Origin of the sequence: Stakelama flava (assembly GCF_019351405.1) — a bacterium.
Classification (GTDB): domain Bacteria; phylum Pseudomonadota; class Alphaproteobacteria; order Sphingomonadales; family Sphingomonadaceae; genus Sphingomonas; species Sphingomonas flava_A.
The window spans coordinates 1-42,162 of sequence record NZ_JAHWZX010000018.1 but is presented as its reverse complement, the minus strand read 5'-3'; the positions used below and the strand labels follow the sequence as shown (position 1 = coordinate 42,162).

At 61.0% G+C, this 42,162-nt stretch carries 36 protein-coding genes and 3 pseudogenes; 23 read left to right on the top strand and 16 right to left on the bottom strand.

What is annotated here, in order from left to right; genetic code table 11:
• Positions 1 to 225, top strand: a 225-nt coding sequence (locus tag KY084_RS14845; protein WP_219239262.1) for a hypothetical protein, incomplete at its 5' end; no start/stop codon positions are given.
• 28 nt (positions 226 to 253) lie between these two features.
• Here KY084_RS14845 and KY084_RS14840 read toward each other — a convergent pair.
• Positions 254 to 1,552 (bottom strand): MFS transporter, encoded by a 1,299-nt coding sequence (locus KY084_RS14840; RefSeq protein ID WP_219239261.1) that lies wholly within the window; start codon positions 1,550 to 1,552, stop codon positions 254 to 256.
• 220 nt (positions 1,553 to 1,772) lie between these two features.
• On the opposite strand from KY084_RS14840, the gene KY084_RS14835 reads away from it, so the two are divergent.
• Both KY084_RS14835 and KY084_RS14830 read left to right on the top strand, forming a co-directional pair.
• Positions 1,773 to 2,831 carry a lactonase family protein gene (locus tag KY084_RS14835; protein WP_219239260.1) on the top strand — a complete coding sequence of 353 codons (1,059 nt, stop codon included), beginning with the start codon at positions 1,773 to 1,775 and terminating at the stop codon, positions 2,829 to 2,831.
• Entirely contained in the window at positions 2,828 to 3,193 is a 366-nt protein-coding gene (locus tag KY084_RS14830; protein ID WP_219239259.1) for a glutathione S-transferase N-terminal domain-containing protein, read from the top strand. The genes KY084_RS14835 and KY084_RS14830 overlap by 4 nt, the downstream gene beginning before the upstream one ends.
• Here KY084_RS14830 and KY084_RS14825 read toward each other — a convergent pair.
• Together KY084_RS14825 and KY084_RS14820 are read right to left on the bottom strand one after the other, a co-directional pair.
• Positions 3,180 to 3,596: a dihydroneopterin aldolase gene (locus KY084_RS14825; protein ID WP_219239258.1), complete on the bottom strand. Its 417-nt coding sequence runs from the start codon at positions 3,594 to 3,596 to the stop codon at positions 3,180 to 3,182. The genes KY084_RS14830 and KY084_RS14825 overlap by 14 nt on opposite strands.
• The gene (locus KY084_RS14820) at positions 3,593 to 4,642 is read right to left on the bottom strand and encodes an aromatic ring-hydroxylating dioxygenase subunit alpha (protein WP_219239257.1); all 1,050 of its coding nucleotides are present in this window, start codon (positions 4,640 to 4,642) and stop codon (positions 3,593 to 3,595) included. Before KY084_RS14820 ends, KY084_RS14825 begins: the two co-directional genes overlap by 4 nt.
• Positions 4,643 to 4,963: 321 nt before the next feature.
• Between KY084_RS14820 and KY084_RS14815 the strand changes: the two genes are divergently transcribed.
• The 3 genes from KY084_RS14815 to KY084_RS14805 are packed head-to-tail and all read left to right on the top strand — an operon-like array spanning position 4,964 to position 7,585.
• The gene (locus KY084_RS14815; RefSeq protein ID WP_343228038.1) at positions 4,964 to 5,839 is read left to right on the top strand and encodes a methylenetetrahydrofolate reductase; all 876 of its coding nucleotides are present in this window, start codon (positions 4,964 to 4,966) and stop codon (positions 5,837 to 5,839) included.
• A 26-nt stretch (positions 5,840 to 5,865) separates the two neighbouring features.
• Positions 5,866 to 6,723 carry a formyltetrahydrofolate deformylase gene (purU, locus tag KY084_RS14810; protein ID WP_219239256.1) on the top strand — a complete coding sequence of 286 codons (858 nt, stop codon included), beginning with the start codon at positions 5,866 to 5,868 and terminating at the stop codon, positions 6,721 to 6,723.
• A gap of 1 nt (position 6,724) precedes the next feature.
• A complete protein-coding gene (locus tag KY084_RS14805; protein WP_219239255.1) occupies positions 6,725 to 7,585 on the top strand; it encodes a bifunctional 5,10-methylenetetrahydrofolate dehydrogenase/5,10-methenyltetrahydrofolate cyclohydrolase in 861 nt (286 codons plus the stop codon).
• 77 nt (positions 7,586 to 7,662) lie between these two features.
• On the opposite strand, the gene KY084_RS14800 is transcribed toward KY084_RS14805, so the two are convergent.
• Complete coding sequence (locus tag KY084_RS14800) at positions 7,663 to 8,988, bottom strand: aminomethyl transferase family protein (RefSeq protein WP_219239254.1); 1,326 nt, start codon at positions 8,986 to 8,988, stop codon at positions 7,663 to 7,665.
• A gap of 250 nt (positions 8,989 to 9,238) precedes the next feature.
• Between KY084_RS14800 and KY084_RS14795 the strand changes: the two genes are divergently transcribed.
• Complete coding sequence (locus tag KY084_RS14795) at positions 9,239 to 10,204, top strand: LysR family transcriptional regulator (RefSeq protein ID WP_219239253.1); 966 nt, start codon at positions 9,239 to 9,241, stop codon at positions 10,202 to 10,204.
• On the opposite strand, the gene KY084_RS14790 is transcribed toward KY084_RS14795, so the two are convergent.
• Both KY084_RS14790 and KY084_RS14785 read right to left on the bottom strand, forming a co-directional pair.
• Positions 10,201 to 11,301: an MBL fold metallo-hydrolase gene (locus KY084_RS14790; protein WP_219239252.1), complete on the bottom strand. Its 1,101-nt coding sequence runs from the start codon at positions 11,299 to 11,301 to the stop codon at positions 10,201 to 10,203. The two genes, KY084_RS14795 and KY084_RS14790, sit on opposite strands and share 4 nt — an antisense overlap.
• Positions 11,302 to 11,309: 8 nt before the next feature.
• Positions 11,310 to 13,811, bottom strand: a complete 2,502-nt coding sequence (locus KY084_RS14785; RefSeq protein WP_219239251.1) for a TonB-dependent receptor — start codon at positions 13,809 to 13,811, stop codon at positions 11,310 to 11,312.
• Between the two features lie 585 nt (positions 13,812 to 14,396).
• On the opposite strand from KY084_RS14785, the gene KY084_RS14780 reads away from it, so the two are divergent.
• The 3 genes and pseudogenes from KY084_RS14780 to KY084_RS14770 form a co-directional block, all read left to right on the top strand.
• On the top strand, positions 14,397 to 16,277 hold the full coding sequence (locus KY084_RS14780) for a hypothetical protein (RefSeq protein WP_219239250.1): 1,881 nt from the start codon (positions 14,397 to 14,399) through the stop codon (positions 16,275 to 16,277).
• A gap of 93 nt (positions 16,278 to 16,370) precedes the next feature.
• A complete protein-coding gene (locus tag KY084_RS14775; protein WP_219239249.1) occupies positions 16,371 to 16,688 on the top strand; it encodes a hypothetical protein in 318 nt (105 codons plus the stop codon).
• Positions 16,689 to 16,748: 60 nt separating this feature from the next.
• Positions 16,749 to 17,121: pseudogene (locus KY084_RS14770) on the top strand (transposase); the annotation flags it as partial.
• A 5-nt stretch (positions 17,122 to 17,126) separates the two neighbouring features.
• Here KY084_RS14770 and KY084_RS14765 read toward each other — a convergent pair.
• The 5 genes and pseudogenes from KY084_RS14765 to KY084_RS14750 form a co-directional block, all read right to left on the bottom strand.
• Positions 17,127 to 17,354 (bottom strand): annotated as a pseudogene (locus KY084_RS14765) (transposase); the annotation flags it as partial.
• 19 nt (positions 17,355 to 17,373) lie between these two features.
• Positions 17,374 to 17,655, bottom strand: coding sequence for a DUF6968 family protein (locus tag KY084_RS16815; RefSeq protein ID WP_425516743.1), 282 nt, complete (start codon positions 17,653 to 17,655; stop codon positions 17,374 to 17,376).
• A 162-nt stretch (positions 17,656 to 17,817) separates the two neighbouring features.
• Positions 17,818 to 19,329, bottom strand: a complete 1,512-nt coding sequence (locus KY084_RS14760; protein WP_219239248.1) for an MFS transporter — start codon at positions 19,327 to 19,329, stop codon at positions 17,818 to 17,820.
• A 10-nt stretch (positions 19,330 to 19,339) separates the two neighbouring features.
• Positions 19,340 to 20,104, bottom strand: a complete 765-nt coding sequence (locus KY084_RS14755; RefSeq protein WP_219239247.1) for a dienelactone hydrolase family protein — start codon at positions 20,102 to 20,104, stop codon at positions 19,340 to 19,342.
• A 101-nt stretch (positions 20,105 to 20,205) separates the two neighbouring features.
• On the bottom strand, positions 20,206 to 21,444 hold the full coding sequence (locus KY084_RS14750) for a LysR substrate-binding domain-containing protein (RefSeq protein WP_219239246.1): 1,239 nt from the start codon (positions 21,442 to 21,444) through the stop codon (positions 20,206 to 20,208).
• Between the two features lie 306 nt (positions 21,445 to 21,750).
• Here KY084_RS14750 and KY084_RS14745 point away from each other — a divergent pair, with 306 nt between their 5' ends.
• The 9 genes from KY084_RS14745 (at position 21,751) to KY084_RS14705 (ending at position 31,323) form a co-directional block, all read left to right on the top strand.
• Positions 21,751 to 22,803, top strand: coding sequence for a PhnD/SsuA/transferrin family substrate-binding protein (locus tag KY084_RS14745; RefSeq protein ID WP_343228037.1), 1,053 nt, complete (start codon positions 21,751 to 21,753; stop codon positions 22,801 to 22,803).
• A 31-nt stretch (positions 22,804 to 22,834) separates the two neighbouring features.
• The gene (locus KY084_RS14740) at positions 22,835 to 23,857 is read left to right on the top strand and encodes an amidohydrolase family protein (protein ID WP_219239245.1); all 1,023 of its coding nucleotides are present in this window, start codon (positions 22,835 to 22,837) and stop codon (positions 23,855 to 23,857) included.
• Positions 23,858 to 23,901: 44 nt separating this feature from the next.
• Positions 23,902 to 24,753, top strand: coding sequence for an amidohydrolase family protein (locus KY084_RS14735; protein WP_219239244.1), 852 nt, complete (start codon positions 23,902 to 23,904; stop codon positions 24,751 to 24,753).
• Positions 24,754 to 24,799: 46 nt separating this feature from the next.
• The gene (locus KY084_RS14730; RefSeq protein WP_246587222.1) at positions 24,800 to 26,026 is read left to right on the top strand and encodes an MFS transporter; all 1,227 of its coding nucleotides are present in this window, start codon (positions 24,800 to 24,802) and stop codon (positions 26,024 to 26,026) included.
• Positions 26,027 to 26,136: 110 nt separating this feature from the next.
• A complete protein-coding gene (locus tag KY084_RS14725; RefSeq protein WP_219239243.1) occupies positions 26,137 to 27,129 on the top strand; it encodes a DODA-type extradiol aromatic ring-opening family dioxygenase in 993 nt (330 codons plus the stop codon).
• Between the two features lie 122 nt (positions 27,130 to 27,251).
• On the top strand, positions 27,252 to 28,109 hold the full coding sequence (locus tag KY084_RS14720) for an HpcH/HpaI aldolase family protein (RefSeq protein ID WP_219239242.1): 858 nt from the start codon (positions 27,252 to 27,254) through the stop codon (positions 28,107 to 28,109).
• Positions 28,109 to 29,659 carry an acetolactate synthase large subunit gene (locus KY084_RS14715; RefSeq protein ID WP_219239241.1) on the top strand — a complete coding sequence of 517 codons (1,551 nt, stop codon included), beginning with the start codon at positions 28,109 to 28,111 and terminating at the stop codon, positions 29,657 to 29,659. Before KY084_RS14720 ends, KY084_RS14715 begins: the two co-directional genes overlap by 1 nt.
• A gap of 13 nt (positions 29,660 to 29,672) precedes the next feature.
• Positions 29,673 to 30,572, top strand: a complete 900-nt coding sequence (locus KY084_RS14710) for a substrate-binding domain-containing protein (protein WP_219239240.1) — start codon at positions 29,673 to 29,675, stop codon at positions 30,570 to 30,572.
• 1 nt (position 30,573) lies between these two features.
• A complete protein-coding gene (locus KY084_RS14705) occupies positions 30,574 to 31,323 on the top strand; it encodes a siderophore-interacting protein (RefSeq protein ID WP_219239239.1) in 750 nt (249 codons plus the stop codon).
• 319 nt (positions 31,324 to 31,642) lie between these two features.
• Here the strand turns inward: KY084_RS14705 and KY084_RS16455 are convergent, their stop codons facing one another.
• Both KY084_RS16455 and KY084_RS16630 read right to left on the bottom strand, forming a co-directional pair.
• On the bottom strand, positions 31,643 to 34,504 hold the full coding sequence (locus KY084_RS16455; RefSeq protein ID WP_246587220.1) for an SEC-C metal-binding domain-containing protein: 2,862 nt from the start codon (positions 34,502 to 34,504) through the stop codon (positions 31,643 to 31,645).
• Between the two features lie 19 nt (positions 34,505 to 34,523).
• Positions 34,524 to 34,649 (bottom strand): hypothetical protein, encoded by a 126-nt coding sequence (locus KY084_RS16630; protein ID WP_281421917.1) that lies wholly within the window; start codon positions 34,647 to 34,649, stop codon positions 34,524 to 34,526.
• 128 nt (positions 34,650 to 34,777) lie between these two features.
• On the opposite strand from KY084_RS16630, the gene KY084_RS14695 reads away from it, so the two are divergent.
• A complete protein-coding gene (locus KY084_RS14695; RefSeq protein WP_219239238.1) occupies positions 34,778 to 36,274 on the top strand; it encodes a hypothetical protein in 1,497 nt (498 codons plus the stop codon).
• Between the two features lie 441 nt (positions 36,275 to 36,715).
• Here the strand turns inward: KY084_RS14695 and KY084_RS16450 are convergent, their stop codons facing one another.
• Together KY084_RS16450 and KY084_RS16445 are read right to left on the bottom strand one after the other, a co-directional pair.
• Positions 36,716 to 37,279: a transposase gene (locus KY084_RS16450; RefSeq protein WP_246587218.1), complete on the bottom strand. Its 564-nt coding sequence runs from the start codon at positions 37,277 to 37,279 to the stop codon at positions 36,716 to 36,718.
• Positions 37,280 to 37,428: 149 nt separating this feature from the next.
• A pseudogene (locus tag KY084_RS16445) lies at positions 37,429 to 37,830 on the bottom strand (IS110 family transposase); the annotation flags it as partial.
• Between the two features lie 586 nt (positions 37,831 to 38,416).
• On the opposite strand from KY084_RS16445, the gene KY084_RS14685 reads away from it, so the two are divergent.
• The 3 genes from KY084_RS14685 (at position 38,417) to KY084_RS14675 (ending at position 41,409) form a co-directional block, all read left to right on the top strand.
• Entirely contained in the window at positions 38,417 to 40,150 is a 1,734-nt protein-coding gene (locus KY084_RS14685; protein ID WP_219239237.1) for a ParB/RepB/Spo0J family partition protein, read from the top strand.
• Between the two features lie 62 nt (positions 40,151 to 40,212).
• Positions 40,213 to 40,437, top strand: a complete 225-nt coding sequence (locus KY084_RS14680) for a sigma-70 region 4 domain-containing protein (protein WP_219239236.1) — start codon at positions 40,213 to 40,215, stop codon at positions 40,435 to 40,437.
• Between the two features lie 60 nt (positions 40,438 to 40,497).
• Positions 40,498 to 41,409, top strand: a complete 912-nt coding sequence (locus tag KY084_RS14675) for a HEPN domain-containing protein (protein WP_219239235.1) — start codon at positions 40,498 to 40,500, stop codon at positions 41,407 to 41,409.
• On the opposite strand, the gene KY084_RS14670 is transcribed toward KY084_RS14675, so the two are convergent.
• On the bottom strand, positions 41,406 to 41,768 hold the full coding sequence (locus tag KY084_RS14670) for a hypothetical protein (RefSeq protein ID WP_219239234.1): 363 nt from the start codon (positions 41,766 to 41,768) through the stop codon (positions 41,406 to 41,408). The genes KY084_RS14675 and KY084_RS14670 overlap by 4 nt on opposite strands.
• Positions 41,769 to 42,162: the final 394 nt, after the last annotated feature.

Genomic DNA, 42,162 nt, shown 5'->3' with positions numbered 1-42,162 from the left:
GGCTGTAGTCCGATACCGCGCCAACAACACCACGCCCCCAAAAAGACCGAAGATGCCCGCCATCAGGAGTTGATCCGCTGGTCCGTTCAGGAGGTCCGGCGCATCGCCGTCAAACTCGCTCAACGCCGGATCGAGCCTGCCTGCAACATCGCCTGGTCATGCTGGAGGCGAGTTCATCAAGCCGCAGCAAAACCGGCTCACCTCACAACCAAATTGCAACTGTAATGTTAGCATCCGCCGCTGTCCTTTTTCCTTATTTCTGGGGGCCGGCGGCCAGATCGATATCGAGCACTCCTTTCGAACTATTCGCGAGTAGGAATACCGCTAAGCCCGCAATGACCGCAGCGGGCATCATCAACAGCACCGCTTCGTTTTCGCTCGCACCGCCATGGATATAGTCGCCGATCAGGATGGGGCCTAGAATTGAGCCAACGCGCCCCATTGCTACTGCAATTCCAACACCGGACCCACGCCCCGCGACGGGATAAAGACGAGGTGCAATTCCGTATAGCGTGAACTGCGCGCCCAGAACCCCGAAGCCGACCGCAACACCCAACAGGATCATCGCGATTGAGGAAGCCGCATTGGCGAACAGGAAGAGGCTGACTGTGACGATTGCAAAAAGCGCGATCATGGGCCAGCGCACGCCGTGACGATCGATCAGACGGCTGATTGCCAGGCCGCCCAGTATGCCGCCGAAATTGATGGCGATGACCGTGTTGAGGCCCACCATTTTGCCCAGTCCCTTTCCGATGACGAGCAGCGGCGTCCAGCTAAGCAGGATCGAGAGCAGGGCGAGCGCGAGGATGAAGATCAGCCACAACAAGAGGGTGCTTGCCGTGCGGCCGTCGCCAAACAGCGCGCGCGCGGCTGGCATCTGCGGCGTGCGTGCCTCGTGGTGGAGCGGTTTTCCAGTTTCCGGGATCAGGAAGATCACGAAGGGAACGATCAGCAGAGTGAGCACGCCGCCGGTGAAGAAGAGGCTCTGCCAGCCGAACGCGTTGGCAATCGTCTGCCCGGTCAACGCCGAGACGATTCCGCCGGTGGGCTGGCCGCAGATCATCGTGGTCACTGCACTGGTCGTACGGCGACCGCCGCTGAGTTCCGCCACCGTGGCGATCAGCGTCGGCATCGCGCCGCCGAGCCCGATGCCGGCGAGGATGCGGGTAATCAGCAATCCATCATAGCTCGTTACCAGCGTGGTGAGGAAAGTGAAGAGGCCCAGCGCGCAGACCGAACCGATAAGTACCGGTTTTCGACCGTAGCGGTCGGAAAACCAGCCGCCAAGAACCGCGCCGATAGCCAATCCAATCAACGTAGCGGCAAAGAATATCCCGATCTGGTCCGGGCGCAGGTTCATGGCGACGCGAAGCTGCGGCGCCGCGGAAGAGATGACCTGAATGTCATATCCTTCCAGCGCAGCGACCAGAAAGCACATAGCCAGCTTGAAGCGCCCTTTCGAGGGCGCGGACTCGGACCCTGCCGATGGTGCCCCGCCGTCGGGTCGTGCCGGATCGGGGGATGCGGGCGCATCGCCGTTCTGGTTGCTCATCGTAAGCCCTCCCGGATTATGTCAACGGCCATTCGCGCCGCTCCTTTGCGTAAAACCTATTGCCGGAGGGTTTCGGCAGGCAATATGCGCGCTCATGCTGTGATCGGTTGCGGCGGTCTATTTATCGCCGCGCGCAGGGAAGCAATTTGATGCGGTGGGCGCGTAAAGGCCAATTTGGACGAATTGGTTCGAGGAGCGCGATCGTCAGGGGAAACAGGCGTTGACGCAGCAGACGGTATTTATCGGAACGCAGGCGACCGAAGCCGGGCAGGGTATTTTCGCTGCGCGGCACGACACGGCCGCCGGGACACTGGCGCCAATCGGCTGGGCGGCGGAGGTCGAGCGGCCGACATGGGTCACGACCGACAGGGGACGCAGCCTGCTCTTCGCGACCAGCGAGGTGGGCAATGCCGGCGATCGCGACGGAGCAGTCGTCAGCTTCCGCTACGATGCGAAGAGCGGCGCGCTGTTCGGGCTTGGCGGGCGATCCTCCGGCGGCGGCGGTGCGACGCATCTCGATCTTGTGCCCGATGGCCGGGCGTTGTTCGTGTGCAATTTTGGCGGGGGACAGGCGGGGGTGTTTCCCGTGCGCTCCGACGGCGTGCTGGAGCCGGTTCGTTCGTTGCAGCGCCAGGAGGGGTCAGGACCGCATCGCCGCCAGAAATCGGCACATCCGCATGGTGTCACGCTCGACCCGTCAGGCCGGTTTCTGCTGGTGCCCGACATGGGCACGGACAAGCTATACATCTATCGCTTCGACGCCGAGGGCCTTGCGCTGGAACCGGCGCAGCCCGCATTTGTGGACACAGGGCCGGGCTCAGGGCCGCGGCTCATCCTGTTCGGCAACGACGGGCGTTTCGCCTATATGCTTACTGAATTGTCGGCGGAGCTTTATGTCTATCGCTGGGAAGACGGCGCGATCCAACAGGTCGCCGTGATGTCGCTGGACGAGGCCGGGGCCGAGCACGAGCCAAGCGCCGCTGCGATCGCCATGTCGAACGACGGACGCTTCCTATATCTGTCGAACCGGGGCACGCACGAGATCATTGTCCTCGCGCTCGATGCGCAAACCGGTTTACCCGAAATGGTACAACGGATCGCGGCGGGCGGCGAAAGGCCGTGGTGTGCCGCGATCTCGCCTGATGGCGACTGGCTGCTCGTTGCGAACCAGGCGTCGGATTTGGTGACGGCCTTCCGGATTGACCCGGCGACGGGCATGCTGACGCCGACGGCTGCGAGCCTTTCGGTTCCTGCGCCGACCGGGATCGCCTTCGCATGAGCGAGCACTTCCGCCCTGCGCTCTATCTGAAGGCGACCTGTCCGCATTGTCTGAAGCTGCGAATTTTCCTGCTCGAAACGGGCTTGGCCGAAACGTGCGAGCTTAAGGTGTTCACGCCGGGGGATGCGGCGGAAGCCGGGATACGCGACGAACTCGCCAGGCGGTTTGACAAGACGACCTTTCCCGCCGCCCGGATCGCTCAGAAGGAATATATGAAGGAATCCGACGCGATCATCGAACGGCTGGCGCAACAGGCCGGGATCGATCCCACGGACCTACCGGTGTTCCAGGCCTATGCCGGTTCGGTGCTTCCGCGGTATCAGGCGGCGCGGCGCGAGTTGAGGCAGCTCAAGGAAGGTTGAGCCGGGAGCCGTCGGCCACACGAACGCTGGTGCCCGCCCTGGCGCCGGGAACGCCCTGCGGTTTTTCGATCGAAACCTCTGCCGTCAGGACGCAGCAATGGGCGAGGCATTCGCGCGCCAGACGCAGCGCGAAGGTTTCGACCAGCACGATCCGTTCGCGCGCGAGCCGCTCAGCGATGGCCTTCACCTCCACATAGTCAAACACCGCGTCGATTGCGTCGCGTTCGGGCGGGATCACCTCCAGCCGGACATGGATGGTGAGCGGCTGGGGACGGCCGATTTCGTGATGATGCACGCCGATATCGGCGAGGACGTTGAGCGCGCGCAACTCGGTCCAGCAGGTGATGTGCGGCGCGCGCGCGGTAAAGGTGGCCACGCGCGGTTCGGCGAGCGGGGCGCTCACGCGACCGCCGTTTCGCGTTCGGCTTTCTCGTCCTTCACCATCTTGCCGATCATCCTCAGCGCGATGGTCGGCGCGCGGTCGATCTCCAGCCCGACGAACTGGCGCACGCCGACCTCGTTCTGCCAGCTCTGCATCGCCATTTCGATGTCGCGATCCTCGAGGAAGGTCTGTTCGAAGACGCCGCGCATCCGCTCCGACCAAGCCTTGTCGCCGACCTTGTAGTTGCGCAGGTGCATCCAGAAGAAGTGCGTGCTCGTCTCGCTCTCGGGCGTCAGAAACTTGTAGCTGTTGTTGCGCAGCCCCTTATTATAATTTTCCTCCGTCGGCTCGAGCCCGGCCGGCATGGTGATCACGTCGACGCGCGAGGTCGACGGGATGATGAAGTAGAAGAAAATCCCTCGATCTACCTTCTCGTCCCCGAAATCCTTGATCTTCACGTCCATCTGCGAGGGCGGCGAGTTTTTGAGCCATTTATAGGCAACGATATGCTCGTCGGTGCGCTCCATCGTCACCGGTGTGTCGGCGGCCGCCGGATTGCCGATCGTCTGTTTGTGGACGAAGGTCGTATGCGCCGGGTCCATCAGGTTTTCGACGATGTTGAGATAGTTGGACGGATGGTGCTGATAGCCGCCATCGATTCGTTCCCAGTCGGGATCGTCGTGATACGGAATGTCGGGCAGCAGCGCCCGATCGGCCTGATCGGCCTCGCCCATCCAAATCCATGCAATGCCGTAGCGTTCCTCGATCGGGTAGCTCGGCACCTGCGCTTGTGGCGGTATCGTGTCCTGCCCCGGAATATGGACGCAGCGACCGTTCCCGCCGAAGGTCATGCCGTGATAGCCGCATTGCAAGCCGCGCCCGGTCACGGTTCCCATCGACAGCGGCACCAGCCGGTGCGGGCAGCGGTCGAGCAGGGCGGAGACGGTTCCCTCTGGCGTGCGGAACAGCACCACCGGCTCGTCCAGGATACGCCGGGCGAGCGGCGCATCGGTCAGCTCGCTGAGCCATGCCGCGGCATACCATTGATTTTTTGCGAAACTGCCCATGATCCTCTCCATCTAGTCACCAAGCGCTGGCGCGCATTTTATGGCGCCGAGTCTAGGCGTTGCGAGCGACGGATCGAAGCGACAGGTGCGCAACAATCTGGTGCGATTTCGTGAACAGTCGTGCGATCGCACTGGCGAACCGACAAGATGCAGGCTTTTCCGTCATTCAGCCCCGCAGCTCGGTAGGCGCGCCCGCGCATCTGTCAGTTTTGTGCAATAGTTTGTTGCCGATCCGTGTGTTTCCGACCGCGCGGCCATCCCCATAACGTCTCGGAAGATCAAGCACGGCACGAATGCCGGTTGTTATTGGAGGATGTTTGTGTGGCGACCCTTTCGATGATTGATTCCGGCGATGCGCCCCGCGCCGACCTGCTTTCGGGTTTCTCGTTCGAGATTTCTGCGAAGGACGCCATGCGGTTGGAGGCCATTCGCCCGATCGTGCCCGACGGCACGGTGGTTTCGATCACCTACCTGCCGAACGAGAGCGACGAGGCGCGGATCGCGGCGGCGGCGCAATTGCGGGCACTGGGACTGACACCGATGCCGCATGTCGCGGCGCGTCGGGTTGCATCCGCGGACACGCTTCAACGCTTTCTCGACGGCTTGTCCTGCGGGGCGGGGGTGGAAAGGCTGTTCGTGATCGCCGGCGATCTGGCGCAGCCGGCGGGACCGTTCGCCGATGCCCGCGCGCTGATCAGCGCGGTCGATCCGGCGCGCCACGGCATCCGGACGGTGGGCATCGCCGGCTATCCCGAGGGGCATCCCGCCATATCGCGCGAACGCTTGGATCAGGCGCGCCGCGACAAGATCGCCGACCTCTCCGGATCGGGCGTGGAAATTGAAATCCTCACCCAGTTCGCGTTCGATGGCGCGCCCATCGTCGATTGGCTGCGCGACATTCGTGCCGACGGGTTCGGCGGGATGGTGCGCGTCGGCCTTCCCGGTCCGGCCAATGTCGGCACGCTGCTGCGCTTCGCCGCGCGATGCGGGGTCGGCGCGTCGGCGAAGGTCATGGCGAAATACGGGACGTCGCTGGCCAAGCTGTTCAATACCGCCGGGCCCGACCTGCTCTATGCGGAACTGGCGCGCGAAATTGACCCGGCGGTGCTGGGTCCAGTGACGGTTCACCTATATCCCTTTGGCGGGTTGCAAAAGATGGCGGAATGGGCAGCCGCCGGTGCCGCCATCGCCCGCTGACCGATTTTTTTCCAAGGATGACGACAATGACTGGTGCGACGACGACCTATCGCATGCTGGTATCCTGTGCCGACCGGCCGGGGCTGGTGGCGGGTGTCAGCGGAAAATTGTTCGGGGCCGGGGCCAATATCCTCGAGGCGCAGCATTTCCTCGACAAGCTGAGCGACCGTTTCTTCATGCGCATCGTGTTCCGGCTCGGCAATGGCCGCGCGCCGCTCGATACGGCGGTCGGCGAGTTTGAGCGCGAGGGGATGGAGGTGAAGTTGCAATCGTCGGCCGATCGGCAGCGTATCCTGATCCTCGTGTCGAAGTTCGACCATTGCATGGTCGATCTGCTCTATCGCCATAGGACGGGGGAGCTCGACGCCGATGTGGTGGGGATCGTCTCCAACCATTCGCGCGATGCGCTGGAAACCTGGCTTCCCGAGCATATCCCGTTCCACCACCTGCCGGTGACGAAGGACAGCAAGCCGGAGCAGGAGGCGCGGATCAAGCAAATCGTCGACGAAAGCGGCGCCGATCTGGTGGTGCTGGCGCGGTATATGCAAATCCTGTCGGATGATCTCGCCTCGTTTCTGTCGGGGCGCTGCATCAACATCCATCACAGTTTCCTGCCCGGGTTCAAGGGCGCCAAACCCTATCATCAGGCGCATGCGCGGGGGGTGAAGATGATCGGCGCGACCGCGCATTACGTGACCTCCGATCTTGATGAGGGACCGATCATCCGGCAGGAAGTCGAGCCGGTGACACATGCGGACTCGCCCGATGACATGATCCGTAAGGGCCGTGACGTCGAGCGGCGCGTGCTGGCGGCAGCCGTTCGCGACCATCTCGAGCAGCGCACGGTGATCGACGGCCATCGCACGATCGTCTTCCACGACTGATATGGCCGATATATTACGCGGCGACGTCGTGGCGCAGCGCCTGTGCCACCGTGTCACGGCGCAGGTCGAGCGGATGCGCGCCGAAAGGGGCGTGGTGCCCGGGCTGGCGGTGATCCTGGTCGGCGAGGACCCGCCGAGCGAGGTCTATGTCCGCCGCAAGCTGGCCAAGGCGAAACAGGTCGGTATCCGCTCGTTCGAGCACCGACTACCGGCGGAGACCGGGGAGGCTGAACTGCTGGCGCTGATCGCGCGGCTAAACAGCGATGCGGCGGTTCACGGCATTCTCGTTCAGTTGCCGCTGCCCGAACAAATCAGCGCGGACAAGGTTCTGAACGCTATCGACCCGGATAAGGATGTCGACGGGTTCCACCCGGTCAATGTCGGGCGGCTGTCGACCGGGGGCGGCGGGCTGGTTCCGTGCACGCCGCTCGGCTGCATGATGCTGCTCGACGAGGTGGTGTCCGAGTTCCGGGGCAGGCAGGCGGTGGTGATCGGCAAATCGAACATCGTGGGAAAGCCGGTGGCGTTGCTGCTGCTCGAGCGCGAATGCACGGTGACGGTGACGCATATCCACACCGTCGATCTGGCGTCGATCGTGCGAAAGGCGGATATCGTGGTGGTCGCCGCCGGGGCGCCGCGGCTGGTGCGCGGCGACTGGGTGAAGCCGGGCGCGGTAGTGATCGATGTCGGCATCACTCGCGTCACGAGCGAGGACGGCAGGACGCGGCTGGTTGGCGATGCCGCCGCCGACGAGATGGACCATGCCGGCGTGGTGACGCCCGTTCCCGGCGGCGTCGGTCCGATGACCATCGCCTGCCTGCTCGGCAATACGATCAAGGCGGCTCAGGCGCTCACCGCCTAATTCAGTCGCAAGTCAAGAAAAGGGCCGCTCCCCGATGTGGGAAGCGGCCCTTTTCTTCGCGTGCAGGGTTGCGTCAATCAGCCGCGATAGCTGGTACGCGCAACCTGATCATAGGGCGAGGGCTGGACCTTCGCGCGGATGCGCGGCAGCGAGCGGTGGAAATCCGCCGGTGCTTCGGGACCGGGATGTTCGCCGAAGACGATCTCCACTTCGGTGCCCGGCGCGGCATGCGCCTTGTCGATCAGGCCGAGCGACAGCAGCGTGCCGTCATCGGGGAAATTGGCCGTGTACATCGACAGGCCCACCATCTCGCCGTTCACCTCCACCCGGTCGCGCGGATAGCGCAGCAGATAGCCGGGATCGCCAAGCACCTTCTTCACGTCGTCGGGATTGAACACGAAGGTCACGCGGGTGCGGCGATAGCTGTCCTTCGCCTTTTCCAGCGATTCGCGACCGATAAAGTCATGGTTGAACTTGATCGAGCGGCCATAGCCCAGCTCATAGGGCGAGACGTAATAATCCTCGATATTGTCCGAATAGAAGCTGCCATGAAGCGGCTTCTGCCCTTCATAGGAGAAGAGCGGCACGAACTTGCGATAATCCTCCAGCTCGGGATCGGTATAGATGCCGGGCGTCGGCGTCGGAATCCAGCCGCTCTCGATGCCATTGGTGTAATAGGCGAGGCCGCCGACCTGAACGAGGCCGAAGCCTTCGCCGACGTCGAGGATCGCCTGCTTCACCGCGTCATTGTCTTCCCAGTCGCCGAGCAGTTCGAAGCCCGGCTGGCCGGCCATGCCGTGCCGGAAAGCGCGCAGCTTGCGGCCGCCGATCGTCACTTCCTCGGAATGGAAGAACTTCACATCCGGCGGTGTGGTGCCCAGCAGGCGTTCCATCATCGCCATCGCCTTGGGGCCCTGAAGCTGATAGCGGAACAGGGCAGGGGGACCGTCGCGGCGGTTGTGGGAATCGGCGTTCGCGACGAAGCCGACGTCATAGCCGTCGCGCTGGCCGTAGTAACGCACCCAGTTTTGAGAGGCTGGGACGCCGCTAAGCAGGAATTTGTTGTCGGCCATCCGCATCAGGATGCCGTCGGTGACGATGTCGCCGTTGCGGGTTACGGGCACGAACTGCTTGGCCTGACCGATCACGAATTTCTCGTAATCATTGGCGCTGACCGCGGTCAGCAGCTTCATCGCGTCCGGTCCCTCGATAAAAAGGTCGTTCATGTGATGACACAGGTCATAAAGGATCACAGCATCGCGATAGGCGTGCTGTTCCTTTTCCCAGCCCGAAAATTCGGGCTCCACCTTGGGAACGGTCTGGGTCGGCGGATTAGGCTTCCAAAGAAGCTTCATCGGCGAACCCGCCTTGTCGATTCCGTCCTGCAAACTTGGTGCTGTCATTATCCTCTTCCCACTTGCAACGCCTCGTTGAACCGGCTCGCCCTAGCAGACGCCGGATATAGGACATGCAGGGCAGATCATGCGCGGGCAATCAGCGAACGCTCAACTCAGTGTTCAAGATGGATGATCAATGATGACCGTTGCGATTCCGATCACTGGACGATTGCATGTTGTCGCGCTCCGGCACGGACAGTGTGGTATCGAGCGTCCTATAAAAACGAAAAACAACCGTTGGCGGAGAGTTTGTTGAATGGACAGGCTGATTACGATGGCCACCTTTATGAAGGTGGTGGATTACCGGAGTTTCACCGCTGCGGCGGAGGACCTGGGCATTTCCCGGGCATTGGTGTCTCGTCACGTGACGGATCTTGAAGAGCATTTCGGCGTCCGCTTGCTGAACCGTACTACACGGTCGGTGGCGCCTTCAGAGGCCGGCGCCCGCTACTATGAAATTTGCAAGCATGTCCTTGCTGATCTGCGCACAGGTGAGAACGAGATTATTGCGCTGAAGGACAATATAGAGGGCAATATCTCCATCGTTTGTCCCAAATGGGTGGGTAACTTTGATATCTCCGACGCGGCAGTGGATTTCTGCATCGAATATCCTGAAATCACCATTCAGCTTCATGTCGGCGAGATTTCTCTCAACCCCCATGAATTTCTCAGTCGAGGCTTCGATGTCTGCATCCAGCCGCGTCGCGTTCGCGATTCCGATGTGATCGTAAAGAAAATCGGCGGAATTGAATATGTTCTCGTAGCAACACCAGAGTATCTCGAGGCGCGCGGCGAGCCCGCCGCTATTGCGGACCTAGCCGGACATGACTTTCTGACAAAACTCAACGAAGCACATTGGACTTTTCATGATGGCAGTCGGGTTACCCTGCAACAGCCGGTCCGATTTGCTTCCAATAGCTATTTCACCTTGTGCACTGCCGCGGCGAGAGGTTTGGGGATCGCGCTTATTCCCAGGCGGGTTGCGGAGTTTGATTTACGTGAAGGGTACCTGCATCAGGTTCTTCCTTCGCAACAGCTTGAGGATGCACCATTATATGCCGCCTTTGCGCCGGGCGGGAACGTGCCACGCAAAGTCAGAGCGCTAATTTCGTTTCTTGGAACATGGTTCAAGAAACGTGAACTGCGCGGTGAAAACCGAGGCGGCGGAACCATCAATATCTATCACGATGCGCGCAACACCAGCACCCACCCTGTAAGTTAAGGTGTTGATTCGATCGCCGATGCATCGCCGTCGAGGGCAACTTGAACAAGATCGCGGCCCACGATGATTTTTCCGTGAGGAAAATAAGGGCGGATTTGCGCTGTGAAGTCGTCCGGATCGAAATCAGGACCGATTACATAATGCGTTAGCACCAGCGTTTTTACGCCGGCACTTTGCGCCAGCTTGCCGACCTCACGGGCACTTAAATGTTGGGAATGGAGATGTTCGAGCAGCGCATCGACATTCGCGTTCGGAGTTGCCCTGAGCACCGCGCGCTTGATGCTGTCGAAATCACAGATTTCCGAAACCAGGATGTCGCTTCCCTTCGCGAGTCTTTCGACCGCTTCCGAAGGGCCTGTATCGCCTGTAATCGTTACCGAGCCCTTCGCCGTTTCGAAGCGATAAGAATAAGACTTGTCTACCCCATAAGAGTGGGGCTCGGCGTGTTGCTGTGCGTAATGGGTATTGGCCACTGCAAGCACGCGAACCGTTCCATCGTCGTAGATTTGCTGCGCAGAGCCAACATTTGCCTCATGAACGGGAAACATGCTGGCAAGTGGTGGGCGTCCGGGCGCCTGCGGACGAAAGATATCCTCACCGATCTGTAGCGCGGCAAGTTCGCGTGAAACATATTCACTGGTTCCAGGCGGCCCCCAAATCGGCATCGGTGTTTGACGACCGAGCATCCATCCGCTTGCCATAAGATAGCCGAGGCCAAGAACGTGGTCCCAATGCAAATGGGTCAGAAACGTTACGTTGACCGCGCGCGGTGATGACCCCGCCCGTACCAGTTGCTGACCAACATTCTCGCCACTGTCGATAAGGTAGGTTTTGCCGCCTGCGCGAAGCAGAGTTGCGGGTTGAGACTCGTTTATGTGGGGAGGCGGCCCTCCAGCCGTGCCAAGCAGCGTTACTGAAACGACCGGCTCTTCGGGCGAATGCTGCAGCTTGGTCTGGCCGATTGCCGAAGCCGTTGGGACCGCGAGCAGAATAAATGCTACCAGGTGGGTACCTGCAAACCTTTTGAACATCGTCATTCCTCGGTAAAGATGACGGCGCTGCACCTTGACTGGTCGTTGCAGCGCCGTTTTGGCCATAACAACGATCAAAAATCAAAGCCGATATTGACGCCATAGGTTCGCGGTGGGCCAGAATAGCCATTGTCGCCGCTGTTGCTCGCCCCGATTTGGGAGCGATAGAATTCGTCGGTCAGATTGCGCCCCCACGCTGTGATGTAGACCTTGTCATCGAGATGCCAGGTCACCGAAGCGTTGAGCAAGTTATAGGCTGCTTGCACTACACGCTCATCAGGCGTGCCGACAAAACCACTATTGTGATAGAAATTGCCGGACAATGTGAAACGTCCGATGCCGGTTTCGATATCATAGTTGGCACCTGCGCTCGCCGTAAACGTGGGCGTATTCTGAAGCTTGTTTCCGGATGCGTCACCAATAAGCAAGCAGTTGCCGCCGACCTGCGCATAAGGATTGCCGAATGTTCCCTGGCATGTCTGGCCTGCCGGAATGACGAAGCCGGCAGGGAGCGGATAGGGAACTGAGAATATCGCGTTCGTGAACCCCTTGTAACGCGCATGCGTGTAGCTTGCGCCGCCGAACAGGGTGAAATCGTCCGTGATGCTCAGGTTGAAATCTGCGTCCGCGCCCCAGATTTCTGCGCCGTTCGCATTGTAGATGTTTTGAACGCCCGAAACGATCTGCATCACCTGGATGCTGGACTGGTCGATGTAAAATCCTGACATGTTGAAACGCAGGCGACGGTCGAACAAATCCGATTTGAAACCAGCTTCGAACTGATCGACGATCTCCGGGCTGAGTTCGGGCGGCGGCAGTTGCCCCAGCACGTAGGCGCCCGAACGAAAACCTCTGTTATAGCTGACATAAGTCATCAGTTCGGGCGAAAAGCGATGATCAACCGACACACGCCAGGTTACGCGTTGAAATGTATCATCGCCCGTTTGGGTATCGGACTGTACCGGTGTTGAGCCCGGTATGTTGCCGTTATAGGAAACTTCGTAAGCGCTATAATCCCTATCATCGTAGGTGAAGCGCAGTCCCGCGGTAATGTTGGTCGAATCATCGATCGCATATGTGCCGTCGGCGAACGCCGCCACCGAGTCCAGCGTACTGCTGTTTACCTCGTCAGCGTAACCATTGTTGCCGAATACATAGATGCCCGTCGTACGAGAAAATGGTTCCTGCCCCGCCTTGTCATGCATGTAGAAGCCGCCCAGTACCCATTTGAACGGTCCATCTCCATCGGAAACCAAATTGATTTCCTGAGTATATTGTTCGTCGCGATAACGATTGTCGATCACGATATATGGGACTGCACTGCCGTCGGGATCGAAATAGGATCGCAGGCTGGAACGACGCCAAGCACTGATCGATTTCAACGATACGCCGCCAAAGTCGTGCTCGACCGTCAGCGCCACGCCGCCGCCTCGTGCTCGGCTGATCGGGTCTACATCGGCATAAATGTCTCGCTGCGGATCGCCACCCATGCTTTCGATGAACGAAGGCACGTTTTGCCCCAACGTGTTGCTTCCGAAATTGATGAACGCCGGATCTACAGCGTTATTTCCGTTAAAATCGCCCTCAAGCAGCACCTTGGTAGCGTCCGTAGGTTCCCAAAGCAGCTTCCCACGCATTGCCCAGTTGCGATGTGTTTGGACATCGTTGCCGGTATAGAGGTTCTTGCCGTAGCCCTCACCCTGATTTTCATATTGGCCCGAGACGCTGAACGCCAACGAGTTGCTGATCGGCAGGGATATATAGGCCGCCGAACTGACGGTGTCATAATTTCCATAACCGAAACGCGCCGAAGCTGTTGGAGTGAAGTCCGGCCCGCGCGTAGTGATCTGGATAAGGCCGCCGGTCGCGTTTCTGCCGAAAAGCGTGCCTTGTGGCCCTTTAAGGACTGTAACCTGCTGCGTATCGAAAAGCGATTGGAGGATGCCGAACTGAGCGGCGTAGTACACGCCATCGACATATACTGCCACCGGGTTCTCAATGCCCGGCCCTTGACCCGTTGCACCGATGCCGCGAATTCTAGGCAGTCCCACGCCTCCGATGGCGGTGGTTACGTTTAGCGATGGGATTGCAGCCTTAAGATCCTCAGTACCTGTTACGCCAGCGGAAATGAGCGATTTCGTGTCGAGCGCCGTGATAGCGATTGGCACATCTTGCGCATTCTCGTCCCGCTTTTGTGCCGTCACAACAATATCGTTGTTTGAAGGCGGGATTGCCTGCTGGGTTTGCGTTACCTCGCTTGGTTGTGGCGCATTGGGCGATGCACTGGAAGGCGCGTTCTCAGCCGGCAATGGAGTTTGGTTCGTCGTCTGGGCGCTCGCTGTGCCGGCGGCCAGTGCGGACAGGCCGGCGCCGGTAAACAGCACAAATCGGGCGACAATCGAAAATCGCTTCATCAGGTACTCTCCCTTCGAGATGCAGCCCTTCGTGTTGAGGGCTTTCATCCTGTTCGCGCATTGGCGGTAGTAAGGCCGCCCGCTGGCATTGGCCGAACGGATCGCCGAATAGCCAAGTCGTCGCAACGATAGATACGGCTCGAGGAAAGTGGTGATCGGCATGGCTTGCCAAGCGATAACTTCTGCAAAGAAGTGTATCGGCCACCAAGCATGAAGCTGATAGCACTTTGGTCTCGTCAAGAGCGCGTTTCTGGCGCGGGGGCTTGGCCAAATTTCGGATAATTGCGCAGCGTGAAGAAGTGTTCGGCACCGCAGATAGGATTGACAGTAAGTTATATCTAAAACATATCTCAACTGTCACGATCTGGAAAATGTTATGCGGCGACATGCTCATTGGTATCGGGGTCTACGGGGGAGGCGAGATGCGCAGGGCAACGGCTGGCGGGCTTTCGCACTGACGAACAGCGGCCGCGATCGCGCGCTTTGCGAAGAGCCTGTGCTTTCTGCAATTCGTTCCGGCTTGGCCTGCTTGGGCAAGGGGGACCCTGAACGCCAAGCGCTGATCCGACGAGCGATCAACAATCTGAATATGGTCTTGGGCGATTTGGGGCCTGAAGGACAAGGCTATCATGCCCAAAACAGTGCTGCTCTCGTCGATGCGGCAGCAGCGCAAGGTGAGCGGCTGGGCCAGCGATAAGCTCTGGCTTTGCGCAAGCAAGTCAATCTCGGTTGATAAGGAGACTAAAAGTGACGGACGCGATTGTGAAAAAGCCGATTGCCAAGGGGAAAAAAGGCATTTTATTGATAAACCGCATCGGCCCGTCTCGTTCGCAGCTTTTCATTGCGAACGCCGACGGCAGTGACGAGCGTCCGCTTTTCGACGAGCCGAGCTTTGATTGTCACGGCAGTTTCTCGCCTGACGGCGAGTGGATCACCTTCACCAGTGAACGCAACGGCGACGGCCAAGCGGATATTTTTCGTTGCCGGCCCGATGGCAGCGACGTTCAGCCGGTAGTGGAAACGCTGCACGTGGAAGACGCTTTGGTACTTTCACCTGATGGCATGACGGGGGCTTATGTTTCCACCGAGGATGGCTACACCGCGAATATATGGGTCGTTGACCTGGCTTCCGGCGAAAGACGGAAGCTGACGCATGGTCATGTAAAGCGCAACGATCAGATTGACGACAGCCCATCGGGGAGTTTTCGACCGGCCTGGTCGCCAGATGGTGAATGGATCGCGTTTTCGTCCGACAGGGACACCGCATGGTATGGCCATGGAGACGGACATGGTTGGGAGCATACCCAGGAACTTTCGATCTACGTCATGCGCAAGGACGGTTCGGACGTTCGCAAGCTTCACGGCGAGAGGAATATGTGTTTCGGCTCCCCCAAATGGTCGCCGGACGGCAAGCGCATCGTTTTTTACGCCATGGATCGCGAAGCTACCTGGGGTGCCCGCCGTCCCGAATGGATTGGGCGTGTCGAATCGCAAATCGTTTCAGTGGATTTCGAAACCGGCAAGGATCGCACCGATCATACCAGGGGTCCGGATTTGAAACTGGCGCCGCAATACCTACCGGACGGAACCGTCGCTTATTACATCAAAGCCGGCGGCGGCGGACCGAATATGCGAGCAACCGACGCGGCATGGGTGCAAAAGGACGTCCCCACCGGGCTGTACTATACCGATGGGCGAGATCCGGTGCTTCGCCAGTTACGGTCGCCGTGCTGGTCTGCGGATGGCAGCAAGGTCATCTATGAAAAGGTGGACTTTACCTTTCGCGGGCAGGGCGACCCACTCTACAGCTGGGATGACGAGTGGGAATATCGCCATACCGACGTATTTCCGGTGCTGTCGCGTAACGGGCGCGTATGCATCACGGAAAAGCAGCAAGGCTGCTCGTCCGTCGTCACTTGCAAACCTGACGGCAGCGACAAATTTCTTGTGTTTGATGCATCGAAAGCTGGACTAGATCCGATCCAGAACAAAAAGGGCCTGGCAGGCGCATTCCAACCGAGTTGGTCGCCCGATGAACAATGGATAGCGTTTGGGATCGGCGCTTGGTTCGACGCACGCTCGAAGGGAAAATCGAAGATCATGCGAGCCAAGTCGGACGGATCCTACAGCGAGGATTTAACCGATGGTACCGAGCAGGTCGGGTTTCCAAGCTATTCGGCTGACGGCAAATCGGTCGTTTACCGCGTTTGGGAACAGGACAATTGGGGGCTGCGCATTGTTGATGTCGACACGAAGGAGGTGCGCGTCCTGACGACCGAGATCGATAATCTGCCGTCTTGGTCGCCCGATGGCGAACGAATTACGTTTACGCGCGAATATGGCAAAGCCAATTACCATGTTTGCACAATCCGTCCCGATGGCAGCGATTTCCAGGCGCTGACAGAAACCGGGGCGAATGACGGACATTCGATTTGGACCTATGACGGACGGATCGCATACTCCACCGGAATGTATGGATTTCGCGATGAAGCTGCAATCTATGACTTCACCTTCCAGCCTTATGGTCAGATTATGGTGATGGATGCAGATGGATCGAACAAGCGGCTGATTACCGACAGTCTGTGGGAAGACTCGATGCCCTGCTATATTCCTAACAAGTTTCTGTGATGCCTGAAGGGCCGGGCCAGTCCCGGCCCTAGAAGCAAATATTCGGTAGAAGTCCGTGATGCGTCTTATAGCGTCGGGCTAAGGAGAACGATCATGGCGGATGCGAAATCGGTCTTTCTCGAACAGCTTGCGCTTATCGAAGGCATCAAGGCCGAACTTGGGGAGCTGATTTGGCAGGAAGACGACGATTATCGATACAAGGCCATCGAGAAACGTCGCGATCTGGCGAAGGCGATAGCAACCATAGGTAGCGCAGCTGACAGTCAGTTTGCCGGGACTGCCAGGCTGGTTCCATTCTGGGCGAAGCTTGCTCGCTCGCGCGCAACAACAGCAACGCATCAGGCGACGTGGCCAGCGGTGTCGCTCGACGTATACCAAAAGGCATTTCTCCAATCCGTTCGCCTGGTCTGAGCCCCTAGATTTCCTTCATTGATAGGTAGAGTCCGGCCCTCGAGAAGGAGTACGGACGAGATGAAGCGGAGCAGGTTCAGCGAGGAGCAGATCATCGCTGTTTTGAAGGAGCAGGAAGCTGGGATGCCGACGGCGGATGTCTGCCGCCGCCACGGGATCAGCTCGGCGACCTTCTACAAATGGAAGTCGAAATATGGCGGGCTGGAGGTCTCCGAGGCGAGGCGCCTGCGTCAGCTGGAGCAGGAGAACGAGCGGCTGAAGAAGCTGCTGGCGGACTCGATGCTCGACAACGCCATGCTCAAGGAGATCAGCGCAAAAAATTCTAGCGCCCGGTGCCAGACGGCAGGCGGTGGCTCATCTCCAGAAGGTCTTCGAGGTGAGCCAGCGTCGTGCCTGCGCGGTGCTGGGCGCGGACCGGACGATGGTGCGCTATGTCATCATCTGATCCCATACGCCCGCTTTCCGCCATCGCACGAAGCGATTGTAGCAGGTGGTTCGTGGACCGTAGCGTTCGGGTAGATCGCGCCATGGAGCGCCTGATCGCAGCACCCAGAATATTCCGTTCATACCGCGCCGGTCATCGACACGCGGCACGCCCCTCGGCTTATTGGGCAACAGCGGCTCGATCACGCGCCACTCAAAGTCGGTCAGGTCATATCGGCTCATGCCGGCCCTGAATCAGAATCTAAGCGGGATTGAAAGGCTTATGGCTGTGGTGGCGGGTCATATAGCGATCCCTCACCCCAAGTGGGCGGAAGGTCGAGATCGGCCTGATCGCACCAAGTAAGGCGTCCGGCCTTATACGCATCACTCTTGATAAGCTCGGTATGGACGATGCGATGGCCAGCATGAGGGCTTGGAGCCCATCCAGGCCGCACGTATACCGGCGAACCTCTCGTTCCGGCCATCCTATGAGATAACGGCATTGGAACTCGCTTCCAGGCGCCTTTGATGCGTGAAAAAGCAAACGACCAATTCACTGCCATCAAGCTCGAACCTGCGCTCCACGAATGGCGTTTCAGTCATCTGACCTCCTTCATCGCGGAAAGGTCTGGCATGGGGCTGAGATGGCGGCAACTTTTATGGCTTTACGGCCTAAGCAGTTCGGCTGTCGTTGAAAAACTGGGAATTAAGGTTGATCGCGCCGAGAACGTCCCGCCATTTCTGCTCCGGCATCGGGGTCGAAGCGAAGATTTGCAAAGATTGCCAAGACTCCGATGGTCGCGACGCCCCACATGGCCATTGAAAAATCCCCGAACTGCGGTTCGGTATGCCCGTTAAGGTTCATGGAGAGGGTCAAAATACCGGCCCCTGACACCACGCCCAGTGACATTGATAGCTGCTGTACCGTCGAATAGAAGCTGGTGGCTCTGCTCAGCTGTTCTTGGGGCACTTCATCGTAAACGATGGTGTTCAGCGCAGAAAATTGCAGCGACGTCAGGAATCCGTAGAACATCAGCAGAGCGATGATCGCCGGCCAGGGCCAGGATGGGCGTATTAAACCGATCGCCGCGAATGTAAGCGGCGACATAAGCCCGATTGCGGACAGGCTGTTCCTGAATCCCCACAGCCTCAACAGGCGGCGGACCACGCTTTTCATAGCAAAGGCTCCGACAGCAGTGGAAACCGTTACCATGCCGCTAGCTGCCGCGCTCAGACCGAAAGCGAGTTGCATCAACATGGGGAGGAGGAAGGGATTGGCGCCATGGGTAATGCGCAAAAGTGTGCCTCCCACAACCGAAAGCCGAAAGGACTTCACTCGCAACAGTTTGAGGTCGAGGATGGGGCGTTCCACCCGGCGGGCATGCGCAACATAGCCGCAAAGGCTCATCGCGCCAATCAGGAGCAGCGATGCAGCAACCTGACCATGACCGGGACGACTGACGAGTTCCAGTCCAAACAGCACTGCTCCCAACCCGGCGCCCGATAGAAGGAATCCCGGCACATCGAACGGGCTGGCCTCTTCGGATCGGATATTCGGAACGAAGCGGCCGACCATGAAAATGCCGAACAACCCCATCGGGACGTTGATCCAGAATATCCAGCTCCAATGGAGATAGGTAACGATGAAACCGCCGACTGGTGGCCCCAGAATCGGTCCAATCATGGCCGGCATGGCGAGCCAGGATACCGCCGATACCAAATCGCGCTTTTCCACCGACCGGAGCAATACGAGTCGTCCCACCGGCACCATCATTGCGCCGCCAACTCCCTGCAGGAAACGCGCAGCGACAAGCATTGAAAGCGTGGGGGACAGCGCACAGGCCACCGATCCGACAAGGAAGACGGCTATCGCCGACTGAAACGTTTGTCGCGGGCCGAACTTGTCGGCGACCACACCCGACGCAGGAATGAAGATTGCCAAGGCCAGCAGATAGGATGTGAGCGCAAGACTTATTCCTGCGGGAGAAACGCCGAATCCCTGAGCCATGGTCGGCAACGCGGTCGCGAGTACTGTCGCGTCCAGATTTTGCATGAAGAGGCCGCACGCGATGATAAGCGCTACGGTCCTATAATTGGGGGAATGATGAGACACGGTGTTCGTACGCTTCACCGGGGAAGCGTGGTCTGCATTGTCTGAAATCGCTTCGGCGACCTGACGTTCGCGATCAGTGACTTCCTCGCCCGACCGCTGTTTCATCGGCATCTCTTCACGCTTGTGATTGGAGGACGTTGTCCATCAGCGGAACCAACGTTTGCCAATGGCGCTCCGCCTGTTCGGCGTCGTGCGCAGGCATGTCGCGTGGTACCCAGCCATGTTTTGCTGGGTAGGTCTCTACTACATGCGCAACACCGGCATTAGTGAGAGCGGTTTCCAGCACAGACTTTTGCTCGTCGTTGAAATTGCTGTCTGCCATGGCGCCTGCAACGTAAATCCGGCCGCGAATCCGATAAGCGAGCAAGTGGGGACTGTCCGGCTTGGTCGTGGCCAGTCCCCCGCCATGATAGGATGCTGCGACCGCGACGCGATCGGGAAAGGTTGCCGCGGCAACGAGTGCGAGCCTTCCGCCCATGCAATAGCCGACGACGCCAATGCGCGAAGCGTCGATTTCCTCGATCCTGTCGAGCGCGGCTATCAGTTCTTTCGTGTCAGCCATCACGCCTGACGGCGTAGCAGTTTCCATGAAATTGGCCCGATGTGCCGCCTTCCGCTCAGGGTCGTTCCAGACCGCTTTCACATGAACTGGCTCATAGGCGCCGCCGCGATAGAACAGATCGGGCAGCGCAACTGCATACCCCTCACCGGCCAACCTGGCGGCAATTTCATGAATCGCCGGACGTATGCCCGGCCCGTCCATATACATGATAATCGCCGGAAGGGCGTTGTTGTTGGCGCTGGTCCCCATGTGGAGATAGATCGGGCAGGTTCCGTCGGGGGTCTGAATAACGAACTTGCGCATGGTAGTGGTGGGCATGGCGATTATACTCCTGCCGCTTCGCTACCAATCCTTGATCGGCACCAACCATTCGTTCTGCCCCGCATAAGATAGGATCAGACCTGTCCGGTATGCTTTGATCAGCCCGCCCGGCGCATTTCCCCGTCACGTCCAACCTCAGCAACGTGGGAGCGCAAAATATCTATAAAGTCGGTGTGCAATCGCGTGGGTAGCCAATTGGACCGCCGGGTGACACCGATCGACGGCACGGGCAGCACCGGTCCATATGGAAGTGAACGCAAGCTATCCCCGGCATATTGCAGTTCAAATGTCGTCATCAGGGTGAGACGATCGCTGCTTTCGAGCAATAGTCGTATGACCGGAGTAACGCAGGTTGCGATGCGGGTTTGGGGGGCATGCTGTTCGGCAAACAATCCCTCGAAACATCTGCGCCTGCTGGACCCGGTTTCACCTACGATCCAGTCGCATTCGGCGAGGTCGTCGAGCGAAAGAAATCCCTTTCGCGCCAGCGGGTGTGCCCGACGTGCCACGACCGAATAGGGTGTGTTCGCCAGCGCCTCGCTGGCAAGGTCATCGCCGTCCAATTCGGGAAGCAGACCGATCATCAGGTCGACATCGCCTGCGCGCAGGCTTTTCGCCATCTCAGCGGCGCTGTCGCTTACGATACGGATGTCCGCTTTTGGGTGCAGCTGTAAAAACTCGTCCAGTACAGAGGCGAGCAGCACGCTTCCTCCGAAAGGCATCGCGCCGATCACGATTTGGCGACTCGTTTCGCCGCGCATCGCGTCTATTTCCTCGATGCCCCAGATAATTTCCTGCAGGGCGAGCTTGATGCGCCGCCCGAACTCGGCGCCGGCGGGCGTGACCAGCAGCCCGGCAGCGGTACGATAAAAAAGCGAGAGCTTTACGTTGGATTCGAGATCGCGCGACGCACGCTGAAGCGACGCAGGCGAAATGCCCAATGCATCGGCGCCGCCCTCGAACGAGCCATGTTCAATAATGCTGATAAGGGTTCGCAATTGTGATCGGGTCAGCCGATTGACGATCGCGCCAGCCTCGTCCTGTCCGGGAGTGAGGCCGTTGGCGATAACGGCCTCTTCGATCTGCGCAAAGCAGCGTTGGACCCGCGCATGAAAAATTTCTCCAAGTTCGTTGAGAAAACTGCCGCCCACCCCGCGATCAACTAGCATAGCGCCAATTTGTCGTTCCATCTTCGCAAGTGCCTGGGTCACCGCCGGTTGAGACAGCCCACACACATCCGAAGCGCGACGGACACTTTTCAATTCCCCGATAGACTTGAAGAGACGAAGCTGTCGAAGGCTAATGGCATCCGCTCGCTGTCGAACATTGTCTTTCATGGTTTTTATATCCTCTCGCGTGCGAGCAATATTGCAAAACCTATAGCGGGGCAATGCGATAAGTTACCGGAAATATGCAGTCTCATCAGCCTAGATGTTGGATCTATCCCGCCTTCGCGTTGAGCGCTTGCGCTAAACTTATGCCCCCGATCAATTTATCAATATGCCATGTTGAATAGTCCGTAGCGGAACAATGCAGCGCCCGTAGGGACATATAAATTCTATGTGTAGGGCTCATTGTTCGTAGGGGGCGCCGTTGACTTAAACCTCGTCCGGCCGCTTGCTTTGGAGGCAAACCGCAGGCCGGTGGCCGGCTGGCCCGCAACATGTTCTGGAGGGATTGTGGCCGACAAAGTGCATCTCAAACTCGCGATTGCCGAACATCCGCATACATCGCGTATTCGGGATGGATCGATCCCGATCGACGGGGTCGACGCCGAGTTCATTACCGTAAAACCTCAGATCGGGGCATTCCGCCGGATGGTCCGCGATCTTGAATTCGATGTCTGCGAACTGGCGCCCACCACCTACATCATCGCGCGCGCTTACGGATATCCGTTCGTCGCGCTGCCGATCTTTGTCGTCCGGCGCTTTCATCACGGTGGCATGCTGGTCCGCCCCGACGCCGGTATCAGGACACCGAAGGACCTTGAAGGCAAAACCGTCGGCGTTCGCGCCTATTCGGTGACCACCGGCGTGTGGATTCGTCAGGTGTTCATCGACGAATATGGTATGGATAATGACAAGGTGAACTGGGTCGTCGACGACGAGGAGCACGTTACCCAGCTCAAGCTGCCGCCCAATGTCCGCCATGCACCGGAAGGGCGTTCGCTCGCCGACATGATCGCTGACGGAGACCTGCAGGCGGGGGTTGAGGCCGCTGCCGGCATCGGCCGGACCGGCTCGCCCACCGGCGGGTGGCAGGAAGTCGACACCAGCGCCTATCCTGACCTTATTCCCAATGCCGCCAAGGTGGAGGCGGAATATTACGCCCGCACCGGTGTCTATCCGATGCACGGGACGATTGTTGTAAAGGACGAGGTGCTGGCCAAGCACCCGTGGATCGCGCGCTCGTTAAATGATGCCTTCACCCAAGCGAAGGAGGAGTGGCTCGAAACGCTCAACTCCGGCGCCGCGACAGGCAAGCAGGCGGACAAATACCGCAAGCTTCAGGAAATCGTCGGTCCCGATCCGTTGCCCTACGGCATTGAGGAAAACCGGCCGACAATCCAAGCGCTGGAGCAGACGGCTTTTACACAGGGACTGACGCCGAAGCGGATGTCAATTGGGGAATTGTTCGTCGATCCACAGACCGCCCCCACGCGAGCCGAAGCCGCAGCCGGCTGTTCAACGCAATAGCGCGGCGTTTGTCCCGCGACTGGAGAATTGGATGATTATCGATTGCCATGGTCACTTCACGACCGTTCCCCAGCATTTTCGCAAATGGCGCCAACGTCAGGTGGCGGCGGCGGACAATCCCGCCGAGGGTCCGACCCGCGAGGAAGCGTTCGTAAGCGACGACCAGATTCGCGAGGGGATAGAGGACGGCCAGCTCAAGCTGCAACAGGAACGCGGCGGCGACCTGACGCTGTTTTCGCCGATCGCGGGGCTGATGAGCCATCATCTCGGCAATGAGCGGACAAGCCTCGAATGGGCCGCGGTCTCCAACGATCTCGTCCATCGCGTCACGGAGCTTTACCCCGACAATTTCGTGCCGGTGTGCATGCTGCCACAATCGCCCGCCGCGCCGCCGAAGAACAGCGTGCCCGAGCTTCGCCGCTGCGTCGAGGAGCTCGGGTTCGTCGGCTGCAACATCAATCCCGACCCGACCGGCGGCTATTGGACCGGAAAGCCGTTCACCGACAAGGAGTGGTATCCGCTGTTCGAGGCGATGTGCGAACTAGACGTGCCGGGGATGATTCACGTCGCCGCGTCCTGCAATCCCAATTTTCACGGAACGGGCGCGCATTACATCAACGCCGATACCTCGGTGTTCATGCAGATTCTCCAGTCCGATCTTTTCAAGGATTTCCCGGAACTTCGCCTGGTCATCCCGCATGGCGGTGGGGCGGTGCCGTATCACTGGGGCCGGTATCGCGGCATGTCGCTGGAAATGATGGATCGACCGCTGGAAGGGCTGCTCGAAAACGTCTTCTTCGACACCTGCGTCTATCATGCGCCGGGCGTGGCGTTGCTTGCCGACGTGGTTCCCGTGGATAATGTCCTGTTCGGTTCGGAAATGATTGGCGCGGTGCGCGGCAAGGACCCCGATACCGGACAATATTTCGACGATACCAAACGCTATGTCGACTCGCTCGACCTGAGCGACGCCGACCGCGCCAAGATATTCGAGGGCAATGCCCGACGCGTCTATCCGCGTCTTGATGCGCGGCTGAAGGCGCAGGGCAAATAGTCTTAGTAAGACGTAGGAAAAACAGCGGTGCCGGAGGGGCAGGCGTGACCAATTATATCGACGTTCATCCACATGTTATTTCGGACGACGAGAGCCGTTATCCGCCGGCGCCGTTGTTCGGCAAACGTTCCGACTGGTCGCGGGAACGGCCATCGACGGTGGAATCGCTGATCGCCGCGATGGACGATGCGGGCGTCGCCAAGGCGGCAGTGGTGCATTCGTCGACCACCTACGGCTTCGACAACAGCTATGTCGTCGATGCCTGCAACGCCTATCCCGACCGCCTTGTCGCGGTGGGGTCGGTGGACATGCTCGCGCCTGACGCTCCCGCGACGATCCGCGAATGGGTCGACAGGGGGCTTAAGGGCTTGCGCGTCTTCACCGGCGGATCGACCAAGGAGTTCGATCCAAGCGAACTGGACGATCCACGCGCTTATCCCGGCTGGGAAACGTTGAGCGAACTGGGCATTCCGATGTGCATCCAGACCGGGCCTGTCGGGCTGTCGGCGGTGACTGCGCTCGCGAAGCGGTTCCCGAAGGTCGACATCATCCTCGATCATCTCGGTCGGCCCGATGTCACCGACGGACCGCCCTATGCCAATGCGCAGAGCCTGTTCGACCTCGCGCCGATCGACAATATTTACCTGAAGCTCACGCCCCGCATCATGGGCGATTCGAAAAAGGGGGCGGCAACGCCCGAAACGCTGTTCCCGAAAATCGTCGAAACGTTCGGCGCGCAACGGCTCGCCTGGGGGTCGAATTTCCCGACCTCGCCGGGCACGCTGGAAGAGATCAAGGCGACGGCGCAGGACCGGTTGTCGACGCTGTCCGAGGAAGATCGGGAGTGGATATTCTCGCGCACCGCGCAAAAGCTCTATTCCGCACTCGCCGTCTGAGCGGCGCGTCATAACCGGCAGGGGGCATCGGAACGACGGCAAAGCGTTGCGCTGGGCGACGCTTGCAATCCTATCGCTGGGCGCGCTGATCGCGTTCATCGACAGGATGAGCGTATCGTCGGCGCTGACGGACCCGGCGTTCAAGGCGCATTTCGCGCTTTCGGACATCGATCGCGGCTGGGTGAATTCGGCATTTTTTTGGTCCTATGCGGTGATGCAGATGCCGATGGGATGGGTGGTCGACCGGTTCGGCGTGAAATGGCCTTACGCGATCAGCTTCGCGCTGTGGTGCGCGGCATCGGCGATGATCGGGCTGATGACGACGCTTGCCGGGCTGATCGTGATGCGCCTGCTCGTCGGAGCGGCCGAGGCGGTGGTGGTGCCCGGCACCTATCGCTGGATACGCGGCAATTTCGATCCCGATCGCAGCGGCGCCGCGCTCGGCTTCTATGCGCTGGGAACGAAGTTCGGCCCGGCGCTCAGCGCGCCGCTCGCCGCCTGGTTCATCACCGCGCTCGACTGGCGCTGGATGTTCGCGCTGACGGGATTGACCGGGCTTGTCTGGCTGCTGCCGTGGGTGGCGCTCGCCCGCGACGCGCCGCCTTCCGATCGCCGCGCCGACGCCGTGCCGCGCGGCGGTCACGAAGCGTCGGCGCCGATTGTTTCGATCCTCGCGAACCGGTTCATCCTCGGCACGCTGGTCGTGTATTTTTGTTACAATTATTTCGTATTTTTCTGCATGACCTGGATGCCCGCTTATCTGGTCGAACAGCGCGGCCTGTCGCTGGAGCGGATGGGAATATATGCCTTCGCCAGCTTCGCCGGCATCGCGCTGGTGGCGTTCGCGTCGGGATGGGCGGCGGACGAGCTTGTGCGCCGGTTCGGGCGCGCGGTGGCCATCCGCAAGGGGTTCGTTCTGGCGGGCTTCGCCTGCGCCGCGACGACGTTGATCGGCGCGCGGGCCGAAGATGTGCAGACGGCGCTGTTCTGGAACGTGGTTTCGCTTTCGGGATTGGGGCTGGCGACCGCGAACAACCTTGCGCTGTGCAGCATGATGATGATTCCGCAGCCGATCATCGGCCGGGTGAAGGGCGTACAGAACACCGCAGTGGCGATTGCGGGCATCGTCGCGCCGCTGGTTACCGGATGGCTGCTGCACTTGACGGGTTCTTTCGTTGCCCCGATGGCGGCGATCGTCGTCTTTCTGGCGCTTGGCGCGGCGACGGTTCTTTTCATATTGCGGCCCGAATGGGCGCCCGATGCGCCCGCCTGATCGGCAATGCGATAAATCCGCCTTGCGATCACCCGCTGCCCGTATTGAATTGGCGTGGCGATGGCGCGGGGCTTATTTGAGAAACTGCGTTGCAAGGAGTGGAAACAACCATGGCAAAGATCGTATTCGGCATGGCCGTTCCGCATAGCGGCATGCTCGGCCAGGCACCCGAGGACTGGCTTACCAACGGCGAACGCGACCGCAACAACCCCGAATTGTGGTATCGCAACAAGACCTGGACCTATCCCGAGCTGGAAAAGGAGCGCGGCGCTGCGTTCGAACCCTATCTGACGCTTGAGGAGCGCACCGCGCGATCGAAAAAATGTCGCGCGGCGCTTGACGAAATGGCGGAGGCGTACAAGCGCGCCGATGTCGACGTCGCGATCATATTGGGCAAGGATCAGAAGGAAATCTGGCCGCATATATCGCCTTCGATCGCGATCTACAGCGGCGAAGACGTGCATAACGGCCCGCCGCAGCGCAAGGTTTATGCCCCCGACCATCATGTCGTGCATAAGTGCCATCCGAAGTTCGCCACCTATCTGCTGAAGACGATTCAGGGGCAGGGGTTCGATCTTGCGGATCTTCAGGAATGGCCGGAAAATGTCTGGATGGAGCGGTTGGGCGAACAGCCCGGCTATCCGGTGGTCCCGCACGCATACAGCTTCGTCTATCACCAGATCATGGGCGACAGCCCGCCGCCGCACGTGCCGGTATTGTTTAACCTGTTCTATCCGCCGACCCAGCCATCGATGGCGCGTTGCATCGAATTTGGCCGCGCTCTGCGCGATGCGATCGAGGCATGGCCCGAGGATATTCGCGTTGCGGTGATCGCGTCGGGTGGACTGTCGCATTTCGTGAATGACGAGGAATTCGACCGCGACGTGATGAACAAGCTCGCGGCCTATGACTATGAAGGCCTCGCCGCCATTCCCGACGGTTATTACCAGTCTGGCACGTCGGAGGTGAAAATCTACAGCATCGTCATGATGGCGCTGCAGCACACCGGGGCGGAGATGACGCTCGTCGATTATGTGCCGTGCTGGCGCACGGCGGCGGGCACGGGCGAGGGCATGGGCTTCATGTACTGGCAGCCGAAATAATCGTTTTTAAGAGCTTGAGGCGGAGCCGCAGCGGACGAGTTCCTATCGCTGCTGAACCGTATTGATCGGCGGCAGCGCGCGCTTGCCGCTAGGCTTCGCCCCGCATTGATGGACAGGATTGCATGACTGAAACACGCCTTAACGGGATCATCCGCGCCTGGGAATCGGGTAAGCCCGCCTTTTCCTGCTTTGCCAAGGTCGACAGGCTGATCGCGCAGGAAATGACCGACGCCCCTTATGACGGGATCGTGTTCGAGATGGAGCACAACCCCTATGACGTGGCGGGGCTGGGCGACGCGCTGCAATATATGCTCAACCGCAAGAAGATCGCCGAGAGCGGATCGGTCGCGCCGTCGGTGACGCCGATCGCGCGAATTCCGGCGAATGGCGCGGAAGTGAATCAGTTTCAGGCAAAGCAGGTGCTCGATCGCGGCGTATACGGCGTCATCACCCCGCATGTCTCGACGGTGGAGCAGGCGTGGAATGCGGTGGCTTCGTGCCGCTATGCCAAGCCGAAGGGCGCGGCACTGTACGAGCCGAAGGGGGTGCGCGGTGACGGTCCGGCGTCGGCCGCGCGCTATTGGGGCCTGTCGCAGCAGGACTATTACGCGAAAGCCGATGTCTGGCCGCTCGCCCCGCATGGCGAGATTCTGGTCGGGATGATGTGCGAGACGCCCGAGGCGATCGACAATCTGGACGAGATATTGGGCAATGTGCCCGGCATCGGCCTCGTCCTGATCGGTGAAGGCGATCTCAGCCAGGCGCTGGGATATCCGCGGCAATATGAACATCCCGAGGTGGTCGACGCGATGAACCGCATCGTTTCCATCTGCCGCAAACATGACGTGGCGGTCGGCAACCCGCACACCAATGCGAAGAATGTCGAACGACTGCTGGACGAGGGGTATAAATTCCTGATGTCGGCGCCGACGCGAAGCTATGGCGTGGTCGGGCAGGGCCGCGAACTGGCGGGCTATTGATGAACGGCGCCGAAAGTCTCGTCACCACGCTGGTCGACCAGGGAGTCGACATCTGCTTTGCCAATCCCGGCACGTCGGAGATGCATTTCCTCTCCGCGCTCGACAATCCGAAGATGAAAAGCGTGCTGTGCCTGTTCGAGGGGGTGTGCACCGGCGCCGCCGACGGCTGGTACCGGATGACGGACAAGCCCGCTTCGACGCTGCTCCATCTCGGGCCGGGGCTGGCCAACGGACTTGCCAATATCCACAACGCCAAGCGCGCATCGAGCGGCATGGTGAACATCGTCGGCGAGCATTCGCTGAAGCATCTCAGCTATGATCCGCCGCTCACCTCCGATATCGAGGGGCTGGCGCGGCCACTGTCGTACTGGGTGCGGCGCGCGGACAGTTCGACAACGATCGCGTGGGACGCGGCGACGGCGGTGGCCGAAGCATCGTCGCATCCGGGCAAGATCGCCACTCTTATCCTGCCCGGCGATACGGCGTGGAAGAATGCGGGCGAGGCGGTCCTGCCGCCCGCCCGGCCTTCCGGCCGCAACGCGCCCGATCAGGCGCGCGTCGATCAGGTCGCGAAAGTGCTACGGTCGGGTGAGCCGGTGCTGATGATTCTCGGCAACAAGGCGACGCGCGGGCGCGCGCTTGAATTGGCGGGCAAGGTTGCGGCGGGAACCGGTTGTCGGCTGGGCTCGCAATTCTTCACCGCGCGGATCGAGCGCGGAGCCGGACGCGTGCCGCTCGAACGCATTCCCTATGCGGTCGCGGGCGGGCAGGCGTTCCTGAAGGATTTCCGGCACATCGTCACCGTCGAGACGAAGGAGCCGGTGGCGTTCTTCAGCTATCCCGACAAGCCGAGTCTGCTCAAGGCGCCGGGAACGACGGTCCATTCGCTGGTCGAACCCGACGAGGACAGCGTGGCGGGATTCGAGATGCTGATCGACGCGCTCGGCCTGAAGGATACCGCGCCGGTGCTGCAGGAGCGGGTCGAAACACCGCCACCTAGCGGGGCGCTCAATCCGGAGAGCATCGCCAATGCGCTTGCCGCGGCGCTCCCCGAAAACTGCATATTGGTCGACGAATCGCTGACCACCGGGCGGCAGACGATGGGCTTCACCATGGGCGCGCTACCGCACGACCTCATCAACAATATGGGCGGTTCGATCGGGTACGGCACGCCGGTCGCAACCGGCGCAGCGCTTGCCTGCCCCGATCGCCGGACCTTCTGCATGGTCGGCGACGGCAGCGCGATGTACACGATCCAGTCGCTCTGGACGCAGGCGCGCGAGGGGCTGCCCGTCACCACGATCATCTTCGCCAACAACCAATATGCGATCCTGAAGGCGGAATATTCGAACATGGGCGCGGGCGAGGCGCCGGGGCCACAGGCGATGTCGATGATCGATATCGACCGGCCGACGATCGACTGGGTCGCCATGGCGAAGAGCATGGGTGTGCCCGGCGTCAGCGTCGACACGGCGCATGATTTCCACAGCGCGATGGTGCGTTCGGCCGGCGAGCCGGGGCCCTCGCTCATCGAAGTGAAGCTCTACTGAAGGGACGGCGGCGATGGCAAGTACCGCGACGACGACGCTGAAGGCGAATATCCAGGATTATCCGCAAACCATGGCGCTTAAGGAAGGGCGGGTGCGCGCTTCGGATATCGTCGAACTGGATATTTGCGGTCCGGAAAAGGCGCATAGCGGTTTCAAGGCGATGCTGCGCGAAAACGCCTTTGATTGCGGTGAGCTCGCCATTGTCACCGCGCTTCAGGCAAAAATCTACGACAAGCCCTGGGTGCTGCTGCCGATCCCGATTTCGGGGCGGTTCCAGCATCATTGCGCCGGCTTCAACAAGGAACTGTTTCCGGGGCTTCAACCCAAGGATATCGAAGGCAAGCGCGTCGGCGTGCGCACTTATGCCCAGACCACGGGCCTTTGGGTTCGCGGCATCCTGAAGCACGAATATGGCGTCGACCTCGACAAGGTGACGTGGTGCACGGTGGGCGACGGACATCTCGCGGAATATGAAGACCCGGCCAATTGCGAGCGGCTGCCAAAGGGATCGGATATCGGGCAGATGATGCTCGACGGCGAACTGGTCGCGACGCTTCAAGGTGTCGATCTGCCCAAGGATCCGCGCGTTCAGCGGCTCGTCCCCGATCCGTTCGAAGCGGCGAAGGACTGGTATGCGCGCGAGGGCGTCGTGCCGATCAACCATATGTTCGCGGTGCGCGCCGACCTGTCGAAGGAACGGCCGGACGTCGTTCGCGAGATCTTTCGCATGCTGGTCGAAAGCCGGGAGATGACCGAGGGGGGACTGCCCGATCCGTTTCCGCCCGTCGGGCTGGAGGCCAATCGCAAGGGCATCCGGATGGCGATCGATTGGGCGTATGAACAGAAGATCATCCCGCACAAGATTGAGGTGGACTCGCTTTTCGACGAGACCACCGCATCGCTGGGAGCCTGATATGACCGAACGGCATAAGACCACGCGCATCCGGCGCGAGCGCCGCCGCCGCCAGCTGACCGTGACCGAGCGGGTCGAGCTCAGCCCGCACATGATCCGGCTCACCTTCACCTCCCCCGATCTCGCCGATTTCGAAAGCCAGGGCGCGGACGACCATATCAAACTGTTCTTTGCTGATGCCGAAGGCGGCCGGGCGATGCGCGACTATACCCCGCGCGCGTTCGATATCGAGGCGCAAACGCTCAGCATCGACTTTGCAATTCATGACGCCGGGCCCGCCACTGCTTGGGCATTGAAAGCGCAGCCCGGTGATACGCTGAGCATCGGCGGTCCGCAGGGGTCGACCGTTATCGCCGACGATTTTGACTGGTATCTGCTGATTGGTGACGAGACCGCGCTTCCCTCGATCGGGCGTCGACTGGAGGAATTGCGGCCGGGTGTACCGGTGTTCGTTGTCGCGAGCGTCGATGCACCGGAGGACCGCTTCCCGCTTCCCGCGCGCGAAGGACTTGCCGAATACTGGACTTTCCGCAGCGAGGGCGGGGACGAGGCGGATCGCATCGTCGCCGTGCTCGAAGGTCTCACCCTGCCGGACGGCGAGGGCTATGTGTGGATCGCGGCCGAGGCGACGGTTGCGCGCGCAGTGCGCTTCCACGTCATCGAGGCGATGGGCCATCCGCGCGAATGGACCAAGGCTGGCGGTTATTGGATCGCCGGCGAGAGCGGATCGGAAAAGCGCATCGACGACTGACGTTTTGCGACAATTTGCGACATTTTCCCGCCGGCGGTGACAAAGTCGCGCGGCAAAGGCGCTTCACAACGGCCGCAATCTTCATCGAAGGTAAGCTTCGGAGCCCTTCTCGAACGCGCTGCTGCGCACAGGAAGGGCGACCAGCAGGTCATCGTATCGACCAGCGAGGATGTCGAGACCCTCATGCCGATTCTGAGCCGCTTGGAATACAACAGAACAATATTCGACGGCTATGTGCTCCAGGCCGTGCCAGATCAAAGCGAAGCTCAAACTTAGTGGATATGACGACGGCCAATCCGACGAATACGTCCCCAGGCTGTCAGCGTCCGTGACAATGCTTGTATTTCACGCCGGATCCGCAAGGGCAGCGCTCGTTGCGACCGATCTTCGTGCGCCTTTCCGACGGTTTGGGTTGTTTGCCGCGCCTTTGGTCGAACAGCGCCTGTAAGGCCGGCGGCGGTACAAATTCGCGCTGCGGTGGCCCCCCATTCTTCCGCAGCCCCGAGATCAGCGCCTGCTGATCGGCAAGCGCCGCGCGATGCCCGGCATGCATCGCATCGCGGTATGGGAGGATGCGCTGGAGTTCCGCATCGGCGGCATCGTGATCGCCGCAATAGGCGAGCACGACCGCATAGAGCGCCCGTGCCGGCAGGACTTCGGAGAGCAAGCCCATCGACTGGATGGTGGGGAAGACCGTCTTTTCCAAGACATCGCGGGCGCCCTGGAAATCGTGGATCCAGACCAGCTCGTCGACCAGATCCTGCCCGACCCGCACCATCGATTGCGGCGTCCGGGCGAGCTCGTAGAATTTCATCGCATGGATGCGGGCGAGGCCCGAACGCAGCCCCATCCCCCCTTGCGCCTGCGCATAGAGGTCGAGGCTGTCGGCGATATGCTTAAGCGTGTCCGTCAAATCCCGGCGCTTCGGGAGCAGCGGCTTCAGCTCCGGCGCGTTGCGTCCGACCACGTCTGCCGGGTCGAGCCCGAGAATATCATAATATTCCGAGACCAGCTCCGCCGCCTCGTTGGCGGCGTCGGAATGCTGTCCTAGCTTGAACAGGGCCAAGGCGCGGTTGTAGCGAAAGATGCGGCGATGCTTGGCGCTATCGGGCAGCAGCGTTTCGACCTCGGCGAACATTTCGAGCGTGCCCTCGACATCCTCATTGCCCGAAAGCGCGAGCATGCGCTTGTTACCCCAGGCGAGCCAGGCATCGTCATCGAGATCATGCCCGTCGACCAGGGCCTTCATCGCCGTCAGCCGACCGAGTGCCCGATCGACAAGGCCTTCGCGCAGGTCGTTGAACACCAGCCCGTCGAGCGCCCACAGTCGGGTGTCGGCATCCGCATCGACGTCGTCCGCAATCGCGATCAGATAAGGTTCGATCTCGGGCCAGGCGCCCATTTCATGGAACAGCTCGTCGGTCGCGATCTGGACCAGCACGCGCGACTGACCTGTTTGCCCGAACAGGCGGATGAGCAGGCTGAGCTTGCCCACGCTCCAGTTCTGCCGGATCGAAGCGACGATGATATCACGCAAGACGGACCTGACCTGCAGCTGGCGCTCGGCACCGCTTCGGGCGAGGTCCCCCTGAGCCAGAACCCGGACCGCATCGTGAATTTTGATCCCGGCATTGCCGAACAATTCAAGCGCGCCGGTCGCGGGGAGGTCGCGCAGCCTGAGCGTGCTCGCCTTTGCGTCGATCGCGAACACCTGCTGGAGCAGCCGGGAGGATTCGTCGCGCGACAGCGCGATATCGGCGAGGCTCAGCACCACGATCGTCTCGCGCTGTTCGGCGGAGAGGCCCTCGAACGCGCGCTTGAGAATGATCTCCTGCGCGATCGCCACGACATGCGTCTGCGCTTCGACATCGGCGCACAGCGCTGCGATCGATCCCCCATATTCGCGCGCCGCGACGGCCGCTGCGTTGAGCACGTAGAAGGGCAATCCGCCGGTCAGGCGCGAGAGCCGCTCGCAATCCGCGAAATCGGCGCGGCAGCCGGCATCCGTCACCGCCGCAGCGATGGTATCTTCGTCCCAGCCGCTCAAGGTTTCGGCGCGAACCCCGAGACCTGCCTCCAGCGCCTCGACCTCGGGACCGGGCTGGCACAGCATCAGGAACCGGACGTTGGGCGCGCGGGCGACGATCGCCGCCAGGTCGGCCGCGGGCACGCGGTGCGCGTTGTCGATGACGACATGGGCGTGCTGCGCCCCTTCGCCGAGCTTGACGCTGAGCGCGCCGAGCGTGTCCAGCCCACTGGCCCCGGGAAGGAGGATCTCGCCGAGCACTTCGCGCGTCCGGCCGAACATCCTCGCCGCGAATTCGCGCGCCAATGCCGACGCCAACGCCGGCCCCGGGGTCTCGACGACGTCGAGATAAATGACGGCCACAGGCGCGTGCAGCGCAGCCTCGGCAACCCACGCGGTCTTTCCGGCCCCCGACAGTCCGGCCACGATCCGCACATGCTCCTCGCCCAGCAAGGGCGGCTCGTCGATCTGCGCGCGGTAGACGAGCGGCGGGACCGGCAGCTCCTGCATCTGCACGACGAGCTGCTCGAACAGATCGGGCAGTTCGTCGCGCGAAAAGCCATGATCCTCGCGGGGTGGCGCGCCGGCAGAAGCCAGCATCACCAGACCGGCAAGCTTCCAGGTCAGCGTCTCCGGCCGCAGCATCGCGAAAGGAAGTTCCGCCGCCAGCGCGCTGCACGCGGCAACGGCCTCGGCAACGTCCCTCGGCGGCCTCGGAAGGCAAGGCTCGCCCGGCTCGGGACTATCCGGCCAATGCAACTCGACATCCTCGGGCCAGTCGGGGGATGCGCGCAGCGCGGTCAACTTTGCCGCTGGCGCCGCGTTGGAGGAAATGACGAAGCGCGCCGAGCTGGTGCGAGCGCCGCTTTGATGCTCCTCCCGGATTGCGGCGAAGCGCGCGAGCGCGCTTTCGACATCGCCCATCGCGAGCGCCTCGAGCCGCGTTTTGATCTGGACGTAGATCCTGCGGTTCGCGAGGACAATTTCGACATCCTCGTCGCCTTCGACCACGACACGCTCGACACCGGCCGGGCCGGCCCGCAGCAGACAGTTCGCGCCATAGAGATGCTGGTAGAGAAATCCTCGGTGGAGAGCCTCGATCCTCACCAGCTGGCGCGCATCGATCACTTCGATTTCGGTTTGCCTGTCGGCCATGCAAATCCCTCGGGCACCGCTAGAACTCAGTAAGAACGCGATAATCGACCAGCGCCGGGTCGATCGCATAGGCGTCAAACCGCGCCTGCCGCTCGGGAAGGTCGTTGTAACAGCTAATGGTCGAGCGCGTGGTGCGCAAATCCACTCGGTCCAGTGCTTGGCGGTGACGGGGGATCGGGCGGCGCATCGCGCTAATTCATCATCGAGGGTGGACGATCGCAAGACAATTCACGAGCGCTACTTGTCTCCGGGCAAGATGAACCAATCTCCTATTTGTGGCATCGCGGCGGGAAACGACGCCAATGGGGGAGGTCCGGTCTGAGCAAGATTACATCGGCAATCCGGTTCTCGCGGCATTTTGGTATCGATCCGGCGCGGCTTTCACTGGCCGGCGTGCTCGATCCAACGCTCAATGTCGACACCGCCCTGTTCATCGACCCGATGCTGCTCGAGCACAGCAGCCATGCTGAAATCCGGGAGGGCGCACGCGGTTCGTATGAAAAGCATTTCTCTATGGCGATCAAATTGCTCGCTGCGGCCAACGCGAAGGGCGGCGTGGCTTGGCGCAATGCCGAGCGACTCCTGTCCTTCCCCGAGATCAACGGCACCTGCCTAGGCTATGGTACCGCTTCGGTGGCCGGGAGCGGATCGGGGCCGCAGGCGACCGCAAGCCTGATAGAAACAGCCCGCGACATCGTCGCGCTTGGCATCAACGATCCCGACCTCTTTGCCGCAATGGCGTTGTTCGAGGAAGGCTTCGGACCCGACCGCATCAGCGACATGACCACCAACGTCATCTTCGAGGATCTGCTGAGGTTTAACACGCGCGTCCTCGCGACGCTCGACGTACCCCTCCAAGTCCATATGCTGCGTTTGAAAAATGGCAAAAGCTATTCCGCGAAGCTGCCCGCCCACCCGTTCATCCGCGGCAATGGCCCCGTCATCTTGGTGCCGGCGGACATCCTGCGGGCGCTGCCGATCGCCAAGGACTGGGCCGACATTAGCACAGCCGCCTCTCAAAATGCTGAGTTGCGCTCGCGGGTGAATGATCACGTCGCCGCACTTTGGCAGGCTAAGACGCTCAAGGACAAGGGGGAACTCAAGCGCTGGGCGATGTCGGGCACCAACGCGTTCGAGACCGTGCTCGAGATGCTGCGCGGAGCAAACCCGAAGCCCTATGACATGGCGGGCGATCCATTCGGCGAGCTTGTCTGGCGCAGGATCGCCGAGGAGATCGCCGCCAGCGAACCGCGGTCGATCACTCCACTGCGGTCGCCGGACGCCGCCGGCGTCTGCGCGGTCGTCGAGGACATCATTGCCCAGTTCCGCTTCCTGATCGAGGATCGCCGCTTGTCGGAAGAACTCTATTATCAGGGCAAGCCGCGCCCGGAGAAATCGGCCCAGCGGCTCTTCTTCGCGATCGCCTACGCCTATTGCAAGGCGAACAATATCGACCTCACGCCCGAGGCCGATACCGGCAATGGTCCGGTCGATTTCAAACTCTCGACCGGTTTCATCTCACGCGTGCTCGTCGAGATCAAGCTATCGACCAACACCAAGCTGGTCTCGGGCTACACCAAGCAGCTCGAACGATACTCGGCCGCTGAGGAAACTACCGCAGGCTATTATGTCGTGCTCGACGTCGGTCAGATGGGCCAGAAACACGAACGGCTGATTGGGGCGCGCAACGATGCCACGTTGGCCGGGCAGAAAGTGTCGCCGATTGAGTTGATCGACGGTACGCGCAGACAGTCGGCGAGCAAGCTCTGAACCGCGCCGCATTGATGCGATGGACCGCAATGTTCCGCACCATGCCATTTGATTGATGCATGAACGAACGGCAGCTTTCGGGGTAAATCTGGGGGGGTCGGAATGACCGAGATTAGGGCGCAGAGCAGACATTGCATCCGACTCACAGTCGCGCAGGGAGACAGCTCGAGTCGGCTCGGGTGCCGTGATCGAGTTGAGTACGCGCCGCTTTTGAGCCGGGCGATGAGAACACTGTTGGGTCAGCGCGCCGGTGCCTTTGGTCAAGCGACTTGAACATGCGCACCGGCCACCCGGCGACTGTGGGTGAGCCTCTAACGACGGATTTGGCTCCAGCATGTGATTCAGAGAAGCTACTCTACGATTCGCGACGGAGACCAAACCTGCCGCTCCCGCAAGGGAGCTAGTCGATCAAGTTCGGCGGACTTGGCTCCACCATGTAACTCAGAGACGCATCTCTACGGTTTGCATCGGAGACCAAATCCGCCGCTCCCGCAAGGGAGTGCTGACGCTTTGGGTAGGGCACAAAGTCGCAGCCGTTTTCCAGATGCTGAGCATCGCGGTTGCGATCTTTCTTGCGACCGCGAGCCGAGCTTTTCGATAGCCGACCCGAGCCCTGAGAGCGGCGCCCCAGTCGCGAATTGCGCATTGCTCGACCGAGCGGGTAAGCATCACGCTGGCGGCGAGGAACAGGTGGCTGCGTGTCATCGCGTTTCCTGTCCGTGTGATCCGCGCATGATGAAGCGAGGTGCCGGACTGCCGCAGTTTCGGCACCATGCCGAGATACGCCCCCACGTCTGTCGAGCGGGCAAACCGATGAGGATTTTCGATGATGCTGTAGAAGGAGGCGGCGCAGATTGGCCCCACGCCAGGCACCTGCATAAGGCGGCGCGTGACCGGATTCGTTTGTGCAAACTTTGCGATGCGCCGATCCGCTTCGACGATATAGGCGGTAAGTTCCTCACATATCCAAGCATCGGCAGCAGGCGCTCGCTCGCCCCCTCGCATCCGAGCGCGAGGATCGTGGCGGCCTCAGCTTCGACTTTCGACCGAAGTTGCTTGTTCAGAGGTAGAGTTTTGATCCTGCTGCCGTTGTTCCGCAACAAAGAGCGCAACGAACATAAGATGGCTGTGCGCTGACGGACCAGCTGCCGCCGTACAATGAGCTCTTCGCGTAGCGTTTGGCACTCGCTGCTCCGAATGTGGATCGCGAGTTGGCTGGCTCGACCCAGTCGGGCAATGTCGGCAAGGCCCCGCGCATCGTTTATGTCGGTCTTGTTGTAGCGAATCGACAGGAATCGATGCGCTTTGCTGGCGACAGCGATGGAGAATGGGAAGCCGAGGTCCCACAATTGAAGAGCCAGACCTCGGTCTGTGCCGCTCTCCATTACCATGTCAGCTATTTGGCCGCCGCGGAGGGACGCCAGTGCTTCCGAGATCGCTGCCGCCTCTGACGGAACGGCGCGCTCTAGAAGCGGCAGTTCGCCGTCTCCAAATACGCATATGCTCGTCTGCGTCTCCCCGACATCGAGACCGATCCAATAAGGCGAATGCTTCATAGCGCGAGCTCCGCATTCGAAAACGGGCACCAACATGGGCTCTGGGTAGCGTCGGGTGGCGCGCCCCCAAAGAAAGGTTTCGGCGATCCGCTTCCGGTGTCTTGTGGACGCCAGCGATTATGCTCTCAGAACATGACCAGTCCGTGACAGCGCTGCGTGTCGGCCGGTCGGGCGTTTGGCGCCTCCGGCGCGACCGTGCTCTATTCCGCTGGCGCTCCATCGAGCCCCGGATGGGTCTCGGCCGCTGACGCGGTGACGATCAGCTAACGCGGGGACCGGCTGGCGCGGCTCAAGCGGAACGCGGGGTTCAGCGGAGCGCACACTGGCGGCTTTGTTCCAAACCGCCAGAGGTCACAGCGTCTTTGATTGCCGCGCGGCACACCCGATCCGGCCGGAGGGCACGGCAGCGGCTGGTGCACGGCATGCGCGCGCACGCCGCCGTGCCGGCCGTCCGGCTTCGAGAGTGCATGTTTGTTGGGCTCCTTCGGAGCCGGTGCAGCGCGCCGCTCAAGCGGGACTGCCGGTCCGCTCCTCGCCGCCCACCCCCTTTCCGGGGCGGTGCGGTGTTTGAAGAAGGAGCAGAATCATGGAACTCAAGCATATCGACATCGCCAAATTGAGCGTTTCGTCCGTCAACATGGGGGGTGCGAAGAAGGCACCCGACATCGCCAACATCCTGCCGTCGGTCAGGGCGCGCGGCGTGCTGGTGCCGCTGATCGTGCGGGCCAATGGGAGTCCCGACACCTACGAAATCGTCGCGGGCAAACGGCGGTACCACGCGGCGCTCGCGGTGGCAGAGGAAGGCGGCGGCATCGACGAACTGCCCTGCGCGGTGATCGACGCAGGCGACGACGCGGCAGCGCTCGAAGCCTCGCTGATCGAGAATATCGCAAGGCTCGACCCCGACGAGGTCACCCGCTGGGAGACGTTCACCCGGTTGGTGCGCGAAGGTCGCAGCCCCGAGGATATCGCGCTTACCTTCGGGCTTACGCAGCTACAGGTGAAGCGCACGCTGGCGCTCGGCAATCTCCTGCCGCGCATCCGCACGCTTTATCGCAACGAAGCGATCGACCCAGTGACGGTGCGGCATCTGACCCTCGCGTCCAAGGTGCGCCAGCGCGAATGGCTGGCACTGGTAGATGATCCCGAAACCCGCGCGCCGGTAGGCCAAGGTCTCAAGGCATGGCTGTTCGGCGGCGCATCGATCTCCATCACGGTTGCGCTGTTCGACCTTTCCACGTTCGCCGGCGAAACCGTTTCCGACCTGTTCGGCGAGGACAGCTATTTCGCCGACAGCGAAGCGTTCTGGACCGCGCAGCATGCTGCCGTTGAAGAACGCGCCGAGACCTATCGCGAAGCGGGATGGCGCGAGGTCATTGTCCTCGAACCCGGGCAGCCTTTCCACACATGGGAGCATGAGCGCCGCGCCAAGCGGCAGGGCGGCAAGGTCTATATCGCCATCGGCTATCGCGGCGAGGTGACCTTTCACGAAGGCTATATCAGCCTCAAGGAAGCGCGGAAGCTGGCGAGCGGCGAAGCGCCGGAAAAGCCCAGGCGCCCCGAAATTACCGCCACCGGCAACGACTATGTCGACCTGCATCGCCACGCGGCGGTGCGCGCGAAGCTCGCCGAGGCGCCGGGTGTGGCGCTGCGGGTGGCGGTCGCGCATATGATCGCTGGCTCTGCCTTATGGGCGGTTCGGGTCGAGCCGCAGCGCACGACAAGCGAAGCGGTGGCCGAGAGCGTCGAAACCTGCGCGTCCGACGCCGCGTTCGACAAGAAGCGTAGGGCAATGCTGGCGTTGCTTGGGTTCGACGCCGAGACGCCGACCATCACCGGCGGGGAAGGCGAGGGGCTGGCAGCTTTGTTCGCCAAGCTCGTGAAGCTGGACGACGCGCAATTGCTCGACATTCTCGCCATCGTCATGAGCGAGACGCTCGACGCACGCAGCGACATCGTCGATGCCATCGGCCTCTATCTGAACATCGACATGGCCCCGGTCTGGCAGGCGGACGACGCCCTGCTCGACCTGATCCGCGACCGCGAAACGCTCTCCGAAATGGTCGCCGAGGTCGCGGGACGCGAGGTCGCCGAGGCGAACGCGAAGGAGAGCGGCAAGACGCTGCGCGGCATACTTCGCGACTGCATCAGCGGCAGCAACGGACGGACCAAGGTCGAGGGCTGGGTGCCGCGCTGGCTGCGGTTTCCGGCGTCGAGCTACACCGAGCGCGGCGGTGTTCGCGCTGCGGACCGTTCGGCGGTGATCGCGAGCCTGATCGCAGCCGAGCCCGATATCGAGCCGGTCCGCGAGGCCGCGTGACCTCTTCTCCTTCCCGGCGGCGCTCGCCGTCGCCGGGCCGTTCCTGTGAAAGGAGCCACATCATGGCCCATGAGCCCAATCTTGCCGAGGTCCTGCGGCGCATCGAACAGGCGCTCGCCACAATGGACGAACTGCCGCTTGCCGTGTTCGAGCGGGCGCGGTTCCGGGACCTCGATTATGCCAGAATCGCCGACGAACTCGGCATCAGTGTCGCCGAGGTCGAGAAGCATCTGGCAGCAGCGATGCTGCATATTGTGAACCACACCGATCCGGCCGGCGGGCATTGAGCCCGCCGACATGTCATCTATTTGCTTGGCATTTGACCCCGAAGACGCGAATCTGTCCCCATGAAGACAAGCCTCGACCATCTACCCGAAGGCAAGCGCCGCGAGCTGGCGCATGTGGTCGAGGTGCTGCACGACGGGTTCGCGTTTTCGACCAGCCGCCGCACCCAGGAACACACGCGCGGTGGGCAGATTCTCAAGATCATTCTGTTCGGCAGCTATGCGCGGGGCGACTGGGTCGAGGACCCGGTCGGGCGCTATTTCTCCGATTATGACCTGCTCGTCGTCGTCAATCGCGAAGAGTTTACCGACGTTTCGGAGTACTGGGACAAGGCCGAAGCGCAGCTGCTCGAAGAGCTTTCGGCGGGGCATCATCTGCGCACGCCCGTCAGCCTGATCTATCACAGCCTTGACGATGTGAACGAGAAGCTGCGGCTCGGCCGCTACTTCTTCATGGACATCCTTCGCGACGGCATCGTGCTGTTCGAGGAGGACGGCTATCCGTTCGTCGAACCGCAGCCGCTGTCACCCGAACAGGCATTGCAGGAGACGCGGGACTATTTCGAGGAGTGGTTTGAGAGCGCGGAACGCTTCTTTGTGAACGCGCGCGATAATGCGGCGCGCGGGTGGAATAAGGAAGCAGCCTTCCTGCTGCATCAGGCAACCGAACGCTTCTATCATTGCCTGTTTCTCGTCCGCACGCTCTATTCGCCCAAGACCCATAATCTGAACCGGCTGCGCGAGATGGCTGAAGAGCTGGAGCCGTCGCTGCGGTCTGTCTGGACGCGCGAGAACCGGTTTCAGAAGCGCAGCTATTCGCTGCTGCGCGACGCCTATGTGAAGGCGCGCTACTCGCGTTCTTATCGAATCACGCCCGAAGAACTGGCGTGGATCTCCGAGCGCGTCGCGCTGCTCCAAAACCTCGTTCGCGAGACGTGCAAGCTGCGCATCGAGACGCTCGCCAAGGCGGCTTAAGCCGCTCTTCTTTCCTTATCCGCGAAGCGGAATTCCTGCTGCAGATCGTCATCGGAAGCGCCTGCCGGACACAGCGCGTCGGCACCGGCGGCCACGCTGATCCAGTCGATCCGCCAGCCCAGATCAACCACATCGCCGCGCGTTTCGCGCGCGATAGCGATCAGCCCGGCGCCTTCGACATCCACCGAAAAGCTGCATTCATCGCGCTCGCTATCGTAACTGCCGCGCAGCAACGTGCCGTCGGAAACGGCGATCGCAAAACCGTCTTGGACGGCTTTCGGCGACAGGTGCAGCACGGTTTCTACATCGCCTGACAGCCGCAATCTGGCATCGCCGCAGGGCTCTATCCGGATACTCATATGGCGCGCTCCGCTGTTCGAATCGGGAAAGCAGGAACGATAGAACAAATAGCGAACATAGGGAAGGATGTGGCGCCGGGAGACGGGGGCGGGGGTAAGGCAAGGTAAAAGGGGTGCCTCCATGAGGCCCCGAAAGTGGCGTCTGCACGTCGCTTTTGATGGAGCCAAGCCAGCGCGGCCGCGCCGGACATGCCTCCGGGGTGGCGCCACAGCTCGCGCTATGCTCGCGTTTCTGCGGCTGACGATGGCGCCACGGTTGGAGGCCCTTGCAGCCTTTCCTTTGCGTACCTTCATTTCCTGTTTTGAGCAGGATTTCGTCCGATGGCCGACGACGAGTTCACGCTGTGGCTGGGCCGGATCGGCAACGACCGGCCTTTCGCGCACCAGCTTCGCA

Coding starts and splice junctions, on each gene's coding strand:
- KY084_RS14680 (WP_219239236.1), top strand. CDS start 40,213: ATGGCCCATGAGCCCAATCTTGCCGAGGTCCTGCGGCGCATCGAACAG.
- KY084_RS14785 (WP_219239251.1), bottom strand. CDS start 13,811: ATGCCGATCACCACTTTCCTCGAGCCGTATCTATCGTTGCGACGACTT.
- KY084_RS14705 (WP_219239239.1), top strand. CDS start 30,574: ATGACCGAACGGCATAAGACCACGCGCATCCGGCGCGAGCGCCGCCGC.
- KY084_RS14790 (WP_219239252.1), bottom strand. CDS start 11,301: ATGGCCAAAACGGCGCTGCAACGACCAGTCAAGGTGCAGCGCCGTCAT.
- KY084_RS14720 (WP_219239242.1), top strand. CDS start 27,252: ATGACTGAAACACGCCTTAACGGGATCATCCGCGCCTGGGAATCGGGT.
- KY084_RS16455 (WP_246587220.1), bottom strand. CDS start 34,504: ATGGCCGACAGGCAAACCGAAATCGAAGTGATCGATGCGCGCCAGCTG.
- KY084_RS14840 (WP_219239261.1), bottom strand. CDS start 1,552: ATGAGCAACCAGAACGGCGATGCGCCCGCATCCCCCGATCCGGCACGA.
- KY084_RS14755 (WP_219239247.1), bottom strand. CDS start 20,104: ATGCCCACCACTACCATGCGCAAGTTCGTTATTCAGACCCCCGACGGA.
- KY084_RS14740 (WP_219239245.1), top strand. CDS start 22,835: ATGATTATCGATTGCCATGGTCACTTCACGACCGTTCCCCAGCATTTT.
- KY084_RS14725 (WP_219239243.1), top strand. CDS start 26,137: ATGGCAAAGATCGTATTCGGCATGGCCGTTCCGCATAGCGGCATGCTC.
- KY084_RS14800 (WP_219239254.1), bottom strand. CDS start 8,988: ATGACAGCACCAAGTTTGCAGGACGGAATCGACAAGGCGGGTTCGCCG.
- KY084_RS14675 (WP_219239235.1), top strand. CDS start 40,498: ATGAAGACAAGCCTCGACCATCTACCCGAAGGCAAGCGCCGCGAGCTG.
- purU (WP_219239256.1), top strand. CDS start 5,866: ATGACTGGTGCGACGACGACCTATCGCATGCTGGTATCCTGTGCCGAC.
- KY084_RS14775 (WP_219239249.1), top strand. CDS start 16,371: ATGGCGGATGCGAAATCGGTCTTTCTCGAACAGCTTGCGCTTATCGAA.
- KY084_RS14760 (WP_219239248.1), bottom strand. CDS start 19,329: ATGAAACAGCGGTCGGGCGAGGAAGTCACTGATCGCGAACGTCAGGTC.
- KY084_RS16450 (WP_246587218.1), bottom strand. CDS start 37,279: ATGCGAGGGGGCGAGCGAGCGCCTGCTGCCGATGCTTGGATATGTGAG.
- KY084_RS14820 (WP_219239257.1), bottom strand. CDS start 4,642: ATGGGCAGTTTCGCAAAAAATCAATGGTATGCCGCGGCATGGCTCAGC.
- KY084_RS14715 (WP_219239241.1), top strand. CDS start 28,109: ATGAACGGCGCCGAAAGTCTCGTCACCACGCTGGTCGACCAGGGAGTC.
- KY084_RS14805 (WP_219239255.1), top strand. CDS start 6,725: ATGGCCGATATATTACGCGGCGACGTCGTGGCGCAGCGCCTGTGCCAC.
- KY084_RS14710 (WP_219239240.1), top strand. CDS start 29,673: ATGGCAAGTACCGCGACGACGACGCTGAAGGCGAATATCCAGGATTAT.
- KY084_RS14750 (WP_219239246.1), bottom strand. CDS start 21,444: ATGAAAGACAATGTTCGACAGCGAGCGGATGCCATTAGCCTTCGACAG.
- KY084_RS14795 (WP_219239253.1), top strand. CDS start 9,239: ATGGACAGGCTGATTACGATGGCCACCTTTATGAAGGTGGTGGATTAC.
- KY084_RS14830 (WP_219239259.1), top strand. CDS start 2,828: ATGAGCGAGCACTTCCGCCCTGCGCTCTATCTGAAGGCGACCTGTCCG.
- KY084_RS14670 (WP_219239234.1), bottom strand. CDS start 41,768: ATGAGTATCCGGATAGAGCCCTGCGGCGATGCCAGATTGCGGCTGTCA.
- KY084_RS14685 (WP_219239237.1), top strand. CDS start 38,417: ATGGAACTCAAGCATATCGACATCGCCAAATTGAGCGTTTCGTCCGTC.